Source organism: Streptomyces sp. NPDC018031, assembly GCF_044327625.1.
In the GTDB taxonomy this organism is placed as follows: domain Bacteria; phylum Actinomycetota; class Actinomycetes; order Streptomycetales; family Streptomycetaceae; genus Streptomyces.
Genome location: NZ_JBIRFT010000013.1, coordinates 138643 through 195171, shown reverse-complemented (window position 1 = coordinate 195171; position 56529 = coordinate 138643). Strand labels below are relative to the sequence as shown.

At 75.4% G+C, this 56529-nt stretch carries 50 protein-coding genes (1 of these 50 only partly in view); 22 read left to right on the top strand and 28 right to left on the bottom strand.

Annotated elements, in window-relative coordinates:
• The 5 genes from ACH4B3_RS25630 to ACH4B3_RS25610 form a co-directional block, all read left to right on the top strand.
• Window positions 1-2190, top strand: partial view of an amino acid adenylation domain-containing protein gene (locus ACH4B3_RS25630; RefSeq protein WP_398466457.1) — the 3' portion only. It extends 9252 nt beyond the left edge of the window; the window shows 2190 of its 11442 coding nt (coding positions 9253-11442); its start codon lies beyond the left edge, outside the window; its stop codon occupies window positions 2188-2190.
• Complete coding sequence (locus tag ACH4B3_RS25625) at window positions 2190-2426, top strand: MbtH family protein (RefSeq protein ID WP_398466455.1); 237 nt, start codon at window positions 2190-2192, stop codon at window positions 2424-2426. Before ACH4B3_RS25630 ends, ACH4B3_RS25625 begins: the two co-directional genes overlap by 1 nt.
• A gap of 488 nt (window positions 2427-2914) precedes the next feature.
• Window positions 2915-3574, top strand: coding sequence for a sigma-70 family RNA polymerase sigma factor (locus ACH4B3_RS25620; RefSeq protein WP_398466454.1), 660 nt, complete (start codon window positions 2915-2917; stop codon window positions 3572-3574).
• Window positions 3574-4722: a CU044_5270 family protein gene (locus tag ACH4B3_RS25615; protein ID WP_398466452.1), complete on the top strand. Its 1149-nt coding sequence runs from the start codon at window positions 3574-3576 to the stop codon at window positions 4720-4722. Before ACH4B3_RS25620 ends, ACH4B3_RS25615 begins: the two co-directional genes overlap by 1 nt.
• A gap of 51 nt (window positions 4723-4773) precedes the next feature.
• Window positions 4774-5586 carry a potassium channel family protein gene (locus ACH4B3_RS25610; RefSeq protein ID WP_398466451.1) on the top strand — a complete coding sequence of 271 codons (813 nt, stop codon included), beginning with the start codon at window positions 4774-4776 and terminating at the stop codon, window positions 5584-5586.
• A gap of 87 nt (window positions 5587-5673) precedes the next feature.
• Here ACH4B3_RS25610 and ACH4B3_RS25605 read toward each other — a convergent pair whose 3' ends face one another.
• From ACH4B3_RS25605 to ACH4B3_RS25555, 11 genes are all read right to left on the bottom strand, one after another.
• Window positions 5674-6123, bottom strand: coding sequence for a DUF6003 family protein (locus tag ACH4B3_RS25605; protein ID WP_398466449.1), 450 nt, complete (start codon window positions 6121-6123; stop codon window positions 5674-5676).
• 172 nt (window positions 6124-6295) lie between these two features.
• Complete coding sequence (locus ACH4B3_RS25600; RefSeq protein WP_398466447.1) at window positions 6296-6427, bottom strand: DUF6893 family small protein; 132 nt, start codon at window positions 6425-6427, stop codon at window positions 6296-6298.
• Window positions 6428-6432: 5 nt separating this feature from the next.
• Window positions 6433-7305: a hydrogenase maturation protease gene (locus ACH4B3_RS25595; RefSeq protein WP_398466445.1), complete on the bottom strand. Its 873-nt coding sequence runs from the start codon at window positions 7303-7305 to the stop codon at window positions 6433-6435.
• The gene (locus ACH4B3_RS25590) at window positions 7302-8402 is read right to left on the bottom strand and encodes a hypothetical protein (protein ID WP_398466443.1); all 1101 of its coding nucleotides are present in this window, start codon (window positions 8400-8402) and stop codon (window positions 7302-7304) included. Before ACH4B3_RS25590 ends, ACH4B3_RS25595 begins: the two co-directional genes overlap by 4 nt.
• A complete protein-coding gene (locus ACH4B3_RS25585) occupies window positions 8399-9079 on the bottom strand; it encodes a DUF6084 family protein (protein ID WP_398466441.1) in 681 nt (226 codons plus the stop codon). The genes ACH4B3_RS25590 and ACH4B3_RS25585 overlap by 4 nt, the downstream gene beginning before the upstream one ends.
• Complete coding sequence (locus ACH4B3_RS25580) at window positions 9076-9282, bottom strand: hypothetical protein (RefSeq protein WP_398466439.1); 207 nt, start codon at window positions 9280-9282, stop codon at window positions 9076-9078. Before ACH4B3_RS25580 ends, ACH4B3_RS25585 begins: the two co-directional genes overlap by 4 nt.
• A 27-nt stretch (window positions 9283-9309) precedes the next feature.
• On the bottom strand, window positions 9310-9948 hold the full coding sequence (locus tag ACH4B3_RS25575) for a DUF5947 family protein (RefSeq protein ID WP_398466438.1): 639 nt from the start codon (window positions 9946-9948) through the stop codon (window positions 9310-9312).
• The gene (locus ACH4B3_RS25570; protein WP_398466436.1) at window positions 9945-10526 is read right to left on the bottom strand and encodes a NifU family protein; all 582 of its coding nucleotides are present in this window, start codon (window positions 10524-10526) and stop codon (window positions 9945-9947) included. Before ACH4B3_RS25570 ends, ACH4B3_RS25575 begins: the two co-directional genes overlap by 4 nt.
• A 10-nt stretch (window positions 10527-10536) precedes the next feature.
• Window positions 10537-12321, bottom strand: a complete 1785-nt coding sequence (locus ACH4B3_RS25565) for a nickel-dependent hydrogenase large subunit (protein WP_398466434.1) — start codon at window positions 12319-12321, stop codon at window positions 10537-10539.
• 29 nt (window positions 12322-12350) lie between these two features.
• Window positions 12351-13403: a hydrogenase expression protein HypE gene (locus ACH4B3_RS25560; protein WP_398466432.1), complete on the bottom strand. Its 1053-nt coding sequence runs from the start codon at window positions 13401-13403 to the stop codon at window positions 12351-12353.
• 25 nt (window positions 13404-13428) lie between these two features.
• Window positions 13429-15138 carry an enoyl-CoA hydratase-related protein gene (locus ACH4B3_RS25555; RefSeq protein WP_398466430.1) on the bottom strand — a complete coding sequence of 570 codons (1710 nt, stop codon included), beginning with the start codon at window positions 15136-15138 and terminating at the stop codon, window positions 13429-13431.
• 178 nt (window positions 15139-15316) lie between these two features.
• Here ACH4B3_RS25555 and hypA point away from each other — a divergent pair, with 178 nt between their 5' ends.
• The 10 genes from hypA to ACH4B3_RS25505 all read left to right on the top strand — a co-directional run bounded on the left by hypA (window position 15317) and on the right by ACH4B3_RS25505 (window position 25434).
• Window positions 15317-15727 (top strand): hydrogenase maturation nickel metallochaperone HypA, encoded by a 411-nt coding sequence (gene hypA / locus ACH4B3_RS25550; RefSeq protein ID WP_398466428.1) that lies wholly within the window; start codon window positions 15317-15319, stop codon window positions 15725-15727.
• On the top strand, window positions 15711-16541 hold the full coding sequence (gene hypB, locus ACH4B3_RS25545; RefSeq protein ID WP_398466426.1) for a hydrogenase nickel incorporation protein HypB: 831 nt from the start codon (window positions 15711-15713) through the stop codon (window positions 16539-16541). The genes hypA and hypB overlap by 17 nt, the downstream gene beginning before the upstream one ends.
• Window positions 16541-18913, top strand: coding sequence for a carbamoyltransferase HypF (gene hypF, locus ACH4B3_RS25540; protein ID WP_398466424.1), 2373 nt, complete (start codon window positions 16541-16543; stop codon window positions 18911-18913). Before hypB ends, hypF begins: the two co-directional genes overlap by 1 nt.
• 32 nt (window positions 18914-18945) lie before the next feature.
• A complete protein-coding gene (locus tag ACH4B3_RS25535) occupies window positions 18946-19272 on the top strand; it encodes a HypC/HybG/HupF family hydrogenase formation chaperone (protein ID WP_398466422.1) in 327 nt (108 codons plus the stop codon).
• The gene (hypD, locus tag ACH4B3_RS25530; protein ID WP_398466420.1) at window positions 19269-20405 is read left to right on the top strand and encodes a hydrogenase formation protein HypD; all 1137 of its coding nucleotides are present in this window, start codon (window positions 19269-19271) and stop codon (window positions 20403-20405) included. The genes ACH4B3_RS25535 and hypD overlap by 4 nt, the downstream gene beginning before the upstream one ends.
• Window positions 20406-20487: 82 nt before the next feature.
• Window positions 20488-21477 carry a hydrogenase expression/formation protein HypE gene (gene hypE, locus ACH4B3_RS25525; RefSeq protein ID WP_398466480.1) on the top strand — a complete coding sequence of 330 codons (990 nt, stop codon included), beginning with the start codon at window positions 20488-20490 and terminating at the stop codon, window positions 21475-21477.
• Between the two features lie 152 nt (window positions 21478-21629).
• Window positions 21630-22622 carry a TerC family protein gene (locus ACH4B3_RS25520; RefSeq protein WP_398466418.1) on the top strand — a complete coding sequence of 331 codons (993 nt, stop codon included), beginning with the start codon at window positions 21630-21632 and terminating at the stop codon, window positions 22620-22622.
• Between the two features lie 132 nt (window positions 22623-22754).
• Window positions 22755-23702, top strand: a complete 948-nt coding sequence (locus ACH4B3_RS25515) for a RimK family alpha-L-glutamate ligase (RefSeq protein ID WP_398466416.1) — start codon at window positions 22755-22757, stop codon at window positions 23700-23702.
• Window positions 23699-24541: a RimK family alpha-L-glutamate ligase gene (locus ACH4B3_RS25510; protein ID WP_398466414.1), complete on the top strand. Its 843-nt coding sequence runs from the start codon at window positions 23699-23701 to the stop codon at window positions 24539-24541. The genes ACH4B3_RS25515 and ACH4B3_RS25510 overlap by 4 nt, the downstream gene beginning before the upstream one ends.
• A 392-nt stretch (window positions 24542-24933) precedes the next feature.
• Window positions 24934-25434 (top strand): tetratricopeptide repeat protein, encoded by a 501-nt coding sequence (locus ACH4B3_RS25505; RefSeq protein ID WP_398466413.1) that lies wholly within the window; start codon window positions 24934-24936, stop codon window positions 25432-25434.
• 35 nt (window positions 25435-25469) lie between these two features.
• On the opposite strand, the gene ACH4B3_RS25500 is transcribed toward ACH4B3_RS25505, so the two are convergent.
• The 9 genes from ACH4B3_RS25500 to ACH4B3_RS25460 form a co-directional block, all read right to left on the bottom strand.
• Complete coding sequence (locus ACH4B3_RS25500; protein WP_398466411.1) at window positions 25470-26420, bottom strand: DUF4232 domain-containing protein; 951 nt, start codon at window positions 26418-26420, stop codon at window positions 25470-25472.
• A gap of 210 nt (window positions 26421-26630) precedes the next feature.
• Window positions 26631-27293: an MSMEG_1061 family FMN-dependent PPOX-type flavoprotein gene (locus tag ACH4B3_RS25495; RefSeq protein WP_398466409.1), complete on the bottom strand. Its 663-nt coding sequence runs from the start codon at window positions 27291-27293 to the stop codon at window positions 26631-26633.
• Window positions 27294-27384: 91 nt separating this feature from the next.
• On the bottom strand, window positions 27385-28185 hold the full coding sequence (locus ACH4B3_RS25490; protein ID WP_398466407.1) for a CAP domain-containing protein: 801 nt from the start codon (window positions 28183-28185) through the stop codon (window positions 27385-27387).
• 663 nt (window positions 28186-28848) lie between these two features.
• Entirely contained in the window at window positions 28849-29103 is a 255-nt protein-coding gene (locus ACH4B3_RS25485; RefSeq protein WP_398466405.1) for a WhiB family transcriptional regulator, read from the bottom strand.
• Between the two features lie 346 nt (window positions 29104-29449).
• Entirely contained in the window at window positions 29450-30895 is a 1446-nt protein-coding gene (locus ACH4B3_RS25480; RefSeq protein WP_398466403.1) for a GH1 family beta-glucosidase, read from the bottom strand.
• Window positions 30896-30958: 63 nt separating this feature from the next.
• Window positions 30959-31801: a carbohydrate ABC transporter permease gene (locus ACH4B3_RS25475; protein WP_398466401.1), complete on the bottom strand. Its 843-nt coding sequence runs from the start codon at window positions 31799-31801 to the stop codon at window positions 30959-30961.
• 10 nt (window positions 31802-31811) lie between these two features.
• Window positions 31812-32834: a carbohydrate ABC transporter permease gene (locus ACH4B3_RS25470; RefSeq protein WP_398466399.1), complete on the bottom strand. Its 1023-nt coding sequence runs from the start codon at window positions 32832-32834 to the stop codon at window positions 31812-31814.
• Between the two features lie 5 nt (window positions 32835-32839).
• Window positions 32840-34174 carry an ABC transporter substrate-binding protein gene (locus ACH4B3_RS25465; RefSeq protein ID WP_398466397.1) on the bottom strand — a complete coding sequence of 445 codons (1335 nt, stop codon included), beginning with the start codon at window positions 34172-34174 and terminating at the stop codon, window positions 32840-32842.
• 401 nt (window positions 34175-34575) lie between these two features.
• A complete protein-coding gene (locus ACH4B3_RS25460; RefSeq protein WP_398466395.1) occupies window positions 34576-35463 on the bottom strand; it encodes an esterase/lipase family protein in 888 nt (295 codons plus the stop codon).
• Between the two features lie 561 nt (window positions 35464-36024).
• Between ACH4B3_RS25460 and ACH4B3_RS25455 the strand changes: the two genes are divergently transcribed.
• Entirely contained in the window at window positions 36025-36645 is a 621-nt protein-coding gene (locus ACH4B3_RS25455; protein WP_398466393.1) for a helix-turn-helix domain-containing protein, read from the top strand.
• A 99-nt stretch (window positions 36646-36744) separates the two neighbouring features.
• Here the strand turns inward: ACH4B3_RS25455 and ACH4B3_RS25450 are convergent, their stop codons facing one another.
• From ACH4B3_RS25450 to ACH4B3_RS25440, 3 genes are all read right to left on the bottom strand, one after another.
• Window positions 36745-38253 carry a carboxylesterase/lipase family protein gene (locus tag ACH4B3_RS25450; RefSeq protein WP_398466391.1) on the bottom strand — a complete coding sequence of 503 codons (1509 nt, stop codon included), beginning with the start codon at window positions 38251-38253 and terminating at the stop codon, window positions 36745-36747.
• 268 nt (window positions 38254-38521) lie between these two features.
• Window positions 38522-39535 carry a hemolysin family protein gene (locus ACH4B3_RS25445; protein ID WP_398466389.1) on the bottom strand — a complete coding sequence of 338 codons (1014 nt, stop codon included), beginning with the start codon at window positions 39533-39535 and terminating at the stop codon, window positions 38522-38524.
• Window positions 39532-40860 (bottom strand): hemolysin family protein, encoded by a 1329-nt coding sequence (locus tag ACH4B3_RS25440; protein WP_398466387.1) that lies wholly within the window; start codon window positions 40858-40860, stop codon window positions 39532-39534. Before ACH4B3_RS25440 ends, ACH4B3_RS25445 begins: the two co-directional genes overlap by 4 nt.
• Window positions 40861-41722: 862 nt before the next feature.
• Here ACH4B3_RS25440 and ACH4B3_RS25435 point away from each other — a divergent pair.
• The 5 genes from ACH4B3_RS25435 (at window position 41723) to ACH4B3_RS25415 (ending at window position 49727) form a co-directional block, all read left to right on the top strand.
• Complete coding sequence (locus ACH4B3_RS25435) at window positions 41723-42868, top strand: alpha/beta hydrolase (protein ID WP_398466385.1); 1146 nt, start codon at window positions 41723-41725, stop codon at window positions 42866-42868.
• Between the two features lie 901 nt (window positions 42869-43769).
• Window positions 43770-45905: a SpoIIE family protein phosphatase gene (locus ACH4B3_RS25430; RefSeq protein WP_398466383.1), complete on the top strand. Its 2136-nt coding sequence runs from the start codon at window positions 43770-43772 to the stop codon at window positions 45903-45905.
• Between the two features lie 278 nt (window positions 45906-46183).
• Window positions 46184-47743 carry a phytoene desaturase family protein gene (gene crtI, locus ACH4B3_RS25425; RefSeq protein ID WP_398466381.1) on the top strand — a complete coding sequence of 520 codons (1560 nt, stop codon included), beginning with the start codon at window positions 46184-46186 and terminating at the stop codon, window positions 47741-47743.
• Complete coding sequence (locus tag ACH4B3_RS25420) at window positions 47740-48723, top strand: phytoene/squalene synthase family protein (RefSeq protein WP_398466379.1); 984 nt, start codon at window positions 47740-47742, stop codon at window positions 48721-48723. The genes crtI and ACH4B3_RS25420 overlap by 4 nt, the downstream gene beginning before the upstream one ends.
• Window positions 48720-49727: a DUF5914 domain-containing protein gene (locus ACH4B3_RS25415; protein WP_398466377.1), complete on the top strand. Its 1008-nt coding sequence runs from the start codon at window positions 48720-48722 to the stop codon at window positions 49725-49727. The genes ACH4B3_RS25420 and ACH4B3_RS25415 overlap by 4 nt, the downstream gene beginning before the upstream one ends.
• Here ACH4B3_RS25415 and ACH4B3_RS25410 read toward each other — a convergent pair.
• The 5 genes from ACH4B3_RS25410 to ACH4B3_RS25390 form a co-directional block, all read right to left on the bottom strand.
• On the bottom strand, window positions 49676-51289 hold the full coding sequence (locus ACH4B3_RS25410; protein WP_398466375.1) for an FAD-dependent oxidoreductase: 1614 nt from the start codon (window positions 51287-51289) through the stop codon (window positions 49676-49678). The two genes, ACH4B3_RS25415 and ACH4B3_RS25410, sit on opposite strands and share 52 nt — an antisense overlap.
• On the bottom strand, window positions 51286-52023 hold the full coding sequence (locus ACH4B3_RS25405; protein WP_398466373.1) for a methyltransferase domain-containing protein: 738 nt from the start codon (window positions 52021-52023) through the stop codon (window positions 51286-51288). The genes ACH4B3_RS25410 and ACH4B3_RS25405 overlap by 4 nt, the downstream gene beginning before the upstream one ends.
• Window positions 52023-53249 (bottom strand): lycopene cyclase family protein, encoded by a 1227-nt coding sequence (locus ACH4B3_RS25400; protein ID WP_398466371.1) that lies wholly within the window; start codon window positions 53247-53249, stop codon window positions 52023-52025. Before ACH4B3_RS25400 ends, ACH4B3_RS25405 begins: the two co-directional genes overlap by 1 nt.
• A 61-nt stretch (window positions 53250-53310) precedes the next feature.
• A complete protein-coding gene (locus tag ACH4B3_RS25395; RefSeq protein WP_398466369.1) occupies window positions 53311-54603 on the bottom strand; it encodes an NAD(P)/FAD-dependent oxidoreductase in 1293 nt (430 codons plus the stop codon).
• Between the two features lie 189 nt (window positions 54604-54792).
• Complete coding sequence (locus tag ACH4B3_RS25390; protein WP_398466367.1) at window positions 54793-55527, bottom strand: restriction endonuclease; 735 nt, start codon at window positions 55525-55527, stop codon at window positions 54793-54795.
• A 146-nt stretch (window positions 55528-55673) separates the two neighbouring features.
• On the opposite strand from ACH4B3_RS25390, the gene ACH4B3_RS25385 reads away from it, so the two are divergent.
• Window positions 55674-56507: a DUF1206 domain-containing protein gene (locus ACH4B3_RS25385; RefSeq protein ID WP_398466365.1), complete on the top strand. Its 834-nt coding sequence runs from the start codon at window positions 55674-55676 to the stop codon at window positions 56505-56507.
• The last annotated feature ends 22 nt before the right edge of the window (window positions 56508-56529 follow it).

The following is a 56529-nucleotide window of genomic DNA, read 5'->3' as shown; positions in this document are numbered from 1 at the left end:
CACGTGAGGAGCTACTGGGCCACCGACCTGTCCCCGGTGTCCGCCGAGCACCTGACCGCCCGGGCCCGGCAGCACGGCTGGACCCATGTGGAGGTGCGCTGCCGGGCCGCCGACGACTTCACCGGTATCCCGTCCGGCTTCTTCGACACCATCGTCCTCAACTCCGTCATCCAGTACTTCCCGCACCGGCACTACCTGACCGACGTCCTCGACCAGGCCGTCGAACGGCTCGCCCCCGGCGGCCGGATCGTCATCGGCGACATCCGCAACCACGCCACCCTCCACGCCCTGCACAACGCGGTGCACGCCGCGCACGCGCCCGACACCGCGGCCCTCGACCGGTGCAGCCGGGAGTCCGTGCTCAACGAAGAGGAACTCCTGGTCCACCCGGACTTCTTCGCCGCCTACGCCGCGGCCGCCCCGGGCCTGGCCGGGGCCGACATCCGCCTCCGGCGCGGGGACACGCACAACGAACTCACCCGGCACCGCTACGACGCGGTCCTGCACGCCGCTGCCGCCCGACCCGTGCCGCTCGGCGACGTCCCGGCCGTCGCCTGGCACCCGGACGCCGACCCCGGCGGCACCACCGGCCTGAGCCTGCTCGCCCGGCTCGTCCGGGAGCACCCGGGCCCGCTGCGCGTCACCGGCATCCCGAACCAGCGGCTGGCCGCCGAGTGCGCCGCGCTGCGGGCCGCCCGGGCCCACGCGCCGATCGAGGCGGTCCGCCGGGCCCTGGCCGCGACCGACCCCGGGGCGGTGGACCCGCAGGCGGTGCACGCCTGGGCCGCGGACCGCGGCTACCAGGCCCTCACGACCTGGAACCACCGTGCTCCGGACGCCTTCGACGCGGTGCTGCTGCCGCCCGAGCACCCCGCGGCCGCGTACGACGGCACCTACCTCCGGGCCGCCGGCGGCGGGTCGGCGGCGGACTGGACCAACACCCCCCTCACCCGGCTGACCACCGCGGTCGTCACCGCGCTGCGCCGGCACTGCGAGAAGTACCTCCCCGCCCACATGGTCCCCACCGCCATCGTCCCGATCGCCGACATTCCCCTGACCGCCGCCGGCAAGGTCGACCACCGGGCACTGCCGTCCCCGGTCCCCGCGGCGGGCGCCGGCACGCGGCCGCCGCGGACGCCGCGGGAGGAGGTCCTGTGCCGGCTCTTCGCCGAGGTGCTCGGGCTGCCCGTGGTGGGACTCGACGACAACTTCTTCGACCTCGGTGGCCATTCCCTGCTCGCCACCCGGCTCATCAGCCGGGTGCGGGCCGTGCTGGGCGTCGAACTCTCCCTGCGGTCGGTGTTCGCCCATCCCACCATCGGCCGGCTCAGCGCCCATCTGGACGGCGGCGCCGGCCCGGACAGCGCACTGGAGGTGCTGCTGCCGCTGCGCACCGCCGGGGATCTGCCGCCGCTGTTCTGCGTCCACCCGGGCAACGGGATGTGCTGGACCTACGCCCGCCTGCTGCCGCACCTCAGCGCCGACATCCCGGTCTACGGTCTGCAGTCGCACGCGCTGGCCCGTCCGGACGAACTCCGCGGCAGCATCGAGGAGGTCGCCCGCGACTGTGTCGAGGCGATGCTGCGGGTGCAGCCCGAGGGGCCGTACCACCTGCTCGGACACTCCTTCGGCGGCATGGTCGCGCACGCCATGGCCGCCGAGCTGGCGCGCCGCGGCGGACGCGTGGAGGTGATCTTCTCGCTCGACTCGGAGCCCGCCCGGCCCGCCACCGCCGAGGAACTGGCCGTCCTCCGGGACACCGGCCGGATGTACGCGGGCATCCTGGCCGTCCTCGGGGTGGACCCCGAGGACATCCCCGGCGAGTCCCTCACCTACGAGCAGTTCTCCGCCGTGGCCCGGACCACCGGCACGGTGCTCGGCAGCATCTCCGAGCGGGACTTCGAGGCGATGCTGGCACTGCTGTGGAACAACGGCCGGCTGGCGGGGGCCTACCGGCACCAGCGGGTCGCCACCGATCTGCTGCTGTTCGCGGCCACCGACCAGGAGAAGGTGGTCACACCGGGGATGTGGCGGGAGTACGTCGAGGGGACCATCACCCACCATCCGGTCCCCTGCCAGCACGGAACCATCACCACCCCCGAAGTCCTGCGCTCCCTCGGACCCGTGATCGAAGCCCGTATGCGGCGGTCCACCGGCCGCCCCGCCCGGCAGAAAGGCGAGAACCTGTGATGTCCAACCCCTTCGAGGACACCGAGAACGGCACCTACCTCGTCCTGGTCAACGACGAGGGCCAGCACTCCCTGTGGCCGCACTCCGTCGAGGTGCCGGCGGGCTGGCGGATCGCGCACCCGGCCGACAGCCACCAGGCGTGCGTCGCCTACATCGAGGAGAACTGGACCGATCTGCGGCCCCGCAGCCTGGTCGAAGCGATGGACCGGGCGGCGTCGGGCGCGCCCGGCTCCTGAGGACCGCGCCGCGGACACCCGGAGCGGACACCCGGCACGGACACGGCACGGCCATCCGGCACGGACACGGCACGGCCATCCGGCACGGATCCGCGGACCGTCCGCGGGTCCGCGCCGCGCCCGGCGCATCACGGCCGGGCCGGGCCCGTTCCGGGATGCCGTCCGGGCTTCCCGGGAGCGCGGCCGGGCCGGGGGCCCCAGCCGGCCCGCCTCGTGCTCCGCGCCCGCCGCGCAAGCCGCTTGGACCGCTCCACTTCACCGTCGTGCCGCTCGGCCTGGCATGACCGCCCACGCGCCCGGCACCCCGCTGCGCCGCAACCGCCGGGGCGGTCCAGCCCGGAGGGACCGGACCGCCCCGGCCGGGACGGCCGGAACGGACGCCGGCCCGGGACGGGTTCCGGGAACGCCGTAGGTTCGGCGGTAACGCCGGGCCCTGGCGCACCACTTCCTGGTGACAGATGACACCCGGAAGGACGGAGGTGCGGGCGGTGACCGATGACGCGGCGCTCTTCACCGCGATGTACGACGCCTGCCGCCAGCGCGTATGGGCCTATGTGGTCAGCCGCGCGGGACGGCAGGTCGCCGATGACGTGGTGAGCGAGACCTTCGTGGTGGCGTGGCGGCGCGCGGGCGAGATCCCGCAACCGCCGCTGCCCTGGCTGCTCGGGGTCGCCCGCAACGTCCTGCGTGACACCGTGCGGGCGGAGCTGCGGCGGGCCTCGCTCGCCGCCGAACTGCGCGGCTGGACGGAGGCGGTGGCCCCGGCCGAAGGCGACATCGCCGACGAGGTGGCGGACCGGTTGGCGATGCGCCGGGCCCTGGTGTCCCTGCGCGAGGACGACCGCGAGGTGCTGATCCTCGCGGCCTGGCAGGGGCTCAGCCCCCGCGAGGCGGCCACGGTGGTGGGCGTCTCGGCCGCCACGATGAGGGTCCGCCTGCACCGTGCGCGCCGGCGGCTGGCCAAGGCGCTGGAAAGCACGGCGGCCACCACGCCGGGGCCGGACCGCGCCCCGGCCGGGCCCCGTCCCACCCCGTCCGCCGCGCCGCCGGTACCCGGCGGCGCGGTGGCCGTGACCCCGGCCGCGTCCGCGCGGGCCGGCGCCCGCCCCGTCACCGCCCGGGCCGAATTCACAGGAGAGGAAGCCTGATGCAGCGCGATCTGATGCGGCGGCTGGCCGCCGCGAGGCCCCACCACCTCGACCCCGGCCGGCCGGCCGGCGACGAGGCCCGCGCGGGGCGGCCGGCCCCGGCGGTGCGACCGCCGGCGACGGCCGCGCCCGGCCCCGGGCACCGGCCCGCCCCGCGGCGCCCGAGGCTCCGGCGCCCCGGTTGGGCCGGCGCGCTGGCCACCGCCGCGGCCGTCACCGCGGTGATCGTGGCCACCGCGCCCGGTGCCGGTACCGGTGGCGCCGAGCCGGCCGACGGCGGGTCCGCGGTGCTGCTCTCGGCCGCCACCAGCGTGGAGCGCGGCCCCGGGGCGTCGGGCCGCTACTGGTACCAGGAACGGCGCTCCGGGTCGATCCGGCACGTCCCCGGCCGGGACTACGACCTCGATGTGCGCCACACGACCCGGGTGTGGGTCGCGAAGCAGACCTCCCGGCGGTGGCTGGAGTACCGCGACATCGGCGCCCGGCCGGCCACCGCCGAGGACGCCCGGGCGTGGCGCGCGGACGGCTCGCCCACCTCCTGGCGGCTGACCGCCCCCGGAGCACCGGACGGCGCGGCAGCGGAGGTCGTCACCCACCGGGGAGCGGGGGTGCTGGAACGGGACGCGCCCGGTGGCGGTGCGGACACCGTCCCCATGGTCGAGTTCGGCCTCGCGGAGCTGCCCGGTCTGCCCACCGAGCCCGGGGAGCTGCGCGCCGCGCTCTTCGGCATCATCGACGGGAAGTACAACGCGCCCCGTGGGGTCCTCGACGGGATGGTCGCGACCGCCGCCGAGCACCTTGCGGTCGAGCTGCCCGCCTCGCCCGAACTGCGCGCCGCGGCCTACCGGCTGCTCGCCACCGAACCCGGGGTGCGGGACATCGGCGCGGTGACGGACCGGGAGGGCCGGGCCGGCAACGCGGTGGCCATCGACGATCCGGCCGGCGGCGAGCGGCGGCTGATCTTCGACCGGAGGACCGGACTGCCGCTGGGCACGGAGCACTTCGCGGCGGACGGTCGTCCGGAGAGCTACACCAGCGTCATCGCCACGGCCTGGACCGGCCAGGCGCCGCCGTTCGACGAGGACTGGTCGGCCCCGCGGCGCGAACCGCCCGCCGCGGAGGGGAAGGTCGGTCCGGCCCGCCGCTGAGCGCCGGGCGGCCGCCCGCGGTCCGGGCGGCCGTCACTACGATGAGGGGTCATGCGAGGTACGGAGACTCAGCAGCGCTGGGAGCAGCGCACCCAGGCCCCCCTGCTGGGGCTGGCGGTGGTGTTCGCCGTCGCGTATGCCGCGCCGATCGTGCTGCCGGACGCCGACCCGCTGGTGCACCGGGTGTGCCGGGGGGTGGAGTGGGCGGTCTGGGGCGCGTTCGCCGTCGACTACCTGGCGCGGCTGTACCTCGCACCGGCCCGGTGGCGGTTCGTCCGCGCCCAGCCGCTGTCGCTGGCCGTGGTGGTGCTGCCGATGATCCAGCCGCTGCGGCTGCTGCGGCTGGTGTCCACCCTGCTGCTGGCCGGGCAGCGGGCCCGGATGGCCGCCCAGGTGCGTCTGACCACCTATGTGGTGGGGTCCTGTGCCGGGTTGCTGATGTTCGGTTCGCTGGCGGTGCTGGAGGTCGAGCGGAACGCACCGGACGGCAACATCCGCACCCTGGAGGACGCGGTGTGGTGGTCCTTCACCACCATGACCACGGTCGGCTACGGCGATCTCGCCCCCACCACCGGCTGGGGCCGGCTCCTCGCGGTGGGCCTGATGCTGTCCGGTATCGCGCTGCTGGGTGTGGTGACCGCGAACATCGCCGCCTGGTTCATCTCCCGGTTCGAGCGGGACGACGCCGTGGAACGCGACCGGACGGCCGCCATCGAGGCGCTGACGGCCGAGGTCCGGGCGCTCCGGCGGGAGGTCGCCGAGCTGTCCGCGCACGGCGCGGGAGGTCACGGCGAACCGGCGGGAACGGCACCCGGCCTGCTGCCCGCGCCGGCCGCCGAGCGGGAGTCCCGCCCCGGCGGCTGACCGACAGAGCCGTGCGGCGGCCGGGCGGCCGCTAAGCCGCGGGCCGGGGTGGCCGGTACCGGGGACGGGCCCGGCGCGGGTGCCCGCTCAGGCGTCCGCGGCGGTGCCGAAGACCGTGCGGTGGGCCTGTTCCACGGCCGCCGGGTCCAGTCCGGTCAGCTCCACGACGCGGTGGGCCGGTACGCCGTGGGCCAGCGCCCGCACCACCAGGTCCTCCGCCCCTTCGGCGAGCCGTCCCAGGTTCCGCAGTTCGCCCTCCACGGCGGCCCGCGCCTGCGGCAGGCAGGCCAGCCGGACCGTCTCGCCCTCCGCGGCGCTGAGCGGTACCGGCAGCCGCTCCGCCTGCTCCGGTATGGCGGCGCCGGCCTCGGGCGGGAGTATCCGGACCCGGTGGGAGGACGCGCTCACGCCGTGTGCCTGGAGCCAGGCCCGCACCGCGGGCGTCGTCAGGCACTCGAGCGGACCCACGGCCGGGACGGGCGCGCCGACCGCGGGTTGTGAGTCGGGGATGATGATGAGACAGGCGTCGTCCGCCATCGCGCGATTCCCTCCCGTGCCCGGCCGCCTCCCTCGGCGGCCGGTGGTCGCTCCCCTTCTTGCCGCTCCGGCCCGGCGCATGCCCGTCCGGCCGGCCGTCTTTGCGGTCGGCGGCGGCGGTCGGCTGCGGGAGACCGTCCGGCGGGCGGACGGTCCCTCCCGGGGCCGGGGCTCACATGGCCTTCATCCGGAGGTAGCGGCGCGCCTCGGGGAGTTCCGAGAGGACGAGCGCGAGCACGGTCGCCGCCACCGCGCCCGCGACCGCGCGGACGACGGCCGGCGGGATGAAGATGCCGTTTCTCATCGGGTTCACCTTTCTCCGGGGGCCGCGGCCCGCGTCGGGGGTTCCGCGGCGGGATGTGGTGCGGCCGCCGGTGGCCGGCCGTCGAGCAGGGCGCCGACCACCGAGGCGACCAGCGGGACGGCGCGGCCGACGGCTTCGCGCACGGGTTCGCTGAGGCCGACGACGACGTCCGGCTCCTCGCCCGTCATCCGCACCAGGGGTTCGCAGCCCAGGACGAGGACGCGCGGGAGGTGGCCGTCGCCGAGCCGCCGGGCGAGGGCGAGCACCCGTACCGGGTCCATCGCGTGGGTCTCGACCATGCGGTCCTCCGGCGGCGGGTCGGGTTCGATGACCGACAGCGTCCCGGGGGCGCCGCCGCGCGGTGCCGCGTCCACCAGCAGCGCGGCGTCGTAGCCGTCCAGCAGCCGGTAGGCGAGGTCCATGCCGCGGATGCCGAAGTCGGCGACGTGCACACCGGGCGGTGCCGGCCACTCCCGCAGCAGCGCGGCGACGACCTCCGGCCCGAAACCGTCGTCGGCGAGGAACATGTTGCCGATGCCCGCGACCAGGATCCGCGGCCGGTTCCGGCCCGGGCCGGGACGCCGGTCCAGCGGCTCGACCTCCTCCGGGGTGAAGAAGAACCGGTGTCCGATCTTGCCGCTCGCGCCCAGTTCCCGGCCCGGGTCGTCGTGGACCAGGACGGCGACGTGGGTCTGGCCGTCCAGGTCGTCGTAGACCGCGTCCACCTCCGCCTCCCGGCCGGCCAGCGCGAGGTCGAGGATGTCCGCGCGGCGGGCGGGCCGGAGGCGGACCCTGCTGCCGCGGCCGATGTCCACACCGTCCACCCGTACCGTCGGGACGGCGGGCCCGGGGGCCGCCCAGGGGTCCGCGGGCCTCATGCGGTCCCTCCCGCTCCGGGGTGCGCGGCGGCCGGCAGCGGGCGGAACTCCCGGACGGCGCCGTGCAGGGCGGACATCGCCTCCGGTCCGAGGCCGGCGCAGCGGTCCAGGATCTCCGCGGCCCTGGGGTCGCAGGCGCGCGCCTCCGCCTGTTCCTCCTCGGTCATGCTGAGCACGCTCAGTACGAGGAGCTGGTCGATCTCGGTGCCGTCGAAGAGGTCTCCGGGACTCTCCGGGGCGACGGCGGGGAAGTCGTAGAGGGTGAGCGGGGAGGCCAGCACGGTGTGCGCGTGCCGGGCCTGCGGGTCCCGGCCGCCGGCCGGCGGCGCGTCGCCGACGAGGACCGGCCACCAGCCGCGCTGTGCGCAGGCCGCCGCGGCGGCCCGGGCGTGGTCGGGCGGGTCGGTCAGCGACAGGAAGCGGCCCCGGTCGCTGTGGAGCACCAGATGGGTGGAGGCGAGGGCGTGGCCGGCCGCCCGGTCCCGCGCCCACCGGTCGCCCGGCTCGGGGCCGGGGTGCGGGGTGGTGTTCCGGACCTCCACGGTGAGCCGGTGCAGTCCGCCGGCCACGGGCTCGGCCCGGGTGGTGAGCTCGCCGGTGAGTCGCCGCCAGTCCCGTACGAGACCGCCGACGCGCCGTCCGGAGCCGTCCGTGAGCGGCTCGGTCCGCGACCCCTCCGCGATGGTGAAGGGCGTGGTGCGGGTGGCGCCGGGGACCGCCGCGGTGAGGGTCACCTCCCGCTCGGTGGCCTCCTGCCAGCTCTGGTGGCGCACCCCGTCGACCCGGAGTTCGTCGACGGGCTCGGGGCCGTCGGGGCCGTCGCGCACCACCGTCCGGTCCACCACGTGCAGGAAGCGCAGGCGCAGCGACACCTCGCACGGGCCGTCGCCGGTCTCCAGCAGGACCTGCGCGGCGGCGGTGTGCGGCTCCCCCAGGCGCTCGGCGCAGGGACCGGCCGGGAAGACCCCGCCGAAGGTCCAGCGCTGTGTGTTCTTCAGGGCCGACCGGCGGTAGGGCCACAGCAGGTACCCCTCGTACAGGCAGGTGCGGGCGATCCGGTCGACGGTGTCGGTGTCGGGGACGGCGGCTGGGGTCATGGTGCTCCTGACCGGTCGAGGAGTTCGCGTACGGCGTCGTCGGCGCTGCCGAGCACCTGGCGGAGCCGGTAGGCGTCGAGCCTGTCGTGGGTCGCCCGGGAGAGCCGCAGCCAGGGCTGTGCGCCGTGGTAGCGGTCGACGAGCCGGTGCCACACCTCGGCGGGAAGGTCGTGCGTCGTCTCGGCGGACCAGGGGATGGCGGCGGCCATGAGGGCACCGGTGTGCCCGGGCGGGGAGCCGTCGTAGAAGACCGTGCCGTTGAAGAGGAAGCCGAGCGGCACCCGGCTGTCGCGCACCGCGCGCAGGTACTTGGTCACCGCGAGTTCGGGGTCGGTGGTGCAGGGCAGGAGCAGCGGCACGGTGGTGCGGCCCGCGAACGGCGGCAGGTGCGAGGTGAGCTGTGCCCAGGGCAGCGGTCGCATGCTGCGGCTCCACTCCCGGGGCAGTCCGAACAGTTCGGTGAGTCCCTCCCGCACCTCCGGCGGGTGCGGTGCGCGGGCCGGCTCGACCCGGACGGTGGTCGTGAGCGACACCGCGCGCACCGCGCCGGAGGCGGTGACCTCCAGGGTGAAGCGGAGCGTGGGCACGGCGGCGTGGGTCTCCGGCTCGGCTCCGGCGATCCGGAAGGCGAGTTCGGGGACGGTGGGGCGGGTGGTGTCGGGGGCGGGTGCCGTCATGCCGGGGAGAGGTTCGGCATGCCGGGCATGATGGGGTCGCGTTGTCCGGCGTTGATGCCGGTCGACCGGCGCGCGGTGGAGGTGTCGTCCGGCCGGTGACCCGGCTGGTGTTTGTGGACCCCGAGGTGGTTGCCCCGGCGTACTCCGTTGACGTGTGCGGTGGCGTCCGGTGTGATGTCGGCCTTTCCCACGGTGATGCCCATGGTTCCTCCTCCACAGGTAGGTGGTGCTCATCCGGGTGCGAGGGTGTCCAGGAAGTCGTCGATCCGCTGCCACACCTCACCGCCGCCGCCCAGTCCCTTCCAGTGTGCGCGGACCAGTGCCGCGAGGCGGTAGCAGTCGTCCAGCGGGACGATCCAGTAGCGCGGTGCCCGGCCGTCGGGGTGGTCGCGCTGGGCCAGCAGCGCCTCCACGTCGTCCCGCAGCCGGGGCAGCGCGGGGTGCGCCGTCCGGAGGCGGGCCCAGGTGTGCGGCTCCACGACGGAGCGGGTGAGCCCCAGCGGGCCGGGGTAGGCGGCGGTCACCCCGGCCGGGGAGCGGGTGAAGAAGACGAGCCCGACGGGCACCCCGAGCGCCGCCCAGGTGGCGTCGTCGACGACGCAGCCGTCCAGCCGCCGGCGGTCGGCCGGCAGCAGGCGGTACCCGGTGCCGTCGCCCGCCGCGTGGTCGAAGAGCAGTGAGCAGGCGGTGCAGGCGCAGCGGACCGTACCGGTGCGCGCCTCCAGGAGGTGCCGGTGGCTCGCCGGGAGGGTTTCGGCGCACAGGTCGCAGCGCTCCGCGCCGGACCCGGCGGGGGGTGCCGCGCCGGGCCGGGGCGCGGCGCGGGCGCGGCGGCGCAGGCCGGGGGTGGTGAGCGGGGCAGTGGTCATCGGCCGTCCCCGGTGGCGGGTGCGGCGGCGACCGGCGCGGGTCGGCGGAACAGCGAGTCCGCCGGGATCAGGGCCTGCGGCGGCGCGGCCGGCACCGTCTCGATGTCGATCCGCTCGATCTCCGGCACTCGGCTGCCCAGCACCGCGCGCACCATGTCCTCGGGCGGCTCGGCGGACCCGCATCCGCACCCGTGGCCCGCGCCGCCCTCGGTGAGCCGGAGCCGGACGGCGGAGTGCTCCAGGTGGAGCAGGGTCACCTCGCCGCCCCGGTCGGCCAGGGCGGTCCGGACCTCGGCGAGGGCGGCCTCGACGCGGGTGCCGGGCGGGTCGGGGTGCAGGTCGTGGACGAGCAGCAGATGGCCCAGGAGTTCGTCGCCGGCAATCCGCTCCGTCCCCTGCGGCCAGTCGGCGAGGTGCTCCATGACCCGGGCGAGGCACTCGCCGTACAGGTCGACCAGGGCCTGTACGGCTTCCTGGGCGCGCGCCGCGGAGGCGTGGTCCGGGAGGCCGTCCAGGCCGCTGAGGAGTTCCTCGGTGCGGGTGACGTGTTGTCGGGCCGTCTCGTCGTCCCAGGGCATGGCGGCCTCCTCAGCCCAGCGCGCCGAAGGTCGGCGAGTGGGACTGGAGGAGGGTGCGGCCGCCGCCGAGGTACATGTGCACCCCGCAGGGCAGGCACGGGTCGAAGCTGCGCACGGTGCGCATGATGTCGATGCCCTTGAAGTCGTCCGGGCCGTTCTCCTCGAAGATCGGGCAGCCCTGGACGGCGTCCTCGTACGGTCCGGGGGTGCCGAAGCGGTCCCGGGGGCTGGCGTTCCACGGGGTGGGCGGGTACGGGTGGTAGTTGGCGATCTTCTTGTCCCGGATGACCAGGTGGTGGGAGAGCACGCCGCGCACCGCCTCGTGGAAGCCGACGCCGATCGCCTCGTCGGGGACGACGAAGTCCTGGAAGACCTTCGTCCGTCCGGCGCGGACCTCCGCCAGCGCCCGGTCCACGAAGTGCAGGGCCATCCCGGCGGCGTAGGCGACGAAGTACATGCGGGCGCGGTTGCGTTCGATCGTGTTGGGGAAGGCGGGCGGCTTCCACTCCAGCCGCACCTCGGCGCTGGAGGGGGTGGCGGGCAGGTCGATCTCGACGCTGTGTCCGGTGGAACGGACGTAGGGCGTGCGGACCTTGCCCGCGAGGGCGGTGGCCCACAAACGGGCGATGGGGCCGCCGCCGGTGTCCAGGGCCAGGTGGTCGCCGGTGCGCCGGTCGAACCAGCGGGGGCTCATGACCCAGCTGTAGTTGCCGCCGTCCAGGTCGCGCTTCTGCGGGGAGGGCAGGGTGGTCTGGTTCCACGGGTGGCGCTGGTCGACGGGGTTGCCCAGGGGGTCCTTGTCGACGAAGGTCTCCTCGTTCACCCAGTCGTCGTAGTAGGAGGAGCCGAGGAGGATGCGCATGCCGAGGTTGATGTCGACCAGGTCGGTGGTGACGAGTTCGTTGTCCACGACGATGCCGGGGGTGACGAACATGGAGTTGCCCCACAGGTTCATCGTCCGGTAGTCGTAGTCGACGACCTCGGGGTCCTGGAACGCGCCCCAGCAGCCCAGGAGGGTGCGGCGCCGGCCGACCTCCTCGTATCCGGGGAGGGCTTCGTAGAAGAAGTCGAAGACGTCGTCGTTCATCGCCACGGCGCGCTTGACGAAGTCGAGGCAGCGGGTGAGCCGTACCAGGTAGTCGGTGAAGACCTGTGGGGTGGCGACGGTGCCGACGCCTCCGGGGTAGAGGGTGGAGGGGTGGACGTGCCGTCCCTCCATCAGGCAGATCATCTCCCGGGTGAGGCGGCTCATCACGAGCGCCTCCTTGTACGTGCTGCCCTCGAAGGGGTTGTAGGAGCGCATGATGTCGCCGATGGTGCGCATGCCGTGCTGGTCGCCGCGCGGGGCGGGGGTGCGTTCGGCGCGTTCCCACACCGACGGGTTGGTCTCCTTGACCATGCGTTCGCAGTAGTCGACGAACACCATGTTGTCCTGGAAGATGGTGTGGTCGAACATGTACTCGGCCGCCTCGCCGAGATTGATGATCCAGTCGGCGAGTGGCGGCGGCTTGACGCCGTACGCCATGTTCTGGGCGTACACCGAGCAGGTGGCGTGGTTGTCCCCGCAGATGCCGCAGATGCGGCTGGTGATGAAGTGGGCGTCCCTCGGGTCCTTGCCCTTCATGAAGACGCTGTAGCCGCGGAAGATCGAGGACGTGCTGCGGCATTCGACGACTTCACGGCGCGGGAAGTCGATCTTCGTGTAGATGCCCAGGTTGCCGACGATCCGGGTGATCGGATCGAAGGCGACCTCCGTCAGATCGCGCTGCTCGGGCGGAAGGGTCTCACTCGACAACGGACGTTCCTTTCCACGGTTCGGCCGGGTCAGGCCCGGGGCCAGCGCGGGGCGTAGCCGGAGGTGAGGGCGGACTGGTTGTGCCGCCACCTGGGTTCGCGGTTGGCGGACCTGTTGGTGATGGCCCGCAGCGATCTGACCAGCGGTCCGTAGGTGGAGCTGAGGATCGCGGAGGAGACGCTGCCGCCCGGGGGCTCGTCCATGAAGGGCATGAACTTGTCCGGGAAGCCGGGCATGGTGCAGCCGATGCAGATGCCGCCGACGTTGGGACAGCCGCCGACGCCGTCCATCCAGCCGCGTTTGGTGACGTTGCAGTTGACGACCGGTCCCCAGCAGCCGATCTTCACCTGGCACTTCGGGGAGTTGTAGTCCTTGGCGAAGTCGCCCTGCTCGTAGTAGGCGGCGCGGTCGCACCCCTCGTGCACGGTCTTGCCGAACAGCCAGGTCGGGCGGAGCTGTTCGTCCAGCGGGATCGGCGGTGCCATCCCGGCGACCTGGTACAGCAGCCAGGTGACGGTCTCCATGAAGTTGTCCGGCTGGACCGGGCAGCCCGGGACGTTGACGATGGGCAGGCCGCCGGCCGAGCGGAAGTCCCAGCCGAGGTAGTCGGCCAGGCCCATGGAGCCGGTGGGGTTGCCGGCCATCGCGTGGATGCCGCCGTAGGTGGCGCAGGTGCCGACCGCGATGACCGCGAACGCCTTCGGTGCCAGCCGGTCGATCCACTCGTTGAAGGTGATCGGCTCGCCGGTCCGGGGGTCGTTGCCCATCGCGGCCCAGTAGCCGTCCCCGTTGATCCGTTCGTTGGGCACCGACCCCTCGACGACCAGGACGAACGGGCCGAGTTCGTCCCGGGCGGCCTTGTGGTACGCCGCCATGAAGTCGTCGCCGGTCTCGTAGGCCAAAACCTTGTTGTGGAGGACGACCCGGGGCAGGCCGGGAATGGCGCCCAGGACGACGTCCTCGATGCTGGGGAGCGACGCGGCGGTCACGGAGACCGTGTCGCCGTCGCAGCTCATCCCTTCCGAGGTCCACAGGACATGCACCTCGTCCACGGCACTCGGAGCCTCACCGACCGTGCTCATGGCCTGTTCCCTTCGTCCGGAGAGATCACGACGAGCGTGGCACCGGTCGGCACGGCTCACCATTCGGCAGGGCCGATGGGGGGAGGCCGGGAGCCGGCTGCTTGCGGACGAAGGCCGACCGGAGCGCGTGGTAGGGGGCGGTGGGGTCGAAGAAGGTGCGCCGCATCCGTTCGAGTTCCGCCGCGCGGTAGGCGGCGAGCGGCCGGGCGGCCTCGTCGCGGTCCCGGGCGGCCTTCTTCTCCCGGAGCAGCGCCCCGAGGCGGGGGGAGGACGCGAGGTGCTGGGCCGAACGGGTGACTTCCGCCGCGAACTCCTCCGGGGCGCAGTCCAGCACCCGGTCGACCAGTCCGCTCCGGAGCGCCGCCGCCGCGCTGACGGGTGCCGCCTCCCGGGTCAGCCGGTGCGCCTCGTCGTGCCCCACCCTGCGCGGCAGGGTGTACGTCCAGTACTCCGAGCCGTGCAGCCCCATCCGCCGGTAGTGCGGGTTGAGCACGGTGCCGGATCGGCACCAGACCTCGTCCGCGGCGAGCGCGAGCATCGCGCCGCCCGCCGCCGCGTTGCCGCCGAGCGCCGCGACCACCACCCGGTCGGTGGTCCTCAGCACCTCTTCGACCAGGTCGTCCATGGCCTGGATGCAGGCCCAGGACTCGGCGGCCGGATCGTCGGCCGACTCGATGACGCCGAGGTGGATGCCGTTCGAGAAGAAGTCGCGCCTGCCACCGAGCACGACCACCCCGACGGGCCGGGACAGCGCGTGCCGGTAGGCGGCGTGCAGCCGGCGGCAGTGGTCGGTGCTCATGGCGCCGCCCGGGAAGGAGAACCGCAGGTGGCCGACGGGCCCGGACTCCTGGTAGGTGATGTCCGCCCAGGTGTCCCCGGCCGCCGCCGCGTCCGTGGGGGCCGGCACCTCGGGGACGCCGGGCGGGGCGCCGCCCAGTGCCCGCACCGCGGGGAGCTTGTAGGTGGGCCGTTCCCCGGGGCGGCGCCGGGGCCGCAGTTGCGGGATCCACACCGCGCCGTCGACGGTGGCCCGGCAGACGGCGCCGTGCCGGGTGGCGATCGGCTCCCCCGGCGCCCCGGTGAGGGTGGACTCCGGGTGCCCGCCGCACAGGTACCACTCCCGGCCGAGGAAGGTGTCCAGGACGCCGGGCTGGGAGTCGGCCGCCCGCAGCTTGCGCAGCACCAGGGCGGTCGGGTCGGTGTGCCAGTCGATCCGGCGCTCCTCCTGCCGCAGATAGGGGTGAAACGTTCCCTCGCGCTGTTCCCGCGGCACGAAGGTGCCCGACGCGTAGCGCTCCACGGCCGTCAGCACCGCGGCCACCGCGGCGTCGGCCACCTCTCCCCGGTACAGGTCGCTCTTGCCGGCCGCGGGCAGGTCGCAGCCGGCGGACGCCCACACCGGGCCGGCGTCCATCTCGGCGACCGCCTGCAGGACCGTCACCCCCCACCGGTCGGCCCCGCGCTGGATCGCCCGGTCCAGGGAGGAGGGACCGCGGTCACCGGGCGGCCCCGGATGGACGATCAGACAGGTGCGGGCCGACCACACCTCCGCCGGGACGGCCGTGGTGAGCATGGGCGCGATCACCAGGTCCGGCGCGTGCCGGGACACCGCCTCGGGGCGCACTCCCCCGCGGTCCGCGATCTCCACCTCCACCGAGTGCCCCCGGTCCGACAGCGCGCACAGCACGCGCTGCGAGAGGCTGTTGAACGCGCTGGCGAGCAGCAGCACGCGCATGACGGGTCTCCTCCGGTAGCGGCCGGTGGCGGTGTGGTGGCGATGCTGCCGCCCCGCGGGTCCGGTGGTGGGCCGACGCGCCGCCGTTGGGCCGCCCGGGCGAAATCCGGCACCGGGCGGCCCACCCGGTGCACGACGCGCGCCGCGGGGCGCGGGCGGCTGCCTAGCGTGGGGCCCCATGCACGAACTGTCGATCGCGGCGGCCGTCGTGGAGACCGCCGGGCGCACCGCACGCGCGCACGGCGCCGCCGCGGTGGAGGCCGTGCGGCTGCGGATCGGCGAACTGGCCGGTGTGGTCCCGGACGCACTGCGCTTCTCCTTCGAGCTGGTGGCGGAGGGCACCGAGGTGGCCGGCGCCGAGCTGGTCATCGACGCGGTACCGGCGCGGGCGGCGTGCGACGGGTGCCGGAGCGAGTTCGCCGTCGGGTCCCCGCCGCTGCTGTGGTGCCCGCGCTGTGACCGGCCCGCCGCCCGGGTGACCGGCGGGCGTGAGCTGGAAGTGACCGAGGTGCGGCTGCCCGACGCCGTGACCTGCCCCGCCGCCGGCGGGCCGCAGCCAGAGAGGACGGCCGATGTGCCGGAGTGTTGAGGTGCGCCAGGCGGTGCTGGCGAAGAACGACGGGCTGGCCGAGGCGCTCCGCGCCGACCTGGCCGCCCGCGGCGTGACCGTGGTGAACATGATGTCCAGTCCGGGCAGCGGCAAGACGGCGCTGCTGGAGGCGGTGCTGCGCCGGGCCGTGGACCGCGGGGTGCCGGTGGCCGCGCTGACCGCGGACCTGGCGACCGAGAACGACGCACGCAGGCTGGGCCGGTCCGGCGCGCCGGTGCGGCAGGTGCTGACCGGCGGGCTGTGCCATCTGGAGGCCGCGCAGCTGCGCGGGTACCTGGAGGGCTGGCTGCCGGCGGGGGTGCGGATCCTGTTCGTGGAGAACGTCGGCAACCTGGTCTGCCCGGCCTCCTACGACCTGGGGGAAACCCTGCGCGTCGCGCTGATGTCGGTGACCGAGGGCGAGGACAAGCCGGTGAAGTACCCGACCGCCTTCGGGCTGGCCCAGCTGGTCGTGCTGACCAAGACGGACCTCGCACCGGCCGCGGGGTTCGCCGAGCCGGAGTTCCTGGAGCACGTGGAGCGCGTCAATCCCGGGGTGGAGGTGCTGCGCACCAGCGCCCGGCGGGACACCGGCGTCGACGCCCTGCTGGACCGGGTGGTGGCGGTGAGCGACGGCACCGCGGCACCGCACCGGCCCCTGCTGGCCGCCGGGCACCTGCGGGCCCACGGGCACAGCCACGGGCCGGAGGACGCGCACGGGCCCGAGGACGCACACGGGCACGCGCACGGGCCGGGCGAGACGTCCGGGCCCACCCACGGGCAGCCCGCCACCGCACCGGCGCGGTCGGTGTGATGGGCGTCGTCACCGACGGCCCCGGGACCCTGCGACGGCGCATCGCGGTGCGCGGCACCGTACAGGGCGTGGGATTCCGGCCCTTCGTGCACCGGCTCGCCGTCGAGCTGGAACTGTCCGGGTTCGTCCGCAACAGCGCCGCCGGAGTGGTGCTGGAGGTCGAGGGCGGCGGTGAGCGGATCGAGGAGTTCGTCCGCCGGCTGCGCCAGGAGCCGCCGCCGCTGGCCGAGGTGCGTGAGGTGCGGGCCGAGCCGGTGGAACCGCGCGGCGGCTCGGCGTTCGCCATCGTGGCCTCCGACGGTGACGACGCCGGGAGCACCGCCATCCCGCCCGACACCGCGCCCTGCGCGGCGTGCCTGCGGGAACTCGCCGACCCCGGCGACCGCCGGCACCGGCATCCGTTCATCACCTGCACGCACTGCGGACCCCGGTTCACCATCGCGACCGCGCTGCCGTACGACCGGGCGAGCACCACCATGGGCGTCTTCCCGCTGTGCGGGGCGTGCGCCACCGAGTACCGCGACCCGGCCGACCGGCGGTTCCACGCCCAGCCGGTCGCCTGCCCCTCCTGCGGCCCCCGACTGCGGCTGACCACACCGGACGGGCGCGCCGGCGCCCCCCGGGAGCGGCGGGGCGACGTGGCGCTGACCGAGGCCCGGGCGCTGCTGGCGCGCGGCGCGGTCGTCGCCGTCAAGGGGCTGGGCGGCTACCACCTGGCGTGCGACGCGGGCAGCCCCTCCGCGGTGGCCGCCCTGCGCGCGCGCAAGAACCGCGGCCGCAAGCCGTTCGCGGTCATGTGCGCCGACCTCGCGACCGCCGAGCGGATCGCCCGGATCGGCCCGGCCGAACGCGGCGTGCTGGAAGGCCCGCGCCGCCCGATCGTGCTGCTCCGGCGCCACCGGGCCGACGAATCCGCCGGCGGCCTCGCCGACGGGGTGTGCCCGGGGAGCCCGTACGTCGGGGTGATGCTGCCGTACACCCCGCTGCACCACCTGCTGCTGGCCCCCGACGGGGCGGCGCCCGCCCCGCGCGTCCTGGTCATGACGAGCGGCAACCTCTCCGGAGGGCCCATCGTGACCGGCGACGAGGAGGCGCTGGCGCGTCTGGCGGGCATCGCCGACGCGTGGCTGTGGCACGACAGGGCCATCGCCACGCCCTGCGACGACTCCGTGGTCCGGGTCCGGCCGGACGGCTCCGTGCTCGTCCTGCGACGCTCCCGCGGCTACGTGCCCGCTCCGGTGGCCCTGCCGTTCGCCGTGCCGCCGGTCCTGGCCATGGGCGGAGACCTCAAGAACACCCTGTGCCTGGCCGCCGGGCACGACGCCTGGTTCTCGCCGCACATCGGGGACATGGCGGACTTCGGCACCCGGCAGGCGGCCGCCGCGGCGGAGCGGCGGATGTCCGCGCTGACCGGCGTGGTGCCCGAGGTGATCGGCGCGGACCTGCACCCCGGCTACGCGTCGGCGCGGCTCGCCGCCGAGCGGGCCCGGACGTCCGGCGTACCGCTGCGCCTGGTCCAGCACCACCACGCGCACATCGCCTCGCTGATGGCGGAGCACCGGCTGGACGGCCGCTCCCCCGTCATCGGCGTCGCCTTCGACGGCACGGGCTACGGGTCCGACGGGACGGTGTGGGGCGGTGAGGTGCTGCTGGCGGACTACCGCGGGTTCCGCCGGCTGGCGCAACTGGCCCGCGCCCCGCTGCCGGGCGGGGACGCCGGGGTGGCGAACCCGTGCCGCACCGCGCTCGCCCGGCTGTGGGCGGCCGGCCTCGCCTGGTCCGCGGACCTGCCCTGCACGACCGCCTGCTCGCCGGACGAACGGCGGGTACTGGCACGCCAGTTGGAGCGGAACGTCGCCTGCACCGCCACCTCCGGGATGGGCCGGCTGTTCGACGCGGTGTCGTCGCTGACCGGGATCTGCCACCGCGCGCAGTACGAGGCGCAGGCCGCGGTGGAGCTGGAGGCGGCGGCCCTGTCCGCCTGGGAGGAACCCCACGGCGGCGGGTACGCCTTCGGGATGTCCGGCACCGTGGCGGAGGGCACCCTGCGCTTCGATCCGGCGCCGGTGCTCCGGGACGCCGTCGCCGACCTGCGGCGGGGCACGCCGGCCGCGGTCATCGCGGCCCGCTTCCACCGGGCGGTGGTGGCAGCGGTCACCACCGTCTGCCTCCGGGCCCGGCGCGCGACCGGCTGCGGCACGGTCGGGCTGACCGGCGGGGTGTTCGCCAACACCCTCCTCGACGACGCATGTGCCCTGCGACTGGCGGACGCGGGCTTCACCGTGCTCCGCCACCGGCGGGTGCCCCCCGGGGACGGCGGGCTCGCCCTCGGTCAGGTGCTGGTCGCCGCGGGGTCGCACCGCGCCGGCTGACCGGCCGCAACAACGACGAACGGAGCTCATCCATGTGTCTGGCGGTGCCCGGCAAAGTGGTCGGGATCGGCGAGAAGGACGGGACGCGCATGGCGCGCGTCGATTTCGGCGGTGTGGAGAAGGAGGTCTGCCTCGCCTATGTCCCGGAGGCGGCCGTGGGCGAGTACGTGATCGTCCACGTGGGGTTCGCGCTGCAGCGCCTGGACGAGGAGTCCGCCCTCGCCTCGCTGCGCCTCTTCGAGGAACTGGGCCTGCTGGAGGAGGAGTTCGGCGATCCCTGGAGCCGCGCCGCGGCCGAGGCGGGGATCGAGGGCGGCACCCCCGCCCGTACGGCACGACAGCGGAAGGAGCCGCGGTGAAGTACATCGACGAGTTCAACGACCCCGGTCTCGCCAGGAGGCTGCTCGACGACATCCACGCCACGGCACGGTCCGGGCCGTGGGCGATGATGGAGGTCTGCGGGGGACAGACGCACTCCATCATCCGGCACGGCATCGACCAGCTGCTGCCGGAGTCGGTGGAGCTGATCCACGGCCCGGGCTGCCCGGTGTGCGTCACGCCGCTGGAGATGATCGACAAGGCGCTGGAGATCGCCTCCCGGCCGGAGGTGACCTTCTGCTCGTTCGGCGACATGCTGCGGGTGCCGGGCAGTGGACGCGATCTGTTCCGGGTCCGCGGCGAGGGCGGGGACGTGCGGGTCGTGTACTCCCCCATGGACGCGCTGGAGCTGGCCAGGCGCCACCCGGAGCGGCAGGTGGTGTTCTTCGGCATCGGCTTCGAGACCACCGCTCCGGCGAACGCGATGGCCGTGCACGAGGCCCGCCGCCTGGGCGTCCGCAACTTCAGCCTGCTGGTGTCGCACGTCCGGGTGCCACCGGCGATCGAGGCCGTGATGGCGGCTCCGGAGTGCCGGGTGCAGGCGTTCCTGGCCGCCGGGCACGTGTGCAGCGTGATGGGCACGGCCGAGTACCCGCGGCTCGCGGAGCGGTACCGGGTGCCCATCGTGGTGACCGGGTTCGAGCCGCTCGACATCCTGGAGGGCATCCGCCGCACCGTGCGCCAGCTGGAACGGGGCGAGCACCGGGTGGAGAACGCCTACCCGCGGGCGGTGCGGCCGGAGGGCAACCCGGTGGCGCTGCGGATGATCGAGGAGGTCTTCGAGGTCACCGACCGGGCCTGGCGCGGCATCGGGACGATCCCGGCCAGCGGGTGGCGACTGGCCGCGGCGTTCGAGGAGTTCGACGCCGAACGCCGCTTCGACGTCACCGGCGTGCGCACCGCCGAGCCGGGTGTCTGCCGCAGCGGTGAGGTGCTCCAGGGGCTGATCAAGCCGCACGAGTGCGAGGCGTTCGGGACGACCTGCACCCCGCGCACCCCGCTGGGGGCCACCATGGTGTCCAGCGAGGGTGCCTGCGCGGCCTACCACCTCTACCGCCGGCTGGAGGCGCCGGCGCGTACCCGGCCCGCCGAGGAGGCGACCCCCGTTGGCTGAGACCACACTCCCCGTCACGCCCGCGGTCGACCCGGCCGCCTGGTCCTGCCCGGCACCACTGCGGGACCACCCGGCGGTGGTGATGGGGCACGGCGGCGGTGGTGCGCTCTCCGCCGAACTCGTCGAGCACCTGTTCAGCCCGGCGTACGGCAATCCGACCCTGGCCGGGCTGGCGGACTCCGCGGTGCTGCCGCCGGCGGGCGGGCGGCTGGCGTTCTCCACCGACTCCTACGTGGTACGGCCGCTGTTCTTCCCCGGCGGCTGCATCGGGGACCTCGCGGTCAACGGCACGGTGAACGACCTGGCCATGAGCGGGGCCCGCCCGGAGTATCTGTCCTGCGCCTTCATCCTGGAGGAAGGCGTGCCGCTGACCGTGGTGGGGCGGGTCGCGGACGCGATCGGCGCCGCGGCCGCGGCGGCCGGCGTCACCGTGGTCACCGGCGACACCAAGGTGGTCGAGTCCGGGCACGGTGACGGCGTGTACCTGAACACCTCGGGCATCGGGCGGGTGCCCGAGGGCGTGGACATCCGGCCGCAGCGGGCCGCGCCGGGCGACGTGGTGATCGTGAGCGGGCCGATCGGGCTGCACGGCGTGGCGATCCTCAGCGTGCGGGAGGGGCTGGAGTTCGGGGCCGAGGTGCCGAGCGACACCGCGCCGCTGAACGGGCTGGTGGAGGCGATGCTGTCGGTCACCCGTGAGGTGCACGTGCTGCGCGACCCCACCCGGGGCGGACTCGCCGCCGCACTCAACGAGGTCGCGGCGGCGTCCGGCACCGGCGTCGCGCTGGACGAGCGCGGTGTGCCCGTCCCCGAGGCCGTCGCGGGGGCCTGCGGGTTCCTGGGCCTCGACCCGTTGTACGTGGCCAACGAGGGCCGGCTGGTGGCCTGGGTGCCACGGGCCGAGGCGGACGCGGTCCTCGCCGCGATGCGGGCGCACCCGGCCGGGGCGGGCGCCGCGGTCATCGGCGAGTGCGTGGCCGACCACCCCGGTCTGGTGGTGGCGCGCACGGCGATGGGCGGCACCCGGGTGGTCGACCTGCCGCTGGGCGAGCAACTGCCGCGCATCTGCTGACCGGGGGCCGCGCGGCCCCTGACGCCCGGGGCCGCGCGGCCTCCTGACGGCCGGTCCGTGCGGTGACCGGCCGGACGCGTACCGTTCGCGCGCCGCGGAGGTGTGCCGCAGACTGGGGGCAGTCACCGTCAGCCGCCTGTGAGGTCGGTTCCGTGCACGATGTGCCGCTTTGGCTCTGGTTGGTCTTCGCCGCCGCCGTGCTGGTCTCGCTCGCGGTGGATCTGCTGGCTCACCGGCAGGCGCACGTCATCGGGTTCCGCGAGGCGGCCGCGTGGAGCGGTGTCTGGGTGGGCCTGGCGGTGCTCTTCGGCGCCGTGGTCTTCGTGGTGGTCGGCGCGGACGCGGGTGTGGAGTACACCACGGCGTGGCTGCTGGAGAAGAGCCTGTCCGTCGACAACCTCTTCGTCTTCGCGCTGATCTTCGGGTACTTCCAGGTGCCTCGCGCGTACCAGCACCGGGTGCTCTTCCTCGGTGTCCTCGGCGCGCTGGTCTTCCGCGCGCTGTTCCTCGCCGCGGGCGTGGCCGTGGTGAACCGTTTCACCGCCGTCCTGTTCGTCTTCGCCGCGCTGCTCTTCTACAGCGCCTACAAGATCCTGCGCGAGGAGGACGACAGCTTCGATCCGCGGAACAGCCTCGCGGTCCGTATGCTCCGCAAGTTCGTGCCGGTGCGCGAGGAGTACGCCGGGACCAGGTTCTTCGTGCGGGAGGCGGGCCGGCTCGTCGCCACCCCGCTGCTCGCGGTCGTCGCCGCGATCGAGGCGGCGGACCTGGTCTTCGCGGTGGACAGCGTCCCGGCCGTGCTGGCGGTCAGCAGCGACACCTTCATCGTGTACTCCAGCAACGCCTTCGCCATCCTCGGGCTGCGGGCCCTGTACTTCATGCTGGCGGGGCTGCTGGACCGGTTCCACTACCTGAGCAAGGGCCTGGCCTTCATCCTCGCCTTCATCGGTCTGAAGCTGGTCCTGCAGGCCGCGCACAAGACGATCAGCACCAGCGTGCCGGAGATCCCCTCGCTCGTCAGCCTCGCCGTGATCGTCGTGGTCCTCGCCGTCTCCGTCGTGCTGAGCATCCTGCGTCCGCCGCCGGACTCCGGGGCCCATGGCGGTGCGCCGCCGGCTCCCGGCACGGCGCCGCCGGCCGGCTGAGGCGGCGGGGCCGGGGCCGTTCGGGCCGGGCCGCGGACCGGGAGCTCACCGCCTGGTGGATCATGACATGCTGTGACGTCATGACTCGCCGGATGAGGACGGCGGACGTCCGGTCGGTTACGGGGAAGGTCGATGAGGCTCTGCTTCCTGGTGGAGGAGCACTACCGCCATGACGGCATGCCGATCGAGGTGATCCGCCGGCTGACCTCCTGGGGGCATCAGGTGGACGTGCTGCGGCCGGGCGGTTCGCTGCTGCGCATGACCGAGGCGGTGCGGACCGGCGTGCATGACGCGTGGGTGCTCAAGACGGTCTCGGGCGGCCCGGGCCTGACCCTGCTGGAGGCCGCCGCCTCGGCCGGGGTGACGACGGTCAACGACGCCCGGTCGATACGCGGCGTGCGGGACAAGGCGCTGGCCGCGGCGATCGGCCGCAGCCGCGGTCTGCCGCTGCCGCCGACGTACGCGGCGGCGCGGCCCGAGTTGCTGGCGGAGATACCGGATTCGGAGTACCCGCTGGTGGTCAAGCCCGCCGACGGCAGCTCGGGCCGGGCCGTCCATCTGGTGCGGTCGCCGGACCGGCTCGCCGCGCTGGTTCCGGCCCTGGCCGGGGAGGGCATGCTCATCGCCCAGCCGTACGTCGCCAACTCGGGCGTCGACATCAAGGTGTACTGCGTCGGCGGCGAGTTCCACGCGACCGAGCGCCGCTCACCGCTCAGCCCGGACCACCCGGTCCGGGAGCGCCGGGTGCCGCTGACGGCGGAGGTCGCCGCGCTCGCCGCCCGGGTCGGAGCGGTCTACAGCCTCGATCTGTACGGGCTGGACGTGCTGCTCGGACCGGACGGGCCGGTGGTCGTGGACGTCAACGACTTCCCGAGTTTCCGCCAGGTCCCGGACGCGCCGGCCCGGGTGGCGCGGGCGGTGCTCCAGCTGGCCCGCGCCGGCGGGGTGTCCGGCGCGGGCGTGCTGCCCTTCACCCGGCCGGCTGAGCCGCACGGCACGGTCGGCGGGCTGCCGCCGGTGCCCCGGCCGCGGCCGGTCCCGGTCCCCGCCCCGCCCGCGGTGGCCGGGGAGACCGTATGAGGATCGGCCTGATCACCTCCGATCCCGGGCACCCGCTGCTGCACGCGGCCACCGCCCTGCTCTCCGCCGCACACCGGGTGGAGACGGTGGACCCGGCCACGGACCGGGCCGCCCCCGGGCCGCTCGCCGACGTCTACCTGCTGAAGGCGCGTACACCGGACGCCCTCCGCCTCGCCCGCGCGATCGAGCGGCGCGGCGCCCCGGTGGTGAACTCGGCGGCGGCGACGGCGCTGTGCCAGGACCGGACGGCGATGGCCGACCTCGCCGTCCGGGCCGGCCTGCCCTTCGCGGCCACCCGGACGTTCCCCGCGCTCGCCGACGTGGCGGCGGCCCCCCGGTCGGGGCCGGTGGTGGTCAAGAGCCGGCACAGCCGGCGGCACGACCTGGTGGCCCGCGTGGACGGCGACCCGCAGCTGCGGGGGCTGATGGCCCGCTGGTCGCGGGAGCCGGTGGTGGTCCAGGAGTTCACGCCGAACAGCGGCTGGGACCAGAAACTGTGGGCGGTCGGGGAACGCCTCTTCGCCGCCCGGCGCCGTTCCGAACTCTCGCCCGGCGGACGCGGCCGCACCGTGCCGCTCGACCTCGCCTCGCTGCCGACCGGCTGGCCCGCCCTGGTGCGCCGGGTCGGCGAGGTGTTCGGGCTGGACGTCTACGGGGTGGACATCGTCGTCACGGCCTGCGGCGACCCGCTGATCGTGGACATCAACGCCTTCCCCGGTGTCCGCGGCCAGGCCGGCGCACCGGAGGCACTGGCGGCGCTGGCGGTCGGTGCCGCCGGCCGGCCGCCCGGGGGCCCGGCGGGTGCGCCGCCGCACTCCCCCGCTCATGTCACGGAGTGAGGCCCCGCGGCGGGGCCGGTGAGTGGTCGGCGCCGGGCGGGCCCGGCCCACCCGGTCCCGGGGCACCGGGCCGGCGGAGCTCCGGGCCCCGCGGGCGCGCTCGGCGGGCTCTGGCGTCTCCGGCTACCGGCGGGCGCGGTCGAACCGGACGGAACCACCGTGGTTCTCGTCGTCGGTGCCCCGGATCCGCCGGCAGCCCCGGGGTGTCGCCCCACCCCGCCGCGCGGACCACGGCGAGCCGGGCGCGGTCGCCGGCCCCCTCAGCACCGTCGGCTGCCGGCGGGCCCGCCGCCGACCGCGGCCTTGCCCTCGCCCGCGGAACGGCGCCCGCCTCACCCCGGGCCACCCACCGGACGCCGGTCGCCACCTCCCACGCCTGCGACGATGTGCCCATGAGCGAACACGGAAGAGACGGCCTGCTGGCCGAAGCGGTGCGGATGCGGGAGGAAGGCCGGCTCGAGCAGGCCCGGGAACGGCTGCTGGCGCTGGCGTCCGCCCATCCCGAGGACGCCGAGGTGGCGTACCAGACCGCGTGGTCCCACGACGTGCTGGGCCTGGAGGCGGAGGCGGTGCCCTTCTACGAGCGCGCCCTCAGCGGTGCCGGGCTGTCCGAGGAGGACCGTCGCGGCGCGTTCCTCGGCCTGGGCAGCACCTACCGGATACTCGGCCGGTACCCGGACGCGGTGCGTACGCTGCGCACCGCGCTGGCGGAGTTCCCCGACGACGGGGGCCTGCGGACGTTCCTGGCGATGGCCCTGTACAACACCGGTGAGCACCACGAGGCCATGCGGCTCCTGCTGCGGCTCCTGGCCGCCGGCAGTGAGGACCCCGGTGTCCGGCGGTACCGGAGAGCCATCGAGCACTACGCGGAGGACCTCGACGCGACCGTCTGAGCCGCGTTCCGGCCCTGCGGGCGGCGGCCGGCCGGCTACCCGCCGGTTCCTCGGCCGGCCGCCGGCCCGGTCGTCTCGTCCTTCTTCCAGGGCCCGACGCCCAGCTTCCCGGTGGTGCCCAGGTCGAACTCCGGTGTCACCGTCACCGGGGCGGCGCCGGGCTTCGCCCACACCCTCGCGTAGGGGGCGTGCACGGGGTCACCGGCACCGGCTTCCACGGTGTTGCGCCAGACCATGACGGCATGGGCGCGTTCGCCGGGCTTCAGGGCCAGCGGCCGGGGCGGGCCGTCGGCTCCGGTGCCGGTGGCGATGGCGCTGCCGCCCCGGACCACCCGCACCGCCTTCACGGACTCGTGGTCCCCGTCCAGGAGTTCCAGGCGCGGGTAGCCGTCGAGGTGCTGGGTGCGCGTGCCGCAGTTCTCCAGCCGGAGGCTGACCGCGCGGAGTCCCATGGCGGCGTCGCCCTTGTCGGCGTACACCCGCACCCCCGAGGACGGGCAGGCGTCACGGCCGTTCGGAGCCTCGGCGGCGGAGACGCTCCGCACCTCGCCGATCCGCACCCGGGCGTCCGCGGGCAGCGCGCTCGTGGTGACGGTGCGCCGCACGGTCCGGCCGGGTCCGACCGACGGCACCGTCTGCTCCGTGCTCGCCAGCGCCTCGCCGGAGCCCGAGAGGAAGGTGAAGGTGATGGTGTAGGTGACGGGGACGCGCCCGTGGTTGGTCACCTCGTAGTCGGCGCAAGCCCCGGGGCCGCTCCGCATGCCGGTGACCCGGACGCCGTCCTTCTCCGGTTCCGCCGGGTCGCCGGGGAGGGCCGCCGCGGAGGACTGCCCGCCGCATGCGGCGGTGCCGGGGCGGCCGCCGGTGGTCACGGCGTCCCGCTCTGCCGCGCCGTTGCTCCTCGGTCCGTCCTGCTGCGTTCCGCACGCCGCGAGCAGCAGGGCGCCGGCGAGGGCGGCGGGGACTGCGGAAGGGAGGCTGCGCATGGGCCGAGTCGACCAGGTCCGGACCGCCTGGGCTGTGGCGGAAGCCACTGCTCCGGTAACAGCCCCGTCACAGGCCGGCGTCCGGCGCCGCTCGCGGCCCGCGCCGGATCCTTGCCCTCCGGACGGCGCGGCGGGCGACGCGCGGGGGTCGGCCCCCCGGGCCGCCGGCCGCCCGCCGCCGGGCCGCCGCGGGCCGGAGCGGCCCGGCGCTCACTCGTACCGGTACAGCAGCGACTCTCGCTCGTGCTGCCGCACCTGCTCCAGGGTGAGGTCGGCGATGCCCAGGTGGGAGAGGGTGATCTCGGCGGAACTGGGGGCGTCGTCCGCCGACAGCCACTGCTCGGGCTTCCACGCGCCGCCGCGCAGGAACGCCTTCGGGCAGTGCTGGTACGCCTCCTCCACCTCGACCACGATCGCGCTGCGCGGTGTCTTGCCGACCGGGGTCAGCTGCTCCAGCAGCCGCGGGTCGGCGGAGACACAGGCCCTGCCGTTCACCCGCAGGGTGGACTCACGGCCGGGGATCACGAAGATCAGGCCGGCCCGGCCGGTCTCCACGATGTTGTGCAAGCTGTCCAGGCGCTTGTTGCCGGTGGCATCGGGGATGGCGAGGGTGAACTCGTCCAGTACGGCGACGAATCCGGCCGGACCACCCCTCGGCGTCACATCGCAGCGGCCGTCGGCCCCCGCGCTGGCGACGAACACCAGCGAGGAGCGGCCGATGAACGCGCGGGCGACGTCATGGAGCCGGTCCACCTCCTTGCGCCGGGCCAACTCGCCCGGCTCCTCGTAGAGTTCGCGGAGGCGTGCGGTGTCCTGGACGGCGGTGGACTGCAGGGCGTCGAATATGCGGCCGGGCGGCGGAGTAGTCGTCACGTACCGGGAATCTAGTCGATCGCCCGTCCGCCACCCGGCACCGGCCGGGCGGCGCGGTCCCGGCCGGCACCGCGCCGCGGCCGGGCCGCCGTCAGCCGGCGGACGCGCCGAAGACCTGCGTCCAGTAGTTGCCGGGCTGCGCGAGGCCGACGCCGATCTCCTTGAACCCGCAGTTCAGGATGTTGCGCTTGTGTCCGTCGCTGGACATCCAGCCCGCCATCACCTGCTCCGGGGTGGCGTAGCCGTACGCGACGTTCTCGCCGTAGGTGCGCCAGGTGTAGCCGGCGCGGGTGATCCGGTCACCGGGCGAGGAGCCGTCGGACCCGGTGTGCGACATGTTGGAGTGGTCCGCCATGTCCTTGCTGTGCCCCTGAGCGGCCTTCGTCAGCAGGTCGTTCACCTTCACCGGAGCACACCCGACCTTGGCCCGCTCACTGTTGACCAGTTCCACGACGCGGGCCGTGGTGGCCGAGGAAGGGCCGGAGGGGGCCGGGGTGCTCGCGGTCGGCCTGACCGTCGGCTGCACGGTCGGCCGTGCGGTCGGCTCGGCCGTCGGCCGCGCGGTGGGCTTGGCGGTCGGCTTGGCCGTCGGCCTCGCGGTCGGCTTCCCGGTGGGCTTGGCCGTCGGGCGTGCGGTGGGCTTGCCGGTCGGCTTGGCCGTCGGCTTCCCGGACGGCCGGGCACCCGGCTCGGCGGCGTGCCTGGCATCGGCGGCCGAGCCGCTCGCCCGGTGGCCGTCGGAAGCGCTCCGGGCGTGGCTGCGGTCCTGCCCGCTCCCGCCGTCCCGCCAGTCCAGGCACGCCATCGCGGCGGTGGGAGCGCCCACGGCCGCCACGACCACGGCCGCGACGGTTATCTGCCGGCGATAGCTCTTCCTTCGGTGCTTGCTCATGCCTGACCTCATTCGGTGAGTTCGCGGTGCGCCCGGACGACCGGCTCCCGATTCCTTTGCGTCGGAGCCCTGCAATTCCGGGCCGGCCGTCATTTCAGTACGGCCGCGAACGAGGAGCAATGAGCATCGGCTACTAAGCGGCTTCGTAGCGACGGGGTCGCTTGCGCGGGACGCGGCGGCGTGCTGTCCCGCCGCGAAGCGGTCCGCGGCACCCCGGTGGGGTCGCCGAACGCCCTGGTGGGCAAGGGCGGCACGGTTCCGGGCAGCCGACCGGGCAGGCACCGGCTCCCGCCGGGAGAAACATGTCAGCACCAGAAGGGACAAATACCTTATGTCATCGCAGCGTGGCCTACTAACGCACCCGGCGAATACACCCGGCCCGCTGTGACAGATATCACCGGCGACAAGGGAAAGTATCGCGGTCCGCGCCGCGGACCTCGGCCGGTCACGACCGGTGCGTCCCTTTCCCGGGGAAATCACCGGACATTGTCGCCATGCCGCCGATGGCCCCCACGGGGAATGAACGGGTGGAATTCGGCACGGGCGCCGCGATTCGCGCCCACCGGCGGAGGGCTTCCCGCGGCGGGGCGGAGAACCCGCCGGAGGCCCGGGGCCCGTGGGAAGGACGGGGAGCCCCTCCGGCAGGCCGGGGCCGCCCGGCGGTCAGGCGGTCCGGGGCCTGCCCCGGCGGGCCCGCCGCCGGAGCGCCCGCCGTTCGTCCTCGCTGGTACCGCCCCACACACCGCTCTCCTGCCCGGACTCCAGGGCCCATCCCAGGCATGCGTCCCGGACCGGGCAGCCCCGGCAGATGGCCTTGGCGCTCTCCGTCTGCAGCAGCGCCGGTCCGCCGCTGCCGACCGGGAAGAACAGTTCGGGGTCCTCGTCCAGGCACGCCGCGCGGGCCCTCCAGTCAGCCATCATGGCCTCCCATCGATTCGATCGGTTCGGTGGTCCGGCCCCGCCCTCGCGCCGCGGCGGGCCGCGGCCGGACCTCGTGCGCCGAGCATCGGGCCCGCGTACTCCTCTGTCGCTTCGTCAGCCACCGGCCTGCGGAGGGACCTCACGCCGGGGCGCGGCCCCCTCTCCCCGCGGGGCGCGCGGTGGGCGGGCTCTTCTGCTCTGCCGACTCGCCTGCCCGACCCCGCCCGGGCCATGCCCGGAATTCGCCCGGTTCCGCCCTACGGCCCGGCGGGCCGCCGCCCACCCCTCGGCGGCGCCGCCCGGCCCGGCCGCCGTCATGCGCCCGGTACCGCGCGACGTCACCTCACGGGCGCCGGGCGCCGCCGGCCGGTCGCCCGGCGGCCGGCCCCTGCACCGCCGGAAGCACACCGGTCCGGGCCAGCCGCGCGTACCAGCGGGCACTGGACTTCGGGATCCGGGCCTGGGTCGCGTAGTCGACGTAGACCGCGCCGAACCGCTTGCTGTAGCCGTAGGACCATTCGAAGTTGTCCCACAGTGACCACAGGAAGTACCCCCGGAGGTCGACACCGTCGGCCAGGGCCCGGTGCGCCGCGGCCAGATGGGAGTGCAGGTAGGCGATCCGCTGCGGATCGTGCACGACCCCGTCCGCGTCCGGCTTGTCGTCGTAGGCGGCACCGTTCTCGGTGATGAGGAGGGGCACCCCGGGCGCCTCCCGGGAGTAGTGCCGGAGCAGCTCGTACAGGCCACCGGGGTCGACCGCCCAGCCCATCTCGGTACGGTCGCCCGGGGGCCGGTGGAAGACCACGTCCTCGGCCCCCGGCCACGGGGAGTGTTCGCTCGCCCCGTGGCCGTCGTGCCGCGGCCGCCGGTCGCCGGTGGCCGCGGAGACCAGCGACGGCGTGTAGTAGTTGATGCCGAGCGCGTCCAGCGGCTGCCGGATCGCGGCCAGGTCGCCGTCCCGCACGAAGGACCAGTCGGTGAGGGCCGCGGTGTCCCGGAGCAGGTCCTCCGGGTAGGCGCCGCGCAGCAGCGGACCGGAGAAGACGCGGTTGGCCAGGGCGTCGATCCGTCGCCGCGCCGCCAGGTCCCCGGGGTCCGCGGTGCGGGCCCGGACCACCGCCGGGTTGAGGCTGATCGCGATCCGGGCGCGGGCGGGCAGCACCGCGCGCAGCGCCTGGGCGGCCAGTCCGTGCGCCAGGTTGAGGTGGTGCGCGGCGCGCAGCGGCGCGACGCGGCCGGTCCTGCCGGGCGCGTGGACACCGGAGGCGTAGCCGAGGAAGGCGCTGCACCACGGCTCGTTGAGCGTGCTCCAGAAGTCCACCCGGTCGCCCAGGGCGTCGGCGACGATGCCCGCGTACTCGGCGAACCGTTCGGCGGTCTCCCGCTGCGGCCAGCCGCCCGCGTCCTCCAGTTCCTGCGGCAGGTCCCAGTGGTACAGGGTGAGCGCGGGCCGGATGTCGTGCGCCAGGAGTTCGTCGACCAGCGCCCGGTAGAAGTCGAGCCCGCGCTGGACGGCCGGGCCGCGGCCGGTGGGCTGCACCCGCGACCAGGAGACCGAGAAGCGGTAGGCGTTCAGCCCCAGACCGGCCATGAGCCGGATGTCGTCGCGGAACCGGTGGTAGTGGTCGATGGCGACGTCACCGGTGTCGCCGGCGAGCACCTTGCCCGGGGTGCGGCAGAAGGTGTCCCAGATGGAGGGGGTGCGGCCGTCCTCCTGGGTGGCGCCCTCGATCTGGTAGGCCGAGGAGGCCGCGCCCCAGAGGAAGCCGGGCGGGAAGGAAAGGGTCATGGAAGCGCTCCCATTCTCGGACGGACGGGCGGCCGGCTTGGTGGGGCCGGCCCTCCGCGGGGGTCAGCCCTTGACGGCGCCCTGCATGATGCCGCCGACGATCTGCTTGCCGAACAGGGTGAAGGCGATCAGCAGCGGAAGGGTGCCGAGCAGCGCACCGGCCATGATCACCGACTGGTCGGGGATGTAGCCGCGGCCCAGCCCGGTCAGTGCGACCTGTACGGTCGGGTTGCCGGCCTGGGTCAGGGCGATCATCGGCCAGAAGAAGTCGTTCCACGCCTGGACGAAGGTGAGCATGCCCAGGACGGCCATCGCGGGACGCGCGGCGGGGAAGACGACGTGCCAGATGATCCGGAGACTGCTCGCCCCGTCCGTCCGCGCCGCCTCGACCAGTTCCCCGGGCAGCGCCCGGGACAGGTACTGGCGCATGAAGAAGACGCCGAACGCGCAGACCAGCGAGGGCAGCACGACCGCCTGGAGCCGGTCGGTCCACTGCAGTTCGGCGACGGTCATGTACAGCGGCACCACGCCGAGCTGGGGCGGCACCATCATCGTCCCGATGGTGAGCACCAGCAGGGTGGTGCGGAACCGGAACCTGAGCTTGGCGAGGGCGAAGCCGGCGAGGGTGGCGAGCAGGACCGTCGCGGCGGCCGTGACGGAGGCCACGATGGTGGTGTTGACCAGCGCCTCCCCCATGTTGGCGTCGGTCCAGGCGGTCTCCACGTTGGTCAGCAGGTTCGAGCCGAACCAGAACGGTGGCGGCGTCTCGGCGAGCCGGGTGTTGTCGCGGGAGGCGGCGATCGCCGTCCAGACCAGGGGGAAGAGCGAGAAGGCGGTGAAGAGGGCGAGCACGGCATAGGTCAGCCGGCCGCCGTGCAGGTGCCGGCCGGCACGGGGTGCGGTCACGGGTTCTCCCTCACTGGCTCTTGCGCAGCCGACGGGCGATCGACCAGTTGACCGCGGCGATCAGCAGCAGGATCAGGAACATCGCCCAGGCGATGGCCGAGGCGCGGCCCAGGTGCAGATTGACCCAGCCCTGCTCGTACAGGTACAGGCCGAGCGTCTGGTACTGGTGGTCGGAGCCGCCGCTCGCGCCGGCGCCGGAGCCGAACAGCAGCGGCTCGCCGAAGAGCTGGGTCGCGCCGATCGTGGAGACGACGACCGTGAAGAGGATGGTCGGACGGAGCGACGGGATGGTGACGTGGCGGAACTGCTGCCAGCGGGTGGCCCCGTCCAGCGCCGCCGCCTCGTACAGGTCGCGGGGCACGGCCTGCATGGCGGCCAGGTAGATCAGCGCGTTGTACCCGGTCCACCGCCAGATGACGATGGTGGAGACCGCGAGCTGTGCCGACCAGTGACCGTTCTGCCAGTCCACCGCGTCCACGCCCGCCTGCCCCAGGGCCCAGTTCACCATGCCGTGGTCCCGGCCGAAGATCAGCGCGAAGACCAGGGTCGCGGCGGCGATGGAGGTGGCGTACGGGGTCAGGATCGCCACCCGCCAGAACATCGACGCGCGCAGCCGGTGGTTGAGCAGATGGGCGATGCCCAGCGCCATGGCCAGCTGCGGCACGGTGGAGAGCACACCGATGGTGAAGGTGTTCCGCAGCGCGTTCCAGAAGAACTCGTCGTCCCACAGCCGGGTGTAGTTGCGCAGCCCCACCCATTCCATGTGCGCGGGGTCGGTCAGCTCCACCCGGTGCAGCGACGCCCAGCCGGTGTAGAGGAGCGGGAACAGGCCGAAGGCGAGGAAGAACAGGAGGAAGGGGGAGACGCAGAGGTACGGGCTCCACCGCAGGTCCCGGCGGTAGCGGCGGCTGCGCCGGGCGCGGCGGCGGAGCTCGGCGGCGTCCGGGGCGGCCCGCTTCGTCCCGGCCGTGCCGGGCGGGGTCGCGCCCCCCGGTGCCTCGGGGGGCGCGGTGGTGCCGGTGCGGTAGCCCATCCCGGTCACTGGTCCAGCGCGTTGTCGATCGTCCGGGTCGCGGCCCGCCAGCCGTCCTCGGGGGACTTGCCCTGCTGATCCACCTGGAGGACGCCGATGTCCACGATGTTCTGGTCGATGACGAGGTCCTTGGGCCCGAGGATCTGTGCCGGGACCCCGCGCGCCGCGGCGGCGAAGATCTTCCCGGTGGGCGCGTCCCCGAAGTAGGGGTGCCGGGCGTCTGCCACCTGCGGCAGCGCGTACGCGCTCCGGGCGCTGGGGAAACTGGCCTGCCGGGCGAAGAGCTTGGCTTGCTGCTCCGGCGCGGTCAGCCAGGCGGCGAGCTTGGCGGCCTCCTCCTTGTGCCGGGAGGCGGCGGGCACGGTGAGGAAGGAGCCGCCCCAGTTGCCGGGCTTGGGCGAGGCAGCCACGTCCCACTGGTCCGCGGACCGGGGGCCGGCCTTCTCCTTGATGTAGCCGAGCATCCACGGTGGGCAGGAGACGGTGGCGAACCTGCCGTTCGCGTACGCCTGGTCCCAGTCCTTCTGGAACTGCTGGAGCCGGGCGGTCAGCTTGCCGGTGGCCGCGTCCATCGCGTGGCCCCACGCCTCCCGCACGGCGGGGCTGTCCTTGTAGACGACCCTGCCGTTCTCGTCGTAGTAGCGCTTGGGGCTGCCGGCGACCACGGCCTTGTAGACGCCGCCGGCCGAGTCGACGAAGGCGGTGCCGTCCGGTGCCTTCCGCTGGTACTTCCGTCCGGTCTGGAGGTACTTGCCCCAGTCGCCCGCCCACAGCTTCCCGACCTCCTCCCGGTCGGTGGGGAGGCCCGCCTCGCGGAACAGGTCCTTGCGGTAGCAGATGGCCATCGGGCCGATGTCGGTGCCGAGTCCGACGGTCCGGCCGTCCTCGGTGGTGGCCTGCTGCCACTTCCAGGGGATGAAGTCCTCCTTCCTCACCCCCGCGGTCTTCGACAGGTCGACGAGCCGGTCCGCCTGGGTGGCGGTGATCTCGGCGATGTTGGCGACCTCCACCGCCTGGATGTCGGCCAGTCCGCTCCCGGTGGCCAGGTGGGTCAGCAGCTGGGGGTAGTAGTTCTCGTTCCGCTCGATCGACGTCTCCTTGATGGCGATGTCGGGGTTGAGTTCCATGTACTCGTCGTAGAGGCCGGCCTGGCGGTAACCGAAGACGCCGAAGACGCCGACGGTGAGGGTGGTCCGGCCCTCGGTGCCGGTGCCGCCGGAACCGCTCGACGAGTCGCCCCTGCCGTCGTCGGCACAGCCGGCGAGCAGGCCGGCGCCGAGGGCGCAGGCGGCCGCGAGGGCCGCCGCCCGGCGCCGGAACGAGCCAGATCTGCTGCGCATTACGTCCTCCTTGGGCGCATGCATTCCAGTAACTGGCATATCGCAACATGTATGGGGGTTCATACCCGCATCGACTCGACCGGGATGCGTGCGGGTCGTGTAAGCGTTGCTCGCCCTGATCCGCACCCGAGGAACGGCAGCGCTGCGCCGACCGGGTCTCCGCGCGCCGCGTCGACGGCGTCCTGGCGGTCTCGGGGCACGCCGACGATCCGCCGCGGACCTGCCGGAACGGATCGGGATACCGGCCGCGCCGGGCGGCCGGCGGGCCGGCCGGAACGCGCGGGGGACGGGGGCCGATGGCCCCGCCCGACGCGCCGTCAGGCGGGGTCGTGCGTCACCGATCCGGCCCGATCACCGGCCGGGACCGGTGGCCCGGCGGAGCACGCGCCGGGCCGGTGGCGTCAGCAGACGGGGCGCCGGGCCCGCTCGGGGTCGAGCGCGTTCAGCACCAGCCGGGTGGCCGTTGCGTTGTAGCCCAGGTCGTTGTGTCCGGCGTCCTCGAAGGGGCAGAAGTCCTGGAGCCGGTGATTGGTCACGTTCCCCGCCGGGGCCAGGAAGGCCGAGACATAGGGGGTGACCACCTGGTCCCTGGTCGTGGCGATGACCGTGTACCTGACGTCCGGGTGGGTCTCCCCGCCTCCGTTGAGCGTCTGGAGGAAGTCCGATCCGGCCATCTGCTCACGGCACGAGGCGCAGGCGGCGCCGGTGAGCAGGTCGGAGACCGGGTTGGACAGGTGGGTCATACCGCTGAAGGTGGTGCCGTGGTTGGGTGGGGACAGGGCCACCAACCGGTGGGCCTTGCCGGCGCCGCCGAGGCTCTTGAGGTAGTGGCGGGCCAGCAGTCCGCCCTGCGAGTGCCCGACCAGGTCGACCCTGGCCGCGCCGGTCTCCGCGGTCACCTTGTCGACGAAGGCGCCGAGGGTCCGCGCGGAGGTGTTCATGCTGGCGGTTCCCTGCACCGGAGCGCCCGCCAGGCCGCCGTAGTTGAGGGCGTAGACGCAGTAGCCGGCCTCCTTGAGCCGGGGGGCCAGTCCGGCCCAGGCGGCGTACCGGTTCTCGATGGTGCCGTGCACCAGGATCACCGGCTCGGGGTGGGCCGCGTCCGGTCGGCAGGACCAGTCGTTCGCGCCGGAGGGCAGCGCGGTGGGGTGGGCGATGCCGTAGGCCATCGCCGAGTCGAAGTCGTCCTGGCGCGGGCCCTGCGGTTCCCCGGACGCCGAGGCGTGGTCGCCCATGATGCCGATCGCGCCCAGACTCACCACGGCGGTGAGCCCCGCGACCGACGCCACCAGCCGTCCGCGCCAGGTACGGGCCCGGTGCCTGGCACCCCTCCGGCGTGCGGACGCCGCCCCCTCGCCACTCCCGGGCCCGGTGTGCTCCGGCGCGGAAATTCCCGGCGCGCCGATTCCGGAGATCGCGCTCTCGGTCGGATCGTCGTTGCGCAAAACGTTGCCACCTTTCGGTTTCCGATGCGGAAGCCACAAACTCGCGGGGTGGCGGCGGAAAACTCCATACGCGCCGGACAACGACCGGAAAAGATGTCACGGGTATGACAGGTCACCGGGCGCACCGCTCATCGGAATGAGTGTGCGGGGAGCGGCCGCACGGCCCACCGGCGACGGATGCGGCCTCTCCATCGGCCGGACGAACCACTCTCGAACCGCACCGAAGGGACCCTTCGCGGGCGATGGGCCGGGCGGCCCCGGGCCCCCGGCCGACCGGAGGACGGGCACCCGGAGAGGGACACGTCACAGGTGCGGCTGCTGGCATGTGCCGACGGCCCGGCATTAGCCTCCGGTAATCGCTCGCACCCGGCGACTTCCCCTCCGTCGTCCACGAAAGGGGCTGAGATGCGGACGACCTTCTCCCGTCTCCCCTGGCGTGAGCTGCCCCCGGTATTCGCCGAGATACTGCGCCCGCGAATCGAGGAGATCGGGTCGGCCATGGTGCAGGCCATCCGCCGCGAAGTGCCCGCGTACCACCGTCCGCTCGATTCGCCCACCGGCCGCGATCTGGTCACTTCGGTGCACCGCGCCATGCACCAGTTCGCCGAACTCACCGAGGACCCCGACGGCTCCCAGCGGCACTACGAGCACTTCTTCCAGCGGCTCGGCCGACGGGAGTTCCTCAACGGGCGCACCACGGACGGACTGCAGGCCGCCTGTCGCGTCGGCGCCCGGGGTGCGCACATCGGCCGGCTGATGGCCGAGCGCACCCTGGCGCCGCTGCGTGAGCTGCCCTCGGGCAAGGCGGCACGGCTCGCCGAGACCCTCGACGCGCTGCTGACGTCCTGGGGCCGTACGGCTCCCGAAGTCGCGGACGCGCTGCGCATCCATCCGCAGACCGCCCGCAACCGGCTGCGGCGGCTGGACGAACTCTTCGGCGACCGGCTGGCCGACCCGTCGTTCCGGATCGAGGCGCTGCTCGCGCTGCGCACCCGGGCGATGCGTCCGCCGGGCCCGGCCGAGTGACCCGGCGGGCGGCCCGGACGTGACCGCCGGCCGAAGAGGGCGCACGGCCCGGCCGGTGGCGCGCCGCGGCACGTCCGGCGCCGGCCGGGGCCCGCGCGGTCAGGGCCGCGAGGGCGGGTACGCGTAGCCGCGCCACAGCTCCCGGCGGCTCCGGTGGGACGTCTCCGCCAGCACCGGGTCGCCCTCGGCCGTCCAGGTGTGGACCGGGCCGTCCGGCGGTGCCAGGGGCTGCCAGCCGGGGCCCGTCCCGGCGGCGAAGGAGGCCCAGGCGGCCGTCATCCGGCGGGCGAGGCGGTGGTCGGCCGGGCTGGGCGGGCCACCGACGAGGAACTGCACCGCGGGGTCGGCGAGGGTGCCGAAGGCGAAGGGTATGTCGGCGCAGTGCCAGGCGTGCACCTCGCCGTCCGGCCCGGTGCGCTGTCTGGCGAAGCGGGACCGGAAGGTGCGGCCCCCGGCCGCGGCGTGCGCGTCGGCCAGGCGGTCGCCGTACTCGGCGAACTTCAGGTCGCCGAAGACGGAGAGGTAGACGTCGAGTACGGGTGCGTGCGGCATCAGGGCGCGGTAGCCGGCCACCAGGTCCGCGGGGAGCCCGAAGTCCTCGGCGAACCGCGCCAGCCGCGCCCCGGTGGTGACCTTCGCGCTGCTGCCGACGGCGTCCAGCAGCCAGTACTCGTGGGTGGTGTGGCACACCAGCAGCTCCACCTCGCGCCCGGCGCCGGCGGCGATCCCGGCCAGCGGGTCGGTGGGCAGGACGTCGCCGTCGACGACCGGCCCGTAGATGACCGGGTCGTAGTGGCGGGCCCCGGACTCCGGGTCGCGCCGGTAGTCGTCGACGACCGCGTCGGAGGCGGCCACCAGCGTCCGGGGGGACGCGGCGGCCAGGGCCGTGGCGGTGGCGGGGAGGCCGGCCGCGGCGGCGACCCTCCGGGTGGTCTCCGCCGCGAGTTCCTCGGAGTAGCAGGGGCTGGCCGGGCTGTGGACGATGGCCCGGTGGAACAGGCCCCGGGCCCGCTCCGTCACCATCAGGCAGGCGATCGAGGCGGCTCCCGAGGACTGCCCGGCCACGGTGACGTTGCCGGGGTCCCCGCCGAAGGCGGCGATGTTCCCGCGCACCCACCGCAGTGCGGCGATCTGGTCGAGCAGCCCCCGGTTCTGCGGGTACCGCGTCCCGTCGCCGGGGGGCACGCTGCCGAACCCCTCGAAACCCAGCCGGTAGTTCAGGGTGACCACGACCAGCCCGGCGCGGGCCAGTGCGGTGCCGTCGAAGTCGGGTTGCGCGGAGGACCCGAAGGTGTAGGCGCCGCCGTGGATCCAGACCAGCACCGGGAGCCGGTCGCCGGGCTCCGCCGGGGTCCAGACGTTGACGGTGAGGACGTCCTCCTCGCCGGGCGACCAGGAGGGGGCGCCCGGCAGGCACGCCGACTGCGGGGCGACGGGGCCGAAGCGGGTGCCGTCCCGGACCCCCGTCCAGGGCCGGGCGGGGCGGGGCGCGCGGAACCGGTCGGCACCGAACGGCGGGGCGGCGTAGGGGATGCCGAGTACCGCCGCCACGTCGGGGACCGGCCGGCGGCCCCGTACCAGTCCGTCCCTCGTCCGGAAGGTGTCCACCGGGTTTCCTCTCTGGGGTGTCACGTTGATCGCCGCGCCCGGCCGGTGACCTGCACCGGCCGGGCGCGGGCTCCAGCCTCGCAGCCGGCGGAGCGGTGGCGCCAACAGCGGAATCGGCCCGATTGACGCGTCTGGGTTGTCAATCCGCCGCGGCGAGCCGCCCGGGGGCGGGTGCGCGGGGCCGGGCGGCGTCCCGGCCGGTGCGCCGCCTACCGCCCCGGGGCGGGGAGCGGCGGGAGACCCCCCGCCGGCCCCGCGCCGGCGAGCGTCAGGAGGTGGGGCCGACGAGCTCGGAGAGCACGTCCTCCATGGTGACGAAGCCCAGCACGGTGCCCTTGTCCCCGGTGACGGCCGCCAGGTGGGTGCCGTCGGCGCGCATCGCGGTGAGGGTGTCGTCGAGCGGTGTGTCGATCCGCACCCGGGTCACCGTGTGCAGCGCGGTGCGCGGGAAGGGGGCGTGGCGTTCGGTGACGCCCAGGGTGTCCTTGATGTGCAGGTAGCCGAGGACGGCGCGGCCGGGGCCGATGACCGGCAGGCGGGAGTAGCCCGCCGCGATGGCGGCGCGCTCCAGCCGGGCCGGGGTGACGGTGTGGTCGACGGTGACCATCTCCTCCAGCGGGACGAGGATCTCGCCGACCGGCCGCCGGCCCAGGTCCAGCGCGTCCCGCAGACGTTCACCGTCGGCCGGGTCCAGCAGGCCGGCCTGGCTGGAGTCGGTGACCAGCCGGGCGAGTTCGTCGTCGGTGAAGACGGACCCGACCTCGTCCTTCGGCTCGACCCTGAGCAGGCGCAGCAGGGCGTTGGCGAAGGCGTTGATGCCGAAGACGACCGGCTTGAGGGCCCGGGTGAGGGCCACCAGCAGGGGGCCGAGCAGCAGCGCCGTGGGCACCGGCGCGGCCAGCGCGATGTTCTTGGGCACCATCTCGCCGATGAGCATGTGCAGGTAGGTGGCGAGGCTCAGGGCGATGACGAAGCTGATCGGGTGGACCAGGGCGTGCGGTACGTGGACCGCGTCGAAGGCAGGTTCGAGGAGGTGGGCGATGGCCGGTTCGGCGACCGCGCCGAGCACCAGCGAGGAGACGGTGATGCCGAGCTGGGCGGTGGCCATCAGGGCGGACAGGTGCTCGACGCCCCACAGGGTGATCCGGGCGCGCTTGTCGCCCGCGCGGGCGGCGGGTTCGATCTGGCTGCGGCGCACCGAGATCAGTGCGAACTCGCCGCCGACGAAGAAGGCGTTGGTGACCAGGGTCAGGGCGCCGATGAGGAGCTGCACGGTGGTCATCGGGAGCTCTCCTGCGCGGCCGGGACCTGGGGGGCGGTGAGGGTGACGCGGTCGGCGCGGTGGTGGTCGACGTCGAGGACGGTGAGTTCCCAGCCGTCGACGTGGACCGTGTCACCCTCGACCGGGATGCGGGCCAGCCGGGTGGCGATCAGGCCGGCCAGGGTCTCGTACGGGCCCTCCGGAGCGGCCAGGCCGACCTCGGTGAGCTGGTCGAGGCGGACCCCGCCGTCCGCTTCCCAGCAGGCCCGGCCGTCGTCGGTGAGGGGTGCCGGGACCAGGTCGGGGACTTCGACGGGGTCGTGTTCGTCGCGGACCTCGCCGACCACCTCCTCGACGATGTCCTCGACGGTGGCCAGCCCGGCCGTGCCGCCGTATTCGTCGATGACCACGGCCATCGCGCGGTGGGCGCGCAGGCGCCGCAGCAGGGTGTCCACCGGCAGCGTGTCGGGCACCAGCAGCGGTGGGGTGATCAGATCGGTGACCGGGGTGGCGGAGCGCTTGGCGCCGTCCAGGGCGAGGACGTCGCGGATGTGCACGGTGCCGATGACCTCGTCCAGGCTGTCGCGGTAGACCGGAAAGCGGGACAGTCCGGTGGCGTGGGTGAGCGCCGCGGCGTCCGCGGCGGTGGCCCGGGCCTCCAGCGCCCGCACGTCCACGCGGGGGGTCATGACGTTCTCCGCGGTCAGCTCACCCAGGTGCAGGGTGCGCACGAACAGCTCGGCCGAGTCGGCCTCGATGGCGCCCTCGCGCGCCGAGTGCCGGACGAGCGCGACCAGTTCCTCGGGGGTGCGCGCACCGGCCAGCTCCTCGGCCGGCTCCAGCCCGCAGCGGCGCACGAACCGGTTGGCGGTGTCGTTCAGATGCCGGATGAACGGGCTGAACGCGGCCGTGAAGCCGCGCTGCGGGCCGGCCACGACCTTCGCCACCGCCAGCGGGCGGGAGATCGCCCAGTTCTTCGGCACCAGTTCGCCCACCACCATCAGCACCACGGTGGAGACCGCCACCCCGAGCACGGTCGCGGCCGTCGGGGCCGCGCCGCCGAGACCGGTCGCCTCCAGCGGGCCGGTCAGCAGCACCGCCAGCGACGGCTCGGCGAGCATGCCGATCACCAGGGAGGTGACCGTGATGCCCAGCTGGGCGCCGGAGAGCTGGAAGGTGAGCCGCCGGACGGCCTTCAGGGCCCCGTCGGCCCCCCGCTCACCGGCTTCGGCGGCGCGTTCCAGCTCGCCGCGCTCGACGGTGGTGAGGGAGAACTCGGCGGCCACGAACACCGCACAGGCCAGGGTGAGGGCCAGGGCGAGCAGGAGCAGCAGGATCTCGGTCACCGTGCCACCCCCGTCCGGTCGGGTACCGCCTGGCGGGACATGGCACGGCTGCTACTGGGAGGTTCACCCATGGCGGGCCTGCTGCTCCTTCGTCACTCGGGGACCGGTATCGGTCCGCACATCGTCCCCACAACATCCGGGGAGGGGAGATCTTCCCGAACCTATCGTAAAGAGATAGTAAAACCCCACGTCGGCGGGGTCCCGCCGGTCACCCGGGGTGGTGCTTTCGGACGTTCCCCGGGGCGGCGCGACGCGGGCGCCGCGTGGCGCCGCACCCCGCGCTTTCCCGTGCGTGCGGAAGAAGGGGGGCGCCCCCGTCGTCCGCTGTGCCCGTCTGCCCGCCCACCCGGACGTCCACGCCCGGCACGGGGACGCGGCACCGCGCGCGGCGGTCCGCGCCGACCACGTGCCGGGCCGGGTGCACGGCTGGGCGCTCAGCCCGGGTGCTCGGCCCGGGTGCTGGGTGCTCGGTTGGCTGCTCGGCCCGGGTGCTCGGTTGGGTGCGCGGTTGGCTGCCGGCCGGGCGCCGGCCGTATGCCGGGCCGGGTGCTCGGCCGGCACCCGGCCGTAGACGGCCGGGTGCCGCCCCGGTGCCGGGCCGGGCGCCGGGCCGGTCGACGCGCCTCGGTCCCGGGGGCGGTTCCCCTCCGCGGCGGGTGACGGCCGCCGGCTCCGGAGCGCGCCCGCCCGACGCCGAGCGAGGGCCGCGGACCCGGCTCGGCAGCCGCCGCCCCCGGGCCACGGCTCCTCCCGCACTCCCGCGTCCCCGCGCATCACTCCGGGGCCGGGGCGAGGCTCCATCCGGCTCAATTCCGGGGCCTTCCGGATGCCGGACCCGCGACCGCCCGGCCACGCTGACGCCATGACCCCGAGCACCCGCACCCGTCTGGGCTCCTTCGCTGCGGCGCTGGCCCTCGCGTCCGCCCTGGGCCTGCTGCCCGCGGCGGCAGCGCCCGCCCCCGCCACCACCCCCGCCACGGCCACCACCGCCACCACGGGCTCCACCGCCACCACGGCCACCACGGACGGCCCCGGTCCGACGGACCGCCCGGCCGGCCGCTCCGGGCCCGCCGCCCGGGTCGTCGGGGAGAAGTGGACCGGCCCCCGGCAGCTCGATCTGACCATCCGTTCACCGGCCCTCGCCGGCACCGGCACGGTGCGGCTGCTCACCCCGGACGGATGGCGCACGCGGCGCCCCGGCGACCGCTGGCCGGTGCTCTACCTGCTGCCCGACGGTGAGGGCGACCACCGCGGCTACACCCGCGACTACCGCATCGAGACATGGCCCGAGCTGCGCAGGACGCTCGTCGTCATCCCCCAGATGCCGTTCTACGGCTTCTACAGCGACTGGTGGAACGGGGGCGCGGGCGGCCCCCCGGCCGTGGAGACCTTCCACCTCGACGAGGTGCGGACCATCCTGGAGCACCGGTACGGCGCCGGCCCGCGGCGGGCGGTCGCCGGCCAGTCCCAGGGCGGGTACGGAGCGGTGAAGTACGCGGCGCGCCGGCCCGGCATGTTCCGCGCCGCCGCCAGTTTCGGCGGCTTCCTCCATCCCCTCCAGTACCCCGAGGCGGTCAGCGGCGGCGCGGAGTACCTCAGCGTGGACTGGCGGAGGATCTGGGGCGACCCGGTCCGGCAGCGCCACGTCTGGCAGCAGAACGACCCCTACTACCTCGCCGAACGGCTCCGCGGCACCCGGGTGCACATCGCCGCCGGGGACGGCACCCCGGGCGCCCTGGACCCGCCGGGCACCGAGCCGGACCCCCCGATCCCCGGACTGGCGGACCTCGCCCCGCTCTACCCGGACGAGGTGATCTCGCTGACCGAGGCCGTGATGGGGGACGAGTCTCGCACCGTGGCCCGCCGCCTCCGGACAGCCGGTGTCCGGGTCACCACCCACTTCTACCGGGGTACGCACAGCCCCCCGTACTGGGAGCGTGAACTGCGCCGGACGCTGCCGATGCTGCTGGACTCCCTCCACCGGCCGGCCGGGCCGCGCCGCCCGTGACCGGGTGCCGTGCTTCGGGGCGCCGCTCCGCCCCGGTGTGTCCGGCGGCCGCCGGGACGCACCGGCGGGCCCGCCCGGTGCACGGGTCGGCGGCCCGCGCCGGACCGGGCCCGCGGAGCGTGCCGGAGAGCCGGGGGTCCGACGGCGGCGCACCGGCCCCGGGCGGCGCTCCGGCGGCGCTCGGGAGGAACGGCTTCCGGACGTCGCGCGCCACTCCACCGGACGGGGCGGTCGCGGACGGCGGTCGGGGCGATCGCGGACGGCGTCCGGGTCCCGGTCCGGCGCTGCCCCGGGAACGGCCGGACGGCAGGCCCGGGCGGCGCGCGGCCGGGGCGAGCGGCGGCCGGGACGCCGGGCCGGGACGGTGCGGCGCGGTCGAAAGGGGCGGGCCGGCCGCTCCCGGAGCCGGGTACCACAGCACGGGCGTATGGTCCTGATATGGGCGACATATGCCGCTCCCGGCACGGGAGCGCTCCTCCGACCCGACCGGGCGCGGTCCGCCGGCCCCGGGAGTCCGTGCCCTGGCGCGCCTCGGCACGGCCGACGCGGGCCACGGAGCCGACCGCCGAAGCCGGCATCCGGCGGAGCGCCGCGGGTGGGGGCACCTGCCCGGTGCGGGCCCCCGCCCGGCCGGCCGGTGGAGCCCGGGCGCCGACCGGCCCCGCCCCGCCCACTGCCCCCGGGCCGCTCCCGGCGGCACCCTCGGCCGCCTCCGGCCCCGCCCCACCCGCTGTCGCGGGACGGTACCCCGAGGGTCCGGCGGGACGGACCACCCCGTCCGGCGAACGGCGGACCGACGGCGGGCCGCCCGGCCCCGGCGGCCCGCCTGGCCTGACCGGCCCCGCCGCCCGGGGGCGCCGCCCCCACCGGAGACCGGCCCCCGGCCGGCCGGAGGTGCCCGGTGCCCGGCCACGGTGACGAGGGCGGCCCCGGATCGGTGGACCAGGCACTGGCCCAGACCGTGCGCCGCACCGGTGCCTCGGCCGGAGGGGTCTATCTGCTCGACGAGGCGGCCCGGACGCTGGCGCTGGCGGTGATGTGCGGGGTGCCGGTGGAGGTCGCGGCGGCATGGCGGCGGGTGCCGCTGACCGCCCCGGTACCGATCGTCGACGCGATCCGCGAGGACCGGCTGGTCTGGGTGGGGTCGCAGGACGAGATGGCCCGGTCCTACCCGCGCGCCGCCGCGAGCCTGCCCTACCGCCTCGCGCTCGCGGCCATCCCGGTGACCGGCCGGAACCGTCGCTGGGGCGCCCTGCTGCTGCTGTGGCCGGCCAGTCACCCGGGCACGCTCACCCCCCGGGAGCGGGGGAACATCGTCTCCGCGGCCCGGCGCATCGCACAGGTGCTGGACGACAGCGCCCGCCCGCCCGTCGTGCCCGACCAGCCGCGCATCGTCCCCACCGGCGAACCCCGGGCGTACGCCGGGTCGCCCGCCCAGGCCGCCGTGGACTTCGCCGAGCGTCTTCCCGAGGGGAGCCTGGCGCTGGACCTGGAGGGCCGGATCACCTTCCTGACCACCACGGCCGCGTCCCTGCTCGGGCGCGACAGCGACCAGCTGCTGGGCACCCGGCCCTGGCAGTCACTGCCCTGGCTGGACCAGCCGCTGATCGAGGACCACTACCGCACCTCGGTCATCAGCCGCGACCCGGTGTCCTTCACCGCGCTGCGGCCCCCGGACACCTGGCTGCGCTTCCAGCTCCATCCGGACGCCAGCGGCATCAGCGTCCGCATCACCCCGTGCGCCGCGCCGCACGACGAGCGGATCCCGTCCGCGCCTCCCGCCGGGGCGCCGCCGGCCGGCGACGCCCCGTCCCGGCCCACCGTGCAGGCCGGGCGGCTCTACCAGCTGATGCACCTGGCCGCGACCCTGACCGAGGCGGTCGGTGTCCGCGACGTCGTGGACCTGGTCGCCGACCAGATCCTGCCCGCCTTCGGCGCCGACGGGCTGGTGCTGTCCGCCGCCGACGCCGGCCGTCTGAAGATCACCGGCCACCACGGCTACGACCCGAAGGTCATCGACCGGCTCGACGGCCTGCCGCTGGACACCACCCTCACTCCGGCCGGCCAGGCGCTGACCAGCGGCATCCCGTCGTTCTTCGGCAGTCCCGCCGAGATGGCCCGCATCTACCCCGACGCCCCGCAGATCAGCGACAAGCAGGCCTGGGCGTTCCTGCCCCTGATCATCTCCGGACGCCCGGTGGGCTGCTGCATCCTCTCCTACAACCGTCCGCACTCCTTCAGCGCCGACGAACGGGCCGTCCTCACCTCGCTGGCCGGGCTGGTCGCCCAGGCCCTGGACCGCGCCCGGCTCTACGACGCCAAGCACGACCTCGCGCACGGTCTGCAGCAGGCGCTGCTCCCGCACAGCCTGCCGGCGGTGGCCGGGCTGGAGGTCGCCGCGCGTTATCTGCCGGCCAGTCACGGCCTGGACGTGGGCGGGGACTTCTACGACTTCATCCGGCTGGACGCGACCACCGCGGCGGCGGTCATCGGCGACGTCCAGGGGCACAACGTGGCCGCCGCCGCCCTCATGGGCCAGGTCAGGACCGCCGTCCACGCCGGCGCGGGAGCCGCTCCGGACCAGGTCCTGGCCCGCACCAACCGGGTCCTCGCCGACCTGGAGACCGACCTCCTCGTCTCCTGCCTGTACGCGCACCTGGACCTGACCCGGCGGTATGTCGCGCTCGCCAGCGCGGGCCACCCGCCGCCACTGGTGCACCAGCCCGCCCACCGGCCCCGGGTGCTCGACCTCGAACCGGGTCCGGTCCTCGGCATCCACGCCGGCCTGCCCTACCCCGTCACCACCCTGGACCTCACCCCGGGGACCACCCTCGCCCTCTACACCGACGGGCTGGTGGAGGTGCCCGGCACCGACCTCGACCGGGTCACCGCCGAACTCGCCGAGCACCTCGCGGAGGGCGCCGGCCGCGACCTCGACCCCCTCATCGACAGCCTGATCCGGCACGTCTGGCCCACCGGCCGGCACACCGACGACATCGCGATGCTGCTGCTCCGGGCCGCGACCGGCACCGGCTGACCTTCCGGTGCCGGAGCGGGCCCGGCACGACGGGGCCGGGCCCGCGGGGGCCGGAGCCGGCCGCGGCGGCCCGCCGCCCGGCACTGGGCCGTCCCGGTGACCCGGGCTCCGGAACGGCCGCGGACCGGGCAGGCATGACTCTCGACGGAGGTTTCGGCAGCCCCACCCGGGCCTGCCCGACCGAGAATCCGCGGATCCGAGGAGTGGCAGATGGCCCAGTGGCGGACCACCCCGACCGGGCCCCGGGGCCCCGGGCGGGCCGGGCACGGAGCGGGCCGGTGAGGACCGTCCCCGGCCCGACCGGGCACGTCGTCGTGGTGGGGGCCGGGCTGTCCGGCCTCGCCGCCGCCCTGCACCTGCTGGGGTCGGGGCGACGGGTGACCGTCGTGGAACGGGACGCCGGGCCCGGCGGCCGCGCCGGGCGGGTGGAGCTGGGCGGGTACCGGATGGACACCGGACCCACGGTCCTGACCATGCCCCACCTGGCCGACGAGGCGTTCGCCGCGGTCGGCGACAGCCTGTACCGGCGGGTGGAGCTGATCGCCCTGCACCCGGCCTACCGGGCCCGGTTCGCCGACGGTTCGTCGCTGGACGTGCACACCGACGCCGAGGCCATGGCGGAGGAGGTGCGGCGGTTCGCGGGGCCCGCCGAGGCCGACGGCTACCGCCGGCTGCGCGACTGGCTCCGGCGGCTGTACCGGGCGCAGATGCGGCACTTCATCGACACCAACTTCGACTCGCCGCTCCGTCTCCTCCAGCCGGACCTCGCGCGGCTGGCCGCGCTCGGCGGCTTCGGGCGGCTGGACCGGCGGATCGGGAGCTTCCTCGCCGACCCGCGGCTGCGCCGCGTCTTCTCCTTCCAGGCGCTGTACGCGGGGGTGGCGCCGGCCCGCGCACTCGCCGCGTACGCCGTCATCGCCTACATGGACACGGTGGCGGGCGTCCACTTCCCGCGCGGCGGCATGCACGCGCTGCCGCGCGCGATGGCGGACGCGGCGGCGGACGCGGGCGCCCGGTTCCGGTGGTCGGCCGAGGTGACCGGGCTCGAACGGTCCGGCTCCCGGGTGCGGGCGGTCCGGCTGTCCACCGGCGACCGGATCGGCTGCGACGCGGTGGTCCTCACCCCCGACCTGCCGGTCGTCCACCGGCTGCTGGGGCGCGCACCCCGGCGTCCGGTGCGGCTGCGCCACTCGCCCTCGGCGGTGGTCCTGCACGCCGGGACCGACCGCACCTGGTCCGGGCTCGCGCACCACACGCTCTCCTTCGGCGACGCCTGGGAGCGCACCTTCGAGGAACTGACCCGCGCCGGGCGGCTGATGAGCGACCCGTCGCTGCTGATCACCCGGCCGACCACGCACGATCCCGCGCTGGCGCCGGCCGGGCGGCACCTGCACTACGTGCTGGCGCCGTGTCCGAACACCGGCCTCGGCCCGCCGGCCGCGGACTGGCACGAGCTGGGCCCGCGGTACCGGGACAGCCTGGTGGCCGAGCTGGAACGCCGGGGCATGCCCGGCTTCGCCGCGTCCATCGACCGGGAGCTGCTGGTCACACCGGTGGACTGGACCGCGCGCGGGCATCCGGCGGGCACCCCCTTCTCGCTGTCCCACACCTTCGCCCAGACCGGCCCGTTCCGGCCGCGCAACCTGGTGCGCGGGGTGGACAACGCGGTGCTGGCGGGGTGCGGGACGACCCCGGGGGTCGGCGTCCCCACCGTACTGATCAGCGGCAAGCTGGCCGCGGCCCGGATCACCGGCGGCGACCGGCGGGCGCGGTGCGGCCGGCCGGTCGCGGCGGCCCCGTCCCCGGGCCGCGCCCGCACCGCGGAGCTCACCCGGTGACCCGCCGCGAACTGGACGCCGCCGGGATCACCGGCGCCGAGCTGCGGGCCGCGTACACCCGGTGCCGGCGGCTCAACTCCCGCCACGGCAAGACGTACTTCCTCGCCACCCGCCTGCTGCCGCTCGAACGGCGGTGTGCGGTGCACGCGCTGTACGGCTTCGCCCGCTGGGCGGACGACATCGTCGACGACCTGGACCGCCGGGAGGCGCCGGAAGAGCGCGACCGGCGGCTGCGGCTGCTGGAGCACGACCTGGCGCACGGGCTGCGCGCGGGCGGCGGCGACGAGCCCGTGGTGCGGGCGGTGGCGGACACCGCCGAGCGGTACGCCATCGAACCCGCGCTGTTCGCCGACTTCATGGCGGCGATGCGGAGCGACCTGAGCGTGACGGACTATCCGACCTACGCGGACCTGCGGGCGTACATGCACGGCTCGGCCGCGGTCATCGGACTGCAACTGCTGCCGGTGCTGGGCACCGTGGTGCCCCGGGAGGAGGCGGCGCCGCACGCCGCGGCGCTCGGCGTGGCGTTCCAGCTGACCAACTTCCTGCGGGACGTGGGCGAGGACCTGGACCGCGGCCGGGTGTACCTCTCGGCCGACCTGCTCGGCGCCCACGGGGTGGACCGGGAGCTGCTCCAGTGGAGCCGCCGCACCGGGCGCGGCGACCCCCGGGTGCGCGCCGCCCTGGTCACGGCGGAGGCCCTGACCCGGGAGGTGTACCGGGAGGCGGAGCCGGGCATCGCCATGCTCGACCCCCGGGTGCGGCCCTGTATCCGGACCGCGTTCACGCTGTACGGCGGCATCCTGGACGCCATCGCCGCCGGCGACTACCCGGTGCTGCACCGCCGGTGCGTGGTGCCGCGCCACCGCCGGGCGGTGACGGCCGCGGCCGGCCTGGCGGGGATCGCGGCCGCCCGGGTGCGCACTCCGCCGGCGAGGTCCGGGCCGGGCCCGGCGGCCCGGCGGGACGGTGCCCGGTGAACGGCCCGGCGGGCGGGCGGCGCCGGCCTCCGCCGCTTCGGGTACGCCGCGGGCCGGCGTGGCACCGGCAGGCACCGACCTGGCGGGAGGCCAAGCCGGCCCGGATCGCCGAGGCCCTGGCCCGGGCCGCGGCGGAGCCGTCCGGCAACTGGTTCGTGGTCGGCGCGGCCCGGGACGTCGGCGCCGGCGGGCGGCCGTACGGGGCGACCGTGGCCGGGGTGGAGGTGGTGCTGTGGCGGACCGGGTCGGGCGAGGTGCGGGCCGGCCCCGGGGCCTGCCCGCACCTGGGGGCTCCGCTGCGGCAGGGCCGGGTGGTGTGCGGCACTCTCGTGTGCCACTGGCACGGGCTGGCCCTGCCGGCCGGGCCGTTCCCGCGCTGGCGGCCGTATCCGGCGTTCGACGACGGGGTGCTGGTGTGGGTGCGGCTGGACGCCGTGGGCGGTGCCGCGCCACTGGAGCGGCCCGTGGTCCCGGCCCGCCCCCGCGCCCGCGCCGCGGTGGACGCGGTGTTCACCGCGGTGGGGCGGTGCGAGCCGGAGGACGTGATCGCCAACCGGCTCGATCCCTGGCACGGGGCCTGGTTCCACCCGTACGCGTTCACCGATCTGCGCGTGGTGGACGCCCCGCGGCGCGGGGCGGCGGGCGCGCTCGTGGTCGACGTGTCGTTCCGGGTGGCGGGCCGGCTGGTGGTGCCGGTGCGCGCGGAGTTCACCGCGCCCGGGCCGCGTACCGTGGTGATGCGCATCCGCTCGGGCGAAGGGGCGGCGTCCGTGGTGGAGACGCACGCCACCCCGCTGACCCCGCCGGGACACGCCCGGCCGCGGACCGCCGTGGTCGAGGCGGTCGTGGCCACCTCCTGCCGGACCGGCTTCGCCCTGGCGCGGGCCGCCGCACCGGTGCTGCGCCCGCTGCTGCGGCGGACGGCCGGCCGGTTGTGGCGGGACGACCTGGCCTATGCCGAGCGGCGGTGGCGGCTGCGCGACGAGGGGCGCTTCCCCGGCTGAGCGGGCGGCCGGCCACGGTCGGCCCAGGCGGCGAGGGCCCGCAGGAGCCGGGACCGGCCGGCGCCCGGCACGGTCCACAGCACCTGCCCGCGGACCCCCCAGCCGGCCAGCAGGGCGTTGGCCGCCAGGAAGCCGGTGGTGGCCGCACGCTCCATCAGGGCCACCGGCAGATCGGTGCGGACCAGGTCGCCGGCGAGCATCACCCGCGGGTGCGGGGTGCGGACCGGCGGGCGGCGGGTGTGCCCGCCGAGCGGGAACAGCGGGCAGTCCGCCCGCCATTCGTGGCGCTGGTCGACGGTCCGGGCGTCCCGGGTCTCCGGGTAGACCTCGCCCAGCTGGGCGGCGAGCCGCCGTTGCACCGCCTTCGGCTCGGCCCGCCCGTCCACCGCGTAGGCGTGCAGTTCCACCACCGAACCGCCGGTCCGCGCGGCCCAGCGGGCGGCCTCGCCCTCGTAGCGGTCCAGGACGCTGACGTTGTCGAGGTCGCCGTAGCCGCTGGTGCCCAGGAACGCGGGCCGGTCCGGGCGCACCGGACGGTCCAGCCAGAGCCGGGAGACCAGGAAGGGCGGCGCGGTGCGCAGAGCGGCGATCCCGTCGCGCCAGTCCGGGTCGCCCAGCCGCCCCGAGGCGGCGACCAGCCGGCGCAGTCCGGCCGTGTCCAGGGCGAGGACCGCGGCCCGGTACCGCCGGGCCGCCCCGTCGGTCTCCACCACCAGTTCGCCGTCCGCCGGGTGCACGGCGTGCACCGGTGTGCCGGTGCGCACCTGGACGCCGAGCCGTTCCAGGTAGCCGGCCAGCGGCTGCCACAGCGCCCGGGGGTACGGTTCGTCCGGTACGTCGAAGAGGAGCCCTTCGGACGAGCCCAGGAAGTAGATGTGGAACATCGTCAGCAGTTCGGCGGCGGACAGCTCGCCCGGATCGGCGAAGAAGCTGCGTGAGAAGACGTCGAACGCCAGGTGGCGGGCCGCCTCGGGGAAGCCGATCCGCCGCAGCAGGTCCCGGGCGCTGAGGGTGTCGAACCGTTCGTGGACCTCCGGCAGCCGGACGTCGAACAGCGGCAGCGCCGCCCGCGGGTCCATCGCGGCGAGGTCCCGCAGGCCGAACGTCGGGCTGAGCGCGGCGAACCCGAGCGCGCTCCACGGGGGCGTGCGGGGCACCCGGGCGAAGTGGTCGGTCAGGCCGTCGCGGTGGCGCAGCGGGTAGTCGGGCAGCGGGACCAGCCGGGCGAGCCCGGGGTCGGTACGGCGGAGCAGCCCCCGCAGGTTGTAGTACTGGCGGAAGAAGGCGTGGAAGCCGCGGCTCATCGTGACCGGGGAGCCGTCCGCCAGGCGGGTGGGCCATCCGGCGAGCCGGCCGCCGAGCATCCGCTCCCTCTCGTACAGCACCACCCGGACGCCGCGTTCGGCGAGCGCGGTGGCCGCGGCGAGGCCCGCGATCCCGCCGCCGACGACGGCGGCGGCCGGTGCCTCGCCGGTGATCCGGTCCCGTCCGGGGGCGGGCGGCAGGACCTCCGCCCTGCGGTCGCGGCCGCGGCGGGCGGCGGCCGGCCGGCGGGCCGTCATGCCGCGCCCCCGCGCCCGGGCGTGGCGCCGGCCCGGGCCAGGAAGGTGTGCACGATGCCGGTCTGCCAGCCGGCCACCGGCAGGGTGCGCACGGAGCGGAACCCGGCGCGGCCGAGCCGGGCGGCGAAGGCCGGTGCGGTGTCGAAGTCGAGGACGCTGCGCCACAGGTGGCGGTGGAGGCGGCCGTCGCCGGTGAGCGTGCCGGCCGGGATCACCAGGCCCCGGCAGACCGCGGTCCACAGCGCGCGGTGCGCGGCCGAGCCGCTCAGGCTGTACTCGTGCACCACGAGCCGGCCGCCGGGGCGGAGCAGCGCGCGGACCGCGCCGAGGACGGCGTCCGGGACGCTGAGGTTGCGGAACACCCAGGCGCCGAACACCGCGTCGTAGGGGCCGGCTTCGGCGCCGAGGCCGGGCAGTCCCTCGGCGGTCCGGTGCAGGAAGCGGACGTTCGGCGGCCAGGACTTGGCCGAGGCGCGGGCCAGCATGCCGGCGGAGGCGTCGACGGCCGTGATGCGGGCCCGGGGCGCGGCCCGCAGCAGGGCGGCGGTGGAGGCCCCGGTGCCGCAGCCGAGGTCGAGTACCCGCAGGCCGCTGCCCCGGTCGGGCAGCCGGAGGCGGCGGGCCGAGCGGCGGAGCTCGGCGTGGTGGCCCGGGCTGGCCGCGGTCAGCCGGTCGTAGGCGGGGGCGGCGTGGTCGAAGGCGCGGGCGAGGTCGTGGTCCCGCAACAGGTCCATCAGTTCTGCTCCTCGGTCTGAGGGGGCTGGGGGGCCGCCCGGCGGGGCAGGAAGGCCAGTTCGGCCGCGGTGCGCAGCATGGGGCCGACGGGGGTGCGCAGGCCGATGCCGAACTCCTCCCACGGCGTGCTCCGGCCGTCGAGGAAGCGCAGCAGCCGCTCCGCCGGGACGTGCCGGAAGAGGTCGGTGAAGAACCGGGGGCCGTCGATCCGGCCGGTGTCCAGCGCCCGCAGCAGGACGGCGTCCATGGCCAGCGCCCGGCGGCCGTACGGCGGCGGCACCAGCACCCGGCCGGTGCGCAGCGCGGCGGCGATCGCCCGGCTCTGCCGCTGCACCGCCGCGAAGGTGTACCCGGTCGCGGGCCGGGTGGCGCCGCCGGCCGCGCCGATGCGGAACACGGCCGCCCCGGTCCGGCGCGGGAAGCGGGCGTCGGTCATCGGGATGATCCCCTGCTCGGCGGAGTCCACGGTGAGCGGGCCGAGCCTCAGCACCCGGGAGGTGTAGTGGCCGAGGGCGTCCTCGTAGGCGGCCGTGGGCAGCGGTGCCCGGGAGAACTGGGTGTACTCCACCAGCGCCCGGTCCGGGGCGAGCGGCAGCACGTAGCCGAACGCCAGCCCGTGCCGCGGCTGTGGTACCCGGAAGTCCATGAGGTCGGCCACCTCCGGGTCGAAGCGGGGCGCCGGGGTGCGGACGAACCAGCCGCGGAAGTGCTGGAGGAGGGTGGTCCGGGCGGGTGGCAGCCGGCGCGGCGGACGGGAGTCGAAGGCGTAGCGGCCGGAGAGGGTCAGCGGGCGTCCGTCCGGGGTGGTGCAGCACACCTGCGCTCCGCCGCCCGGCGCGTCGCGCACGGTGTGCGCGGTGGCCCGTACCAGCCGGGCGTGCGGGCGCTCCGCCAGGTAGGCGTGGACCAGGCGTTCGAAGGAGGCGGAGCGGAGCATCCGGTAGCGCAGTGGCGCGGTGCCGGTCTCCACGACCGTCCCGTGCGGGCCGCGGACCCGCAGCCGGGGCCAGGAGGCGACGACGGCGTCCTCGAACTCCCCCGGCCCGTCGTCCCAGTGGCACCAGGTGCGCTCGGTCGGCCGGAGCGGGCCGTCGGGGGCCTCCACCACGGTCACCCGGGTCGTTCCGTCGGCGGCGAGCCGGTGCGCCAGGCTCAGTCCGGCGGCCCCGCCGCCGACGATGACGGCGTCGGCCGCCCGGTCCGCCGGCGGCGCCTGGCGGGTCACCGGGCCCGCCCCGCCGGGCCGGCCGACCCGGTCGGGTCCGTGCGGTGGCCCGGGCCGGGGGTCACCGGGCGCCGCCCGGGCGGAGGCGCCCGGTGGTCCGGGGTGCCGGTCCGCCCGCCCGGTCGGCCAGCACCTCGCGCGCGGCCCGGGCGCCGGAGGCGAGGGCCCCCTGTACCGATCCGGTGGCCCGGTGGTCCCCGCAGACGTACCGGCCGGGCCCGAACCGGGTGGTGCGGCTCAGTGGCCACGGCGGGCTCATCACCGGCAGCGCCCCTTCGACGGTGTAGGCGGCGACGGTCCGCCAGTCGCCGGTGTCCGTCCGGTACAGCTCGGCGAGCCGCCGGCGGACGGCCGCCTCCCGGCCCGGCCGGTCCGGGCCCAGTACGGAGGTGGCGACCAGGCTGGTCCCCGGTGGTGCGCAGCCGGGCGTGACCTCGCTGAGGACGCAGGTGTTGAGGACCGCGCGGGCGCTGTCGACGACGAGGGTGGGTTCGGCGAGCGGGGGCCGGCCGGCCGCGTGGTAGTAGGTGGTGACGGTCCGGCCCGGCGGTACGGCCAGCCCCGGCAGCAGCCGGGCGGCGGTGGCCGCGTCGGTGGCCACCACGACCCGGGCGGCCGGCCGTTCCGTTCCGTCGTCCAGCAGCACCCCGGTGCCGGTGACGGCGGCGACCGGGGTCCGGAGCCGCAGGGTCCGCTCGGGCAGCTCGGCGGCGAGCCGGGCCGGGACCGCGCCGATGCCGGTGGCCGGCAGGCAGAGGGTGCCCCGGGCCATGCTCCGCCAGACCAGGTGGAAGAAGCGGGCGGAGGTCTCCAGGCCGTCCTCCAGGAAGACCCCGGCCAGGAACGGCCGGAGCACCTCCTCGACCACCCGGGGCGACAGCCCGGCGCGGGCCAGGGCGGCCGAGGTGGTCCGGTCCGGTCCCCGCTTGAGCCACCCGGCCGGCAGCAGGGTGTCGCGGGCGGTGAGGGCGGCGAGCGCGGCGAGGTCGCGTGCGGACAGCGCCCGCCCGGGCAGCAGGGCGGTGGCCGACCGCGGGCGGCGGGTGGGGTCGGTGAGGCGCAGCGGCCCGTTCGGGGTGTGGACGAGGACGCCGGGCGTGAACGGCCGCAGGCGCAGCTCGCGCAGCGGCAGACGCCGTTTGACCTGCGGATAGGAGGTGTTGAAGACCTGGAAGCCGCGATCCAGCCGGAACCCGTCCCGGTGGTCGGTGCGCATCCGGCCGCCCACCCCGTCGGATGCCTCCAGCAGTTCCACGGCGAGACCGGCCCGGCTCAGATCGTGGGCGCAGGCGAGGCCGGCGAGCCCGGCGCCCACGACGACGGCGTCGGGCACCCGGTGCCGCTGATCGGTCATCGTCGGTCCTCCTTCGGACGGCCGGCCCGGCGGCGTGCCGCGGAGGGCCCAGCCGAACACGATCCGGCCGCCGATGCCAGGAGCCGCCACGGGTGTCGCCCCATCGGGCGCCATGACGGCTCGCCCTTTCGAGGAGGCGGTGCCGTCCGCCGGCGGTACCGCGCCGGAGTCGGCCGGCACCGGCGCCGGTCACCCGGGCTGCGCCCACGGGGGCGGGCCGGTGCGGCGCGCCCATTCGGTGAGCGCCCGTCCGTCGAAGCAGTCGATGCCGCACTGCGCGGCGTACTCGGCGGCGGGGTCGGTGAACTCACTGGTGGTCACCAGCACGGCGGCGTGCGCGTCGTGGACGGCGAAGCACGTCCCGCCGAAGCGTTGCAGGTCCGGCGAGCCGACCTTGTGGCCGGGTCCGTAGGCCTTGCACTGGATGACCAGCCGCCGCCCGTCCGGGGTGGTGGCCAGGACGTCGGCGCCGAGGTCGCCCGCGCCGCCCGGCACCCGGACGTCCCGGCACCCGTCCCGTTCGCACAGGCCCGCCACCGCCTGCTCGAACTCCCCGGCATCCATCTCCGAGAAGTCGGCCGGGACCTCCTGGACGGCCCCGGGGCCCGGGTCCGGCCCGGTGGCGGCCGGGACGGCGGCCGGGGTGGGGACCGCGTCCGGCACCGGGACGGCGGGCGGCGGGACGGCGGGGTGGGCGGCCACGGTCCGGCGCCGGCGGCCGATCGCCGCGGCGGCCGGCAGCGCCAGCAGCCCCAGCAGCAGGGCGGCGACCGGGCGGGCCTCGGCTGCCCGGGCCGCCTCCCGGAGCATCAGGCCCGCCCCGCAGAGCACGATGGCGAGCAGCCCGAAGCCGAGTGACAACTGCCGTATGCCGAAGGCGTACGGACGGCGTTCCTCGCGCGGCCGGCGGCCGGGAACGGCCATGGGCGGCACCCCCTCACTGACGACGTCAAGATCGTTTCTTGTCGTCTGCCCCGGCCCGCGGCTTCCATGGCCGGGCGCCGGCGGCGGGCGTTTCCCGGCGTTCCCGGCCGGGCAGACGGGTGGCCGTCGGAAGCCGGGAGGTCACAGTGCGGGTGTCGGGAAGAGCGAGATCGGCGGGGCGCGCGGCGGCGCGCAGCGAGGCGGTCGAGGCCGCCGGGCGCGGCGGTCTGGTCGCGCGTGGCGTGATCTACCTGCTGGTGGGTCTGCTCGCGGTACGGATCGCCTTCGGCGGCACCTCGGCACAGGCCGACCGGAGCGGGGCGGTGGAGCAGATCGCCGAGCGCCCGTTCGGCGGCGCGCTGCTGTGGCTGCTGGGGTTCGGCCTGGCCGGGATGGCGCTGTGGCGGCTCGCCCAGGCGACCTGGCGGGAGCCGGGGAAGAAGCGGACCGCGCGTCTGGCGGCCGCCGCCCGGAGCGTCTTCTACGGTACGGTCGCCTACTCCGTCCTCGGCTTCGCGGCCCACCGCGGCGACCAGGGCGGGAGCGGGGCCGGCGGCTCCAGCGACCACCAGTCCAAGGACCTCACCGCCCGCGTGCTGGATCTGCCGCTGGGGCCGTGGCTGGTGGCGGCCGGGGGCGGCGCGCTGATCGTGGCGGGCGGCTGGATCGGGGTGCGGGCGGCGCTCCGCAAGGACCGCAAGAAGCTGCGGACCGGCCGGATGTCCCGGGCCACCCGGCGGGCGGTGCTGGCCCTGGGGGTCGTCGGGGGCATCAGCCGCGGGGCGGTGTTCGCCACCGCGGGAGCGTTCGCGGTGCGGGCCGCCGTGACCTACGACGCGGACCGGGCCCGGGGCCTGGACGACACCCTCCGCGCCTTCCGCGGCACCCCGGCCGGCCCGTGGCTGCTGGCGCTCGTCGGCGCGGGGCTGGTCACCTTCGGCCTGTACTCGTTCGCGATGGCCCGCTGGCGCTCCGACTGACCCGCCGGCCCCGGGCGGGGGC

What these genes read in the sequence shown, in the direction of transcription:
- ACH4B3_RS25625 (WP_398466455.1), top strand. Translation starts at nt 2,190, where the DNA reads ATGTCCAACCCCTTCGAGGACACCGAGAACGGCACCTACCTCGTCCTG.
- ACH4B3_RS25615 (WP_398466452.1), top strand. Translation starts at nt 3,574, where the DNA reads ATGCAGCGCGATCTGATGCGGCGGCTGGCCGCCGCGAGGCCCCACCAC.
- ACH4B3_RS25610 (WP_398466451.1), top strand. Translation starts at nt 4,774, where the DNA reads ATGCGAGGTACGGAGACTCAGCAGCGCTGGGAGCAGCGCACCCAGGCC.
- ACH4B3_RS25605 (WP_398466449.1), bottom strand. Translation starts at nt 6,123, where the DNA reads ATGGCGGACGACGCCTGTCTCATCATCATCCCCGACTCACAACCCGCG.
- ACH4B3_RS25600 (WP_398466447.1), bottom strand. Translation starts at nt 6,427, where the DNA reads ATGAGAAACGGCATCTTCATCCCGCCGGCCGTCGTCCGCGCGGTCGCG.
- ACH4B3_RS25595 (WP_398466445.1), bottom strand. Translation starts at nt 7,305, where the DNA reads ATGAGGCCCGCGGACCCCTGGGCGGCCCCCGGGCCCGCCGTCCCGACG.
- ACH4B3_RS25590 (WP_398466443.1), bottom strand. Translation starts at nt 8,402, where the DNA reads ATGACCCCAGCCGCCGTCCCCGACACCGACACCGTCGACCGGATCGCC.
- ACH4B3_RS25585 (WP_398466441.1), bottom strand. Translation starts at nt 9,079, where the DNA reads ATGACGGCACCCGCCCCCGACACCACCCGCCCCACCGTCCCCGAACTC.
- ACH4B3_RS25580 (WP_398466439.1), bottom strand. Translation starts at nt 9,282, where the DNA reads ATGGGCATCACCGTGGGAAAGGCCGACATCACACCGGACGCCACCGCA.
- ACH4B3_RS25575 (WP_398466438.1), bottom strand. Translation starts at nt 9,948, where the DNA reads ATGACCACTGCCCCGCTCACCACCCCCGGCCTGCGCCGCCGCGCCCGC.
- ACH4B3_RS25570 (WP_398466436.1), bottom strand. Translation starts at nt 10,526, where the DNA reads ATGCCCTGGGACGACGAGACGGCCCGACAACACGTCACCCGCACCGAG.
- ACH4B3_RS25560 (WP_398466432.1), bottom strand. Translation starts at nt 13,403, where the DNA reads ATGAGCACGGTCGGTGAGGCTCCGAGTGCCGTGGACGAGGTGCATGTC.
- ACH4B3_RS25555 (WP_398466430.1), bottom strand. Translation starts at nt 15,138, where the DNA reads ATGCGCGTGCTGCTGCTCGCCAGCGCGTTCAACAGCCTCTCGCAGCGC.
- hypA (WP_398466428.1), top strand. Translation starts at nt 15,317, where the DNA reads ATGCACGAACTGTCGATCGCGGCGGCCGTCGTGGAGACCGCCGGGCGC.
- hypB (WP_398466426.1), top strand. Translation starts at nt 15,711, where the DNA reads ATGTGCCGGAGTGTTGAGGTGCGCCAGGCGGTGCTGGCGAAGAACGAC.
- hypF (WP_398466424.1), top strand. Translation starts at nt 16,541, where the DNA reads ATGGGCGTCGTCACCGACGGCCCCGGGACCCTGCGACGGCGCATCGCG.
- ACH4B3_RS25535 (WP_398466422.1), top strand. Translation starts at nt 18,946, where the DNA reads ATGTGTCTGGCGGTGCCCGGCAAAGTGGTCGGGATCGGCGAGAAGGAC.
- hypE (WP_398466480.1), top strand. Translation starts at nt 20,488, where the DNA reads ATGGGGCACGGCGGCGGTGGTGCGCTCTCCGCCGAACTCGTCGAGCAC.
- ACH4B3_RS25515 (WP_398466416.1), top strand. Translation starts at nt 22,755, where the DNA reads ATGAGGCTCTGCTTCCTGGTGGAGGAGCACTACCGCCATGACGGCATG.
- ACH4B3_RS25510 (WP_398466414.1), top strand. Translation starts at nt 23,699, where the DNA reads ATGAGGATCGGCCTGATCACCTCCGATCCCGGGCACCCGCTGCTGCAC.
- ACH4B3_RS25505 (WP_398466413.1), top strand. Translation starts at nt 24,934, where the DNA reads ATGAGCGAACACGGAAGAGACGGCCTGCTGGCCGAAGCGGTGCGGATG.
- ACH4B3_RS25500 (WP_398466411.1), bottom strand. Translation starts at nt 26,420, where the DNA reads ATGCGCAGCCTCCCTTCCGCAGTCCCCGCCGCCCTCGCCGGCGCCCTG.
- ACH4B3_RS25490 (WP_398466407.1), bottom strand. Translation starts at nt 28,185, where the DNA reads ATGAGCAAGCACCGAAGGAAGAGCTATCGCCGGCAGATAACCGTCGCG.
- ACH4B3_RS25485 (WP_398466405.1), bottom strand. Translation starts at nt 29,103, where the DNA reads ATGGCTGACTGGAGGGCCCGCGCGGCGTGCCTGGACGAGGACCCCGAA.
- ACH4B3_RS25480 (WP_398466403.1), bottom strand. Translation starts at nt 30,895, where the DNA reads ATGACCCTTTCCTTCCCGCCCGGCTTCCTCTGGGGCGCGGCCTCCTCG.
- ACH4B3_RS25470 (WP_398466399.1), bottom strand. Translation starts at nt 32,834, where the DNA reads ATGGGCTACCGCACCGGCACCACCGCGCCCCCCGAGGCACCGGGGGGC.
- ACH4B3_RS25465 (WP_398466397.1), bottom strand. Translation starts at nt 34,174, where the DNA reads ATGCGCAGCAGATCTGGCTCGTTCCGGCGCCGGGCGGCGGCCCTCGCG.
- ACH4B3_RS25455 (WP_398466393.1), top strand. Translation starts at nt 36,025, where the DNA reads ATGCGGACGACCTTCTCCCGTCTCCCCTGGCGTGAGCTGCCCCCGGTA.
- ACH4B3_RS25445 (WP_398466389.1), bottom strand. Translation starts at nt 39,535, where the DNA reads ATGACCACCGTGCAGCTCCTCATCGGCGCCCTGACCCTGGTCACCAAC.
- ACH4B3_RS25435 (WP_398466385.1), top strand. Translation starts at nt 41,723, where the DNA reads ATGACCCCGAGCACCCGCACCCGTCTGGGCTCCTTCGCTGCGGCGCTG.
- ACH4B3_RS25410 (WP_398466375.1), bottom strand. Translation starts at nt 51,289, where the DNA reads ATGACGGCCCGCCGGCCGGCCGCCGCCCGCCGCGGCCGCGACCGCAGG.
- ACH4B3_RS25405 (WP_398466373.1), bottom strand. Translation starts at nt 52,023, where the DNA reads ATGGACCTGTTGCGGGACCACGACCTCGCCCGCGCCTTCGACCACGCC.
- ACH4B3_RS25395 (WP_398466369.1), bottom strand. Translation starts at nt 54,603, where the DNA reads ATGACCGATCAGCGGCACCGGGTGCCCGACGCCGTCGTCGTGGGCGCC.
- ACH4B3_RS25390 (WP_398466367.1), bottom strand. Translation starts at nt 55,527, where the DNA reads ATGGCCGTTCCCGGCCGCCGGCCGCGCGAGGAACGCCGTCCGTACGCC.